The sequence below is a fragment of the Pseudoalteromonas sp. SG43-8 genome (genome assembly GCF_014164245.1).
GTDB classification, from domain to species: Bacteria; Pseudomonadota; Gammaproteobacteria; order Enterobacterales; family Alteromonadaceae; genus Pseudoalteromonas; species Pseudoalteromonas distincta.
In genome coordinates this window covers 75,720-133,390 of record NZ_JACJEX010000009.1, presented here as the reverse complement: position 1 = coordinate 133,390, position 57,671 = coordinate 75,720, and the positions used below count along the sequence as shown (strand labels likewise).

Here is a 57,671-nt window from a genome sequence, read left to right as displayed (position 1 = left end):
TAATCCTTAGTTATATTCAACAAACCTCACTCAACGATCAAAGCGATTTTGAGTATGACAACTGTAATAAAGAACCCACCAATATGCATTTACGCGAATTAAAAGACAAGTCGATTAAAGAGCTTGTAGACTTAGCTGAGTCCATGGGGCTCGAAAACGTAGCCCGCTTAAGAAAGCAAGATATCATTTTTGCCATTCTTAAATCCCATGCCAAAGGCGGAGAGAATATCTTCGGCGGCGGTGTATTAGAGATTTTACAAGATGGTTTCGGCTTCTTAAGATCATCAGAAGCCTCTTACTTAGCTGGGCCAGATGACATTTATGTTTCACCTAGCCAAATTCGCCGTTTCAGCATGCGTACTGGCGATTCAATTTCAGGCCTTATTCGTCCACCTAAAGACGGTGAACGTTACTTTGCTTTACTCAAAGTAAATGAAGTTAACTTTGATAAACCTGAAAACTCTCGAACTAAAATTCTTTTTGAAAACCTTACTCCACTACATGCAAACGAACGTTTTCGCATGGAACGTGGTAACGGCAGTAAAGAAGATATTACAGCCCGTGTACTTGATTTAGCATCTCCTATTGGCCGCGGCCAACGTGGCTTGTTAGTAGCTCCGCCAAAAGCGGGTAAAACAATGCTACTTCAAAACATTGCACAATCAATTACGCATAATCACCCTGATGTAACATTAATGGTTTTACTTATTGATGAACGTCCGGAAGAAGTAACAGAGATGCAACGCCTAGTTAAAGGTGAAGTTATTGCATCAACGTTCGATGAGCCAGCTTCTCGTCACGTACAAGTTGCCGAAATGGTTATCGAAAAAGCAAAACGCCTAGTTGAACATAAAAAAGATGTTGTTATCTTATTGGATTCAATCACTCGTTTAGCACGTGCTTATAACACCGTTATTCCTTCATCAGGTAAAGTACTTACTGGTGGTGTTGACGCTAACGCATTACATAAACCTAAGCGCTTCTTTGGTGCTGCACGTAACGTTGAGGAAGGTGGTAGCTTAACAATTATAGCTACAGCGCTTATCGATACCGGCTCTAAAATGGATGAAGTTATCTACGAAGAGTTTAAAGGTACTGGTAACATGGAACTTCACCTTAACCGTAAAATTGCGGAAAGACGTGTATTCCCTGCTATCGACTTTAATCGTTCAGGCACTCGTCGTGAAGAATTACTAACAAAACCAGATGAGCTTCAAAAGCTTTGGATTTTACGTAAAATTGTTCATGACATGTCAGAAATTGATGCGATGGAATTCTTAATCGATAAACTATCGATGAGCAAAACCAATGATGAATTTTTTGATTCGATGAGACGCCAATAAAGCGTTTTAGCTGAATAAAAAAAGCGCCTAAGGCGCTTTTTTTATGTCGGGATTAAACACAGTTTAACTTTCGTTATACTTTTTAAGTACACTCTGCAACGTATCAACGAGCGCTTTAAAGTCATTCGCACTACTTTTTTGGGTCCTGCGTAAAAGGGCTCTATCTAAACTTTGAGCCGATTGCGCAATTTCATCTAAACCAAACATTTGCGCCGCTCCTAAAATGCGATGACTATCTTTTTGTAGCGCGGCTAAATCTTCACTTATAAAATGCTGAGTAATCGTTTCACTCTCCAAAGCAAAGCTTTGCTTAAAACTTATCACAAGATCGCTCATATCAACTTCATTTTGCTTTGTAATTGGCTGATCTTCTGCATTATGTAGGTGGCTGGAAAGCGCTTTATAAAATGACTCTTTATCTATCGGTTTACCTAAGTAACCACTAAACCCTAACTCTAAATAGCCATCCACTTCATGACTCATAGCATTTGCAGTTAAAGCAAAAATAGGCCGCTCAAAACCACACTGTTTTAATAGCTGAAAAGCAGAACGCCCATCCATCACAGGCATTTGAATATCGAGTAGCACTAAATCAGGATACTCTTTTAAGCACTGCTCTACCGCTTGCTCACCATTTTCAACGGCAATAACCTCGAGCCCCATTGAACGTAAATAGCGGCTTATTAACCTTCGATTATCAGGGTGATCTTCTGCAAGTACAACACGCCCTGCCAATTGCTTATTTACCTTTGGAGCACTTTGAGTTTCAATCAGGCTTTGCGATTTATTTACTTCTGCGCACGGTAAAAAGAACGAAAACTGACTGCCCTTTTTGTATTCGCTTTGTACACTGATATAACCGCCCATCATCGCTGCTAATTGTTGCGATAAGCTAAGGCCTAACCCTGTCCCCCCAAAGCGACGGCTAATACTGTTATCAGCTTGGCTAAAGCATTCAAAAATAAGCTTTAACTGTCTAGAGCTCATACCAATACCGGTATCTTTTACAATAATCACTAGCCCTTGTTCACTCTTATTTAAAGCAATAATGATTTGGCCAGCGTGAGTAAACTTAATAGCATTAGCACATAAATTTATAAGAATTTGTTTTACGCGTATTAAATCCAGCTTAGTATAAAACTCATTACCCACTTGATTGTCTAAAATGAGGCGTAAATTTTTTGCTTTTGCTTGAGTGATAAACATTGCATGTACGTCATTTACAAGCTCTACAATATCAAAGCACGAAATATTTAACTCTAACCTATTAGCTTCAATTTTACTTAAATCGAGCACGTCGTTTATTAAGCTTTTTAAATGGTCGCTATGGCGCTGAATTACTCTTAATTCATCTTTAAGTGACTCAGGCTCATATAATTCATTAATTAAAGCATCTGTTTGCCCTAAAATAGCCGTTAGTGGAGTGCGGATTTCGTGGCTAATATTGGCCAAAAACTGGCTTTTAACATCGTTAGCTTCTCTTAGCTCCTGTGCTATTGCCTGTAACTCGGCAGTGCGCTGCGTAACTTGCTCTGTTAACTGCTGCTTAGCGCGTTTTTCTGCGCCACGGCGGTAAAGCGCAATACCAGTTACAACAACCAAAAGAAATAGTAAAAAAGAGAATAAAGTAAGCTGAGAACGCTGCGACATTTTTAGCTCTTGCACACGTCGATCTTGTTTAAGTTTTTCTATTTCTTGGTTTAATTGGGTTGCTTTAAATTGATGCTGAAGTACCGCTAGTGCATTTATAATTGCTGTACTTCTGAGTTTTCGTAGCTCACTAATATATTCTTGTTGCAAGGCCATTGCGCTTGAATAATCGCCTTTACTGGCTTCAAGTAGTGCTTTAGTCCCTAAACCCTCCCTAATTATTCGCTCACTGCCATATTCGTGGGCAAGTGAAATAGCTCTATCTAAACTTATTTTCGCCTCTTCTAAGTTGCCTTTAACAAACTGAATTTTACCAAGCGCATGTAGCGCATTAAGCTCTAAATTATGGTTACCTATTTTAAGCGCATAGTACTCACCTAATTTAGCTTGCTCGTACGCTTCATCTACTTTTTTTAACACTAAATTAGTATTTGCCAAGTTGGTATATTGCGTAGATAACTTATTGTAATCATTGGCTGAAATATAATAACGCAGCGCTAGCTGGTAATAATGAAGTGCTAAGTCAAATTGATTACTCTCCATATGAGCAACACCCATATTGTTGTATACCTGCGCAATACCGCTTTTATCATCTAACCGCTGATAAACTTTAAATACATCTTGATAAAGACTAAATGCACTATCGTAGCGTGATAAGCGTATATAAACGCCTGCTATATTAAGTAATATGTCGGTTTGATCTTGCTCACTACCGTGCGCTTCGTAAATAGCTTTTGCCTTTAAGTAAAACTCTAGGGTATCGCCTAGCTTATTCATATTAAAATAAGCCAAACCAATATTATTTAGTAAATTTGCTTGTTCAAGTAGTTGTTCATTTTTTTCAGCTAATACTAGGGTGCGGGTATATTCACTTATGGCCTTTTGAAATAGGCCTTGATAAAAAAGTGCTACACCTTGCATTTTTATTGCACGAAAGTGCTCGTCAGGAAAGAAAGTATCTGAAGTGTTTTTTTCTAATAATTTAAAATAGTGTAAAGATTCTTTAAAATTATCAGCCGATAACGCACTATTACCTAATGCCGAATAAACAGCGACACGCTCTTTTTTAGAAACGTTTTTATTAGCAAGTAACGTATTTGCTAATTGTAATTTAGGCTCCCACTGCACTTCGTTTTTGAATTGCTCAAATAACGAATCACTATTTTGGGCATAGCTAGGAGCTATTAGTACACAGCATATAGTAAATAAGAGGCATTTAAACTTGCCCAGCATAATTTTAATCCTTCAAACCGTTACTTATATCAGTGTAATCTTTATTGAAGATACACTAACTACTAGGGCCTAAACAATGCTTAACCCACTGATTGATGAGATTTTTGAGCTGATATTAACAAGGCAGGTTTGGCAAGTTCATACTTTAGCAGCAGAACTGACAAACCGCAGCGCAATAACAACACTCGATAAAAGCCCTGAACGTGATTTATTTAAACGTAACTTTTTAATTATGAATGCATTGTACCAACTGCAGGCACAATTACGCCCTCAAAGTTTACTCATTTCAACTCTGCATATCGAGCTTTTAGAAAAAGAAGATAATAGTTTAGTAACAACGAACGAAAATTTGCGAGATTATTATTTAGATTGGCGTAATTACGATACCGGTGAAGAGAAAATTGATGAGCTTTTGAATAGTTTTTGGCATCAGTTTAAAACGACATCACCACAACAAGTATTAAATGACAATGAATTTAAAGCGTTGGCTTTAGAATGGAAGTTACCTGAAAATTTCACTCTTAAAAACGTTCAAAAGCGCTGGAGACAACTTGCATTACAGATGCACCCAGATAAACCAAATGGTTGTGAAGTTAAGTTTAAAAAAATAAAATTACAATACGAGCAGCTAAAGGTAGCTGCTCGCTAATTTGTTAATTTAGCTATTTAAATTAACGAGTAAGGCGACGAGCGCGTATTTTACGCCCTTTAATGTTGCCTTCGGTTAGTTTGCGAAGTGCTGGTTTTGATGAGTTACGTTCAACAGCAACAAATGCTACGTTATCAAGTACGTTAATTTTACCTACTTGACGACCTGCAACCCCATCCTTACCTGTTAGAGCACCAAGAATATCGCCTGCACGTACTTTTTGCTTTTTACCTGAGTCAATCATCAAAGTAACCATTTCAGGGCGGTACGGCGGTTTATCTAATAAATTAAACGGCGGCATTTGCTCTGGAGTAATATCACGCTCGTAATGATCGCCAATTTGTGCAATTTTAAACGCTTCAGCTTCACCGTAAATAGAACAAGCAATGCCCTTTTTACCAGCACGTCCAGTTCGGCCAACACGGTGAACATGTGTTTGCGTGTCATGTGCTAAATGGTAGTTAATAACCATATCCATGTCATCAATATCTAAACCTCGTGCAGCAACATCGGTTGCAACAAGTATTGAAGCACTTTTATTTGAAAAGTGAATTAGCGTACGTTCACGATCGCGTTGCTCTAAATCACCGTGCAATGCAACAGCGCTGAAGCCTTCGTCAGCTAAATCATCACACACTTGTTGAGTTTCTACTTTGGTATTACAAAATACAACACAGCTTTGTGGTGTAAATTTAAGAAGTAATAACTTAAGCGTTGGATAGCGCTGCTTATTGTTATCCATTTTGTAGAAGTACTGCTTAATTGTGCTTTTGGCTTGCTCTTCTTCTACTTTAACCATTTCTGGATTTTTAAGTACACGCTTAGCAATTGCTTCAATAGCTCTTGGGAAAGTAGCACTAAATAACAATGTTTGACGATTTTGTGGAATACGCTCAATAATTGCATCAAGTGTGTCTTGAAAACCCATATCAAGCATTTGATCAGCTTCATCAAGCACCAATGTTTCCACATCATCTAAACGTAGAGTACCTTTACGAATATGGTCATCAACACGCCCTGGCGTGCCAACAATAATATGCGCGCCATGTTCAAGTGAACCTATTTGCGGGCCAATTGAAACACCACCACATAACGTCAATATTTTAATGTTATGAATGCCGCGCGCTAATTTACGCATTTCTACCGCAACCTGCTCGGCAAGTTCGCGAGTCGGACACAAGACTAAAGATTGAATACGAAAGCGTTTTACGTTTAATTTAGCTAACACACCCAAGCTAAACGCAGCAGTTTTACCTGAACCGGTTTTTGCCTGAGCAATGATGTCTTTACCAGCAAGTACAGGCGGCAAACTTTGCGCTTGTACAGGTGTCATGTGGGCATAGCCAAGTGTTGATAAGTTATCAACGAGTCCAGCCGGTAAAGCCAAAGATGAAAAAGCAGTTGAAGTCACAGTAAGTTCCATAGCAATAAAATAACATGGGAGAAAGCCCCACTAATATGCAGCTTATAATAGCAGAATTCGTAATTGGCAACCATTAACAAACACATTATAAAACATGTTAATGAAAGGTGTTGAAAATGATAGTAGTTTGCATTAAGATCACGATTGTTTTTACATACCTGCGCTGGAAGCAATTAATGAAACTGAATTCTATTTACATAGCACTATTAGCAAGCATTACAACAAGCACATATGCAAACACTACCGACCTTGAACGCATAGAAGTAAAGGGAAGCTACTTTAACGATTACAAAGTAGATAACGCTAATGGCGCAATGAGAACATCAGCTTCATTACTTGAAACTGCACAATCTGTCACTGTAATAACCGACACTATTATTAGCGAGCAGCTTGCCACTACACTTGGCGAAGTACTCACAAATGACGCAAGCTTAACTGCAGGCTCACAACAACGAAATCGTGAAGTATTTAACTTACGCGGCTTTGAGCTGAGCTCATCGACAGGTTATTTACGCGACGGTCATCAGCATTGGTCGCACTATCAGCAACCAATCGAAATTTTGCAGCAAGTTGAAGTAATTAAAGGCCCATCAAGTATTTTATATGGTCAGTCAGGCCCGGGTGGCTTGGTTAACATGGTAACTAAAAAGCCTACAGCACAAACATTATTTAATGCCAGTGCCGATGTAGATCAGCATGGGTCAACGCGCTTTATGGTTGATGCTGCAGGTGCCTTGACTGAATCGGAAGATTTACGTGCTCGCGGGATTTTAGTAAAGCAAGACGTTGACTACTGGCGTGAATACCAAAATGGTGAAAACCGTGAGCGTGACCGCTTTTTAGGTGCATTAGTTGTAGATTACGATATTAGCGATAACGCATTAGTACGTGTGCATTACGACCGCACAGATGACGAAGCAGGTTTAGATACTGGCGCATGGATAGACGATAACGCCAATGTAATTGGTAGCGATAAAACAATCCGTGATATGTCTTGGGCGTTTACCGATATTACCGTAGAAAACCTAGGTGTAGACCTAGAAGTATTTTTAACCGATAACTGGCAAGTAAAACTTGGCTATAACGAACAAACGTTTGAGCGCCAACGCTTTGAGTCAGCACCTCGCATGCCTAGTGGCTTTACTGAAGGTGACAGCTATGAATCTCGTCCTTACGACCGTTTTGACGATTGGCAATTTAAAACTGCATTTATTGATTTTATTGGTGAATTTAAAACAGGTAGCTTACAGCATCAGTTTTTAATTGGCGCAAACTCGCTAGATTACTACTACGGACAACGCCGTACTTCTGCTGACTACTTTGATTTTTCTGCAGGACAAGCAGAACCATCACGCCCATCTGTAAGTTATAAAACAGATGATACAGTAAGCGAAACTGAATACGACTATTACGGTATTTACGTTCAGGACTTAATTTCATTCTCACCACAATGGCAATTATCGCTAGGTGGCCGTTACGACAAACAAACACGAGAAGGTGCAGATAACGAGTCATTTGTACCAAAGGTAGGTGTGCTTTATCATCCAAATACTTCGGCAACTATATATGCTAGTTACTCAGAAGGTTTTGAGCCTCAAGGTAGTGAAACTCTGATAGATGAAACCGATGTAAATAATGGCATGAAGCTAGATGCCATTACCTCAGAGCAAAGAGAGATTGGTATTAAATGGCAATTATTTGATGACCGTTTACTGCTTACAGGTGCAATTTTTGATATTAGTAAAGAAGGCACACTTGTTAGCGAACAGCTTGAGACGCCTATTGGCTCATTCACAAGTGAAACAAACCAAGTGGGTGAACAACGCCATAAAGGTGTTGAAGTAAGCGCACAAGGTGCTGCTACTGACCGCTTATTTGTTATGGCATCAACTATGTATCTAGATGCTAACTTTGAACGCGATGAAGTATTGGAAGGTAAGCGCCCTACCGATGCACCAAAATGGTCGGCATCACTTTGGACTCGTTATGAATTAAACGACGCCATTGCCATTAACGCTGGTGCTTTTTATGAAGGCGAGCGCTTTGCAGATAGCGATAATACAATTACTAAAGATGCATATACACGTGTTGATGTAGGCGCCACTTATAAGTTTAACTTAAGCAATACCGATATTAACTTACGCCTTAACATCGAAAACTTATTTGATAAAAGCTATTTAGGTGGTGGCGGCACGAGTAATGTAACTGTTGGCGAGGGCACAAATCTTCGTTTAGCAGCGCAATTTAGCTTTTAATTAAATGCTTAAATAACAGCTTTAAAATATAGCCCGCGTACATTTACGCGGGCTTTTTTATATCTAAACGTTTATACCTAACAGCATTAAACCTATTACAAAGCCTATTCATCTCATCTATTTTTTATCATGTTTGTTACATGTTCTAATAGCGCTAATTATTAAAAAGGCTTACCCAAATGAAAAAATTAATTACCGCACTGCTGCTTACTAGTAGTATGGCTGCAAACGCTAACAACGCCGAATTTACCCAAAAGCAATTACAACAAGTCAATGAAGTGCGCACCTCTGCTCTAAATAGTGGTTTAAGCTATAAATTACTAGAGTCATTAACAACTGAAGTAGGACCTCGTTTACCTGGTACTGAAAATGATAAAAAAGCAGTGGCATGGGCTAAAGCTAAATTTAATGAGCTTGGTTTTGATAAAGTATGGCTTGAAGAAGCGACTTTTCCTGAATGGCGCCGTTATAGCGAAAGCGGAAAAATACTAACACCAAGCGAGCAACCTCTACATTTAACTGCATTAGGTAACAGTATAAGCACGCCTAAAGATGGGATCACAGCACCAGTAGTCTTGTTCGAAACACTTGATGAGTTAATTGCAGCACCAGAAAATAGCCTAAAAGGTAAAATTGCGTATATTAATTACCGCATGAACCGCGATATAGACGGGAATGGTTACGGACCTGCTGTAAAAGCACGTGGCACAGGCGCTATAGAGGCGTCTAAAAAAGGCGCTGTTGCCTACATGATGCGCTCGGTAAGTACTGGTCATCATCGTTTTGCACACACTGGCGGTAGTTACTACAAAGAAGGTGTTACAAAAATACCTAATGTAACCATTGCTAACCCAGATGCCGATCAGATTGCACGACTCATTGCTTTAGATAAAGACGTATCGGTAAATATTAATGTGCAAACCGAAAGCCTTGGTGAAGGCACAGGTTATAACGTTATTGGCCAATTTAATGGTACCGAAAACCCTGAGCAATATGTATTAATTGGCGGGCATTTAGATTCTTGGGACTTAGGAACTGGCGCACTAGATGACGGCGCAGGCGTTGCGCTAACAATGGCAGCCGCTAAGCATATTAGCGATGTAAAACGTCCTAAGCGCAGTATTCGTGTGGTACTTTTTGCAGCCGAAGAGCTAGGCCTTTGGGGTGCAAAAGCCTATTTTGCAAAGCATAAAAACGAGCTAAGCAATATTGTTGCAGCAGCTGAGTCTGATTTTGGCGCCGATGTTGTATATGCTTTTGAATCGAACGTAAGCGCAGAGTCACTTCCTGTAGTGCGTGCTATTGCAAAAGAACTTTCGCCGTTAAATATTGAGCATATTGGTAAAAACCAAGCGAATGGTGGCCCTGATCTAATTCCACTTAAAGCAGCAACCTCAGCACCTATTTTTGAACTTGCTCAAGATGGAACAGATTACTTTGATTACCATCATACAGCTGACGATACGCTTGATAAAGTAACACCTGCTAAGCTGCGTCAAAATACCGCTGCATACGCTGTATTTGCTCTAATGGCTGCGGATGCAAAAACAACAATTAAGCCTAAAGCTCAAAATAAGTAATAACAGACATACTTACTTACAGTTTGTGGCTTTAACTAACACGCTTCTTGTTTTACCTTTAGGTAATTAAACAAGGAGCGTGCTTTATGTTACTTTTCAACACGAGTGAATCATTTCCACATTTTGCACAAACAACACGCTGCCCTCATTGTCAAAGCGACGCCTACCATTTAGTAAATAAAAGCCGCTATTTACGGTTTAGTATTTTACCTATGCTTGCCTTAAAATTAAGTTATAAACGCGAGTGCTATCAATGCGGAAAAAGCGAACCTGTAAAAATAACGCAACTACCGTTAATAGAAAAACTAAGCCTACCTAAATACTTTATTGGTGTATTTTTATTACTTTGGATTGTTTTATTTTTTTATCAACAGCACCTTAATAGCGAGTCTCGAAAGGAAGGCTATTTAAATACGCCTAAAATATATGATACTTACTTAGTACACGCCGACAAATTTACACACGAGCCCTGGACCCTAACCAATTTAAAAATTGCTCAAGTTTTAAATTTTGACGAACAATTTATTACCTTTCAGATAAGCAACTACAGCTATAAACGTAATAATAGTATTACTTTGGCAATGCGTACTAGCCAGCTAATTCAAGACAATTACTTTTCCACTAAAACAATCACCCTCCCTCGTGATGAAGTAGCACGCCTTTACAACGACGAAGCTATTTACGACGTGCTGCGCCCCTATGCCAACATCCTGTATGGTGGGTTTGTGATGCATCCTCCCAAACCTAAGCCACTATATAAAGGCTTAAAGCTCGATAAAAACAATCAACAAGGCATTATTTACTTTAAAGATGGTTTGTTTGTTGAAGCATTTAATAGCTTTAAACAAGCTGCTGAAGCGGGCTCTCAATGGGGGCAATTAAATTTAGCGCAAATGTATCGTGATGGTCAGGGAATAGATCAGGATCAACAGCAGGCTATTTATTGGTACAAAAAGGCCATTGAGCAAAAAAATACTAAAGCACAATTTGAATTGGAATCTCTTTGTAAAATAGCTAGCTGTGAATAAAGCAGCAAGTATGTTACTTGCTGCTTTAATATTTTATAACTCTAAATGTTTATCTAAAAAATTAATTACTTGTTTGTAGTAAGCAGTTCTGTGTTCTTCTTTGTAAAAACCATGGCCCTCATCCTCCAATAACACGTACTTATAAGGATGGTTAGCTTTTTTCAATGCAGCAATTAATGATTCGGCTTGTTCAATAGGGGCTCGTGCATCTTCACCTGCGTGAACTATGAACACAGCTGCTTTAAGCTTATCTATATTATAGCTAGGTGAAAATGCCTTCAAAAGCGTTTCATCAGTGCCTAAAACGTTTTCAAGATAGTTTTGTCCTGTACTACGCCCTGAAATATCACCTTCTTCAAACATTAGAGGTAGGTCATAAATACCGACTGTTCCAATTGCACACTTAAACATGTCTGGTTCTAAAATGGCGCTCTGCAAAGCTGAATAAGCACCAAAGCTTGCTCCCATTATACAAATGTTGTTTTTGTTTACCGTTCCATTAGAAATTAAAAACTTAACACCATCAATAATATCAAACTGAATATCAGAACCCCACTTTTGGTAACCTGCTTCTTCGAAGTTTCGACCAAACCCACCTGAACCTCTAAAATTAACTCTTAGTACAGCCATTCCCCTACTTGCTAATAACTGTACCTCAGAATCATAACCCCAATAATCACGAGGGCCATGTGGACCGCCATGAGGCATTACAACTAGAGGTAAGTTTTTATCTTCAAGACCATTAGGTACAGTTAAATACCCATAAATAGTTAAACCATCCCGAGTTTTATATTGAATAGGTTTTGTCTTTGAAAGCTCATTTTCGTTCAGCCAGCCACGCGCTGAAAATAATATTCTTAGCTTATTTTGTACCCCATCGTATAAGTAATATTTACCAGGGTTGGTATCACTTGATGCGTAAATAACATTAATATCGCCATTAGAGGTGCTACTGACTAACTGCACTTGGTCGCCCTGTAATGCTTCTATCAAAGACTTTAAACGAACACTTTTATGAGAGTCTTTATCTATAAAAGCATAGTTTGGATAACCTAACTCACTTTCTATTGCAAATAATTCTTTTGAAACTTCATCAACCCACACTCTTTTTGGAGATACATATTGTTCTTGATGAACTAATTCAATTTCCTTAGTATTTAAATTTAGTTTATATAACCCTTCAGCCTCTCCACCAACAGAAGCAGTCATATAAATATTGTCACCAGACTTATCAAAAGCTTTTAGTCTAATATCGCCATAACTAACCTCTCCTAAATTTAATTTCTCCCAGTCACCGCCATCTTTTGCCTTAGTATGTATTTTTGCATCTATATAATTATCTGTAGATACTGAAACTCGAACATTACCATCATGATCAGTTAAAAATTCAGCCATACGTGATGGAGACAAAGTAACTTGCTTCCTTTTGCCCGTATATACATCTACTTCATAGACAATAGTATGCGGTTCATTACTCGAGGTCCAAGGATAGGTAACTACTAACATTTTTCTTTTGTTAGTAACTAAGGGATCTAATACAAATGAAGTTCCGTATAAAGGAGTCTGCCTTTTAAGGCGTGTACCTGTTTGCATTTCACCATGGTAACCAATTAGATATTTACCTCTAGCTCCATTAGCATTTACGCCAAATATCTCACCATGATATTCAGGGTGGTCTTGCCACCCTTTTAAATACTCTTTAGTAACAACAACTCGTTCATTATTAACCCAATGATAATCACCAACTTGAGCATTTCCTTCAAAGGCAACTGCATGAAGCATTTTAAAGTTTTCAGTATCAAAAATAACAAGCGCATTTTTACCTGCAACTTTATTTATAACCGCTAAATACTCGCCGCCTGGAGAAATAGTAGCGTGATTAAACTCTTTATTTTTACTGAAGTACTCCACGGGGATTTGGGGCTGCTTTGAGAAGCTAAAAAAGCTTACAAATAACAGAAGTACTAACAAGTTACATCTTAAAAGAAAATTCATCATAATTCCCTGTATTAACAACAAGAAGTCATAATATATAAAGTCTTATAAAATGTAACGAAAATGATAACTAAATGTGTCTGCTATTTTTTAATTAACTTTGTATAACCTACATGTATAAGCACAACAACTAAGCCAGCAATCACGCCTAGCAAACCATCAAACAATAGAGGAGCCAATACCTCTCCTGTACCGCCAGCAACAGATTGGGCATAGTTTGTTACATCGACTTGAGTATGATGCAGTAACTCAACACCATGTACTAAAATCCCGCCACCTACTAAAAACATCGCGATGGTGCCCGCAAATGCTAAAAACTGCATCAACCTAGGCGCTGCTGCGAGTAAGCCTTTCCCAAGTAATTCTTTAAATTGATTAGCTGACACTTTAGATTGGTTGAGTAAATAAAGTCCGGCATCATCCAGTTTTACAATACCTGCCACTAAGCCATAAACACCAATAGTCATTATAATTGCGATAACACAAAGCACTAAAGCTTGATTAAGCAATGTAGCACCTGCCACAGTACCTAAAGTAATCACAATAATTTCGGCAGAAAGAATAAAGTCGGTTCTTATTGCCCCTTTTATTTTTTGTTTTTCGTACTCAACTAAATCTAACTTTTCATCTTCGTTTACCGCTTCACTGTTATGAGGCAAAAACTTAGCAAATACTTTTTCAGCTCCCTCAAAACATAAAAACAAACCACCCATCATTAAAAGCGGTGTTATTAACCAAGGCAGCCATACGCTTATTAATAAAGCAGCGGGTACGAGTATCGCTTTATTTAAAAATGAGCCCTTTGCCACAGCCCAAACAACCGGTAATTCACGCTCTGCTGCTACACCTGTAACCTGCTGTGCATTGAGCGCTAAGTCATCGCCTAATACACCTGCTGTTTTTTTTGTTGCTACCTTACTCATTGTCGCAATGTCATCAAGTAAAGTGGTTATATCATCTAATAACGTTAAAAGGTTAGTGCCTGCCATAAAGCTTCCGAGCTCAAAAAATATTGCTATAAACATAACTTAAAGCGCTACTTTCACCAACGGTTAATTTTGCTTTGTTATTCTTACATTAGATTAAAATTTTGCCCTGTGTTTTAACTAACGTTTAAAGAAGATGGGAGGAAAAATGAAAGTATATTTAGCATTAATCGCTATTTTACTAAGCTTAACCGCATGTAGTGATTTAAAAACCAGTACTGCTTACCAATGCGATGATGAGAGCGTAAAACTCAATATTATTAATAATTCTGAAGCCGAACTTATCTTTAACAATAAAGTGCATGTACTTAATCACGAAAAAAGTGCATCTGGGAATAAATATATAAGTGAAGAGGTACTGTTTTGGGGTAAGGGTAATGAAGCCATGTTAATCATTGCAGGTAAAAAAAGACAGTGCACCAAGGTTTAACATAAAAACAACCAATAAATTACAATAATGCTACAATAATTAAAGACCCATTATTGTGATGAAGTTATGCGTTCAATTGCGATCAAACATAAAATAATTTTAGCCTTTACAGCCATTGGCATATTGGTGCTAACAAGTAGTGTATTTTTTTATTGGTCATTAAACAAAATTAGCGTTAACAATACCCGAACCGAAAAATTAGCGGTTCCGGTACAACAGTTCAGCAAAGATTTAAGGCTATCATTACTGTCTATTACCAAATTTAACGCCTTAGCTTACAGCCAAGCAAACCTTGATTTACTTCAACAAAATAAAAAACAGGCGCAAGTTGAGCAACTACAATTTAGCGATATGCTCAATTCGTTAAGCGCTCAGCTAAATCAACAAATAACCATGCAAAATTTACTCACCAGTACCAACGCAGGCTTCGAGCAACTGACTGAAGTAAGTGTCGCAATGTTTAGCGCTAAAGAGCGTAAGTTTGTAGCGCAAAATTCCACCATAGAATTATCAGCAACGTTTAACGAGCAACTTTACAATTTAAGTTCTAACTTACTTGATATAGAACTTTTAGAAGTGCCTGTAAAACAGCAGGCGTTACTTAATGCTATGTTTGGAACAGCGACCCGTATAGACGATTTATTGTTTAACTTAAGCAATAATATAAAAAGCATTACTCAAACTGCAAGTATCAATGATTTAAATAGTCATCAGCAAGATACTCTATTTCTACTAGATAACATCCAACCTAATTTCACCTATTTAGAGCAACAAGCGCTACCTTTTAATAATGCGTTTAATGCTAAAAATTTAACGGCTAAGTTTAATCAATTAAGAGAATTGCTTAACAACGATACAGGAATTTATGCCCAACAAAATAAAGTACTCAAAAGTGCTATTGCTGCGGCTCAAAATTTTGAACACTTTCAACAGCAATTTATAACAACAGAAGGTCAGCTTATTGAACTTAATAAATTGGCTGATGAGCGCTTTAATGCCTTACAAACTAATGCAAAGGCCGCCATAAATACAGGGATTAGTTCTGTAGTAATTATTACGATTGTTTTAATTATATTGATTATCGCTATCTCTATTTTTACAACTCGCGCAATGCTAAAACCGCTTAAAAAAGTAAACCGCGACTTAGCCCGAATCGCCTCAGGTGATTTATCAAAGCGAAGCCACCCACGTAGTAAGGATGAATTTGGTACTTTGCTAAATAACATAAATAAACTCAGTGAAGACCTGACTAACCTAATTGGTGCAATTAGTAGTGACGCCCACGAGCTAGACCGCAGCGCTATTAAAACCAGTGAAAAAGGTCAGCAAATGACGGTTGTTGCACAACAGCAGTTAGAGCGAAGCGCGCAGGCAACATCGCTTGCACAAAATATGCTAATCAACTCACAAGCGGTTTATGAACAAGCAGATAAAACATCAAGTGAAATAACAAACGCATCGCAATTTGCAAATGATGTAAACGAGATTGCTAATCAAAATAGTCTAAGTATAGAAACTTTATTGCAGCGTCTTGATAAAGCAGTAGGCAGCACAGAAGAACTCGCACAGTACACCCAGCTTATTGAAGCCATTGTTGAAACAATTAGTAGCATTGCCGAGCAGACTAACTTACTTGCACTTAATGCTGCAATTGAAGCAGCGCGAGCGGGTGAAAACGGACGCGGGTTTGCTGTAGTTGCTGATGAGGTTCGATCATTAGCTGCACGAACACAAACCTCGACTAGCGAAATAAACACCATGATCCAAACATTGCAACAACACACTAAAACAACTCAAGAACACATTACTGATGGCCAACACCAAGCCAAGCAATGTGTTAAAAACAGCACTGAACTAAATAAAGCCGTAGAGCGTATTAAAAGCACATTGTTGTCTGTTAATCAGATGAGTGAGCAAATTGCTCATGCATCACATGAGCAATTGACTAACAGTGGCGACATTCAACAAATAATGGCAAAGGTGACAGAGCAAGCAACCTTGAATGCCCAAAACGCGACAACCCTAGCAAGCGAAAGTGAAGACGTAAACCAACTTGCACACTCTTTAACTAGTGCCGTAGAGCGCTTTAAGTTTTAAGTGCAAGTAATGACTTGCCTTGCATGAAATGGGTATAATACTTTAACTCTTTTGCTTAATAGCGGCCCACAATGAAATATAAAGATCTACGTGATTTTATCGATTTGCTTGAAAAAAAAGGCGAACTTAAACGTATCACCCAAGAAATCGACCCGTATCTTGAAATGACCGAAATATCTGATCGCACATTGCGTGCAAAAGGCCCTGCGTTATTATTTGAAAACCCAAAAGGCTACGATATGCCGGTGCTTACCAACTTATTTGGTACACCAAAACGCGTAGCAATGGGCATGGGCCAAACAGATGTTAGCGAGCTTCGCGAAGTGGGCAAGCTACTCGCTTTTTTAAAAGAACCTGATCCACCAAAGGGTATTAAAGAAGCTCTAGGCGCTATACCTATTTTTAAGCAAGTGCTTAATATGCCTGCAAAAGAAGTTAAAAAAGCGCCTTGCCAACAAGTCGTTTTAGAAGGTGATGATGTAGATTTAACTAAATTACCTATTCAACATTGCTGGCCAGGTGATGCAGCACCATTAATTACTTGGGGCCTTACAGTTACCAAAGGGCCTTATAAAAAGCGCCAAAATTTAGGTATTTATCGCCAACAATTATTAGGCAAAAATAAAATAATTATGCGCTGGTTGTCACATCGTGGTGGCGCGCTTGATTTTCAAGAATGGTGTAAAGAAAACCCAGGGCAACCCTACCCTGTATCGGTAGCATTAGGTGCCGATCCTGCCACTATATTAGGTGCCGTAACGCCTGTACCTGACACTCTAAGCGAATATGCATTCGCTGGCTTATTACGTGGCAGCAGAACCGAAGTTGTAAAATCTATTTCAAATGACCTACAAGTCCCTGCCAGTTCAGAAATAGTACTTGAAGGTTACATAATGCCTGGTGAAATGGCGCCAGAAGGCCCTTATGGTGACCATACCGGTTACTATAATGAAGTCGATGACTTTCCAGTAATGACGGTTACTCACTTAACGCATCGTAAAGATCCTATTTATCACAGCACATTTACTGGCCGTCCGCCTGATGAGCCTGCTATTTTAGGTGTGGCACTTAATGAAGTGTTTGTGCCGATACTACAAAAGCAATTCCCTGAAATTGTCGACTTTTACCTTCCGCCTGAAGGGTGCTCATATCGTATGGCGATTGTAACAATGAAAAAACAATATCCAGGCCATGCTAAGCGCGTGATGATGGGAGTTTGGTCGTTCTTACGCCAGTTTATGTACACCAAATTTGTAATCGTCTGCGATGACGATGTTAACGCCCGCGATTGGGAAGATGTTATTTGGGCTATAACAACCCGAATGGATCCAGCACGTGATACAACATTAATAGAGAACACACCTATTGATTATCTCGATTTTGCATCGCCAGTCTCAGGTCTTGGTTCAAAAATGGGAATGGATGCTACCAATAAATGGCCTGGCGAAACCACCCGCGAATGGGGCGAGCCTATTGTTATGGATAAAGACACCAAAGACCGTGTAGATGATATTTGGGAAAGCCTTAATATTGTTTAAGTGTTTATATGTAAGTACATATCAGGCTATAAAATAACCCTGCAGATATGCTAGAATCGAGCTATTCGATTGCGTATCTGCTGTTACAAGCGCTGCTAAAAGGTAAAAAATGCAAACATTAAAAGCTGAAGTTGTAGCTATCAGCCCACTTACAGAATTTGTTCATAAAGTAATTTTAAAGCCACAACAACCGGTGACCTTTGAAGCTGGCCAATACATGCAACTCGTATTAGGCGAAAAAGACAAACGTGCTTTTTCTATAGCTAGTCGCCCTTCACAGTGCGATGCAATAGAACTGCATATTGGCGCCTCAGGTGCCGATTCGTATGCAATGCAATCGTTAGAGCATTTACGTAACGCCCATACCACAGGGCAGTTAGTAGACATTGAAGCTGGCTTGGGTATTTCACAGTTGCGCCTGCAATGTGAGCGCCCTATTATTTTACTCGCCGGTGGTACTGGTTTTTCATACGCAAAATCAATGGCTGATCATTTAGCTGAAATAAAATGCGACCGTCCTGTATTGTTCTACTGGGGCGTAAAAGAAGAATCTGCTTTATACGCACACACAGAAATGCAAGCATGGGCAGATAGCCATGAGAATTTTAAGTTTATTCCTGTAGTAGAAAATCCATCTGCTAATTGGCAAGGACACACTGGCTATGTACACAAAGCAGTAATGCAAGATATTGTGTCACTAGAACCATACGATATTTATATGGCAGGTCGTTTTGACATGATAGGTATTGTCCGTGATGACTTTATTACTCATGGTGCAATTCGTGAAAACATGTACGCAGATGCATTCGCATTTATCAAATAATTGAAATTTACTTTCAGTTATAAATAAAGGCACCTAATCGGTGCCTTTATTTTTATAACAACAAATATTTAATAGTTAAAACCTATCAACTCCATCAATATAAACAATTTCCTAAATCCCTATCTATAAACCATACTTTGTATAGAACATCAGCGGGAGAGACCCAAATGCTAAATACAAAAGTAAAAGATTTTATGCAACGCAAGTTGCCAAATATCACACCAGATACAGAAATGACGACAGCCATAGCAGAACTACAAAAATTTAAACTACTTGGCGCGCCAGTATTTGATAAAGATAAATGCTTAGTTGGATTTATATCAGAGCAAGAGCTGTTAAAACCACTTACTCAAAGCAGTTATTTTTGTGATGGGATGGTTAAAGTATCGCAGCTTATGCAAACCGAGGTAGTGACCGTTAGCGGCGATACCAACATTATTGAGCTTGCACAGCAGATGCAGCCTGGTAAACCAAAAAACTACCCTGTTGTAGAGGGCATTAAAGTAATCGGTATGATCAGCCGAGCAGATGTACTTAAAGCACTTTACGATAATTACATAAGCTGCCAAACACACTAAATTGCAGATACAAAAATGCCGCTTATATAAAGCGGCATTTTTAATGCTCTTACATTAACGTGCGCTAACGAGTGCTAAAAGTTCTTTTTTATCGCCATCGCTTAAAAATGCTATTTCTAACGCATTTTTTTGGGCTTTTTCCATATCAGCTTGAGATAAGCCTGCTTTAGGTGCAGCAACGGTATATTCATACTCAATTTCAATACCTTCAACCGCAGGATCATCAGTATTAATACACGCTAAAATACCATGATCTAAAAACTGTTTAAGTGGGTGCTTAGTTAAATCGTTTACTGTACTGGTTTGAATATTACTTGTTAAGCATGACTCAATACCAATACGGTTATCGCGTAAATAATCCATTAGTTTTGGATCTTCAATTGCTTTAACGCCATGCCCTATTCTGCTCGCACCCAACTCATTAATTGCTTGCCAAATACTTGGAGCGCCAAGTGCTTCTCCAGCATGAATAGTCGAAGCTAAATACGCATTTCGTACTTGTTTAAAGTGCTCTACAAACAACTCACCCGGGAAGCCAATTTCGTCACCGGCTAAATCAACAGCGACTAAATCATTTTTAAATGCGAGTAATGCATCAAGCTCTTTTTGACACGTTTTTACGCCATAAGTACGCGATAAAATACCAATCAAGTTAGCTTTTATATTTGCGCTCTTTGTTGCTGATTTAATACCATCAACAACTGCCTCTACAACCCCTTCTGGGTGTAAACCTTGGCTTTGTGCCATGTAGTAAGGGCTAAATCGAAGCTCCACATAATCAAGACCTTGTGCTTGTGCATCTTCAATGTTTTCAATTGCGATACGTTTACACGCATCGTAGTCGCCAAGCACAGTAACTCCCCAATCTAACTTTTGTAAAAAAGCCATGAGGTTAGGTTCAGGATCAATAACTTGAACATGAGGGATTAATGCTTCAACGTTATCTGCAGGTAGCTCTATATTAAACTGTCGACCAAGTTCTAATATGGTTTGCGCACGTACATTACCGTCTAAATGGCGGTGAATATCTAGCAAAGGTAATTTTCTATTGATCATAATAGCAACCCAGTTTAGTTAAATTTGCGCGCATGATACGCAGATACATTTATTTTTCAAGTCTATATGATTTGCGGTAAGTTTTAGCGGTCATATGTCTGCTTTTTGTGCAAAAAAAATGATATAGCCTATTTTCCTGATAAGTGATGCCAAAGAGTTTTAAAAAGCGTATTTGCATCAATAGGTTTGGTAATATAGCCATTCATTCCACAGGCTAGTGCCTTTTTAACGTCATTGTCATGGGCGTTCGCCGATAGCCCTATTATGGGTAAATCAATTAACTCTAAATCACGACGAATTACTTTTGTTGCTTTGAGTCCATCCATTTTTGGCATTTGAATATCCATAAGCACAATGTCGTAGCTATTTTCGGCTAGCTTTTCTATGGCTTCAAAACCATCGTTAGCAATGTCGGCAATACAGCCTTTCGTTTTTAAAATAGCATTAGCAACATGCTGATTAAGTGGATTATCTTCTACTAAAAGTAATTTATAGCCTGTAAATGATAATGTACTTACGTCTATTTCGTTGTATTGCTGCTGAATTTGCTCTGCCTTTGGTAAAGGCGATATTAGCGGCAAACTAAATGTAAATGTAGAGCCTTTACCTTCATAACTAACTAAATCAATTGCACCACCCATTAACTCAACCAGTTTTTTGCAAATACTTAATCCTAAGCCTGTACCACCATATTGGCGTGAGGTTGAGCTATCAGCTTGTGCAAACGGTTTAAACAACTGTTTCTGTGCTTCGCTACTAATACCAATACCCGTATCGTTAATACTAAAATAAGTCATTTTTTTCGATTGCCAAATTTTCAGAGTGATTTCACCTTCCCCTGTAAATTTAACCGCATTATTGAGCAGGTTCAGCAGCACTTGTTTTAAGCGGATTGGATCGGTATTAATGACCAAATTTGATGTTTTATCAAAATCGAGACTTAACTTTATTGATTTAATATCAGCCTCAAATTGAAGTAAATTAAGCATTTCATCCGCTAAACTCGCTACATTAATAGGCTCTTGCATTAAGTCTAGCTTGCCTGCTTCCATTTTTGAAAAGTCGAGCACATCGTTTAATACCCTCAGTAAAACACCAAGTGCCCCATCTGCTTGCTCTATGTAACTTCTAGCTTGTTGCCAATCGTTTTGCTGGAGCGCTAAATAATGCAGCCCTTTTATACCGTTAATAGGGGTGCGGACTTCGTGGCTCATGTTTGCTAAAAACTGCCCCTTTATATGACTCGCTTCATCTGCTTTTTGTTTTTCTTTGCGTAGTGTATGTGTTTGCTTGGCCACTTGTTCGCGAATTTGTATGTTTGTACCAGTAACTGAAATCAAAAATGTAATCAGTAACCACACAAACAACATACCTACTATTTGTGCAAGCCAATACATTAACCAAGACGTTCTAACTATTGGTTCATATAACTCGACCTGCCACATGCGTTTGCCAATCAACAATTGATATTCTTTAAACAGCGTTTGCGAGTTACCGGTATCGGCAATATAAATTGCCTGCTTTTTCCCTGGTATCGTTGTATCAAAAAAACTGACTGAAATTGCGTTGTTGTGATCAAATAATAGTGTTTGCGATAAGCGTTTCAGACTGACAATCGCTGCCACAAAACCTTGAAAATCATCTTCGGTAGACGACTCTCCAAAAACAGGATATAAAAAGAGTACACCGTCTTCAGCTGTATTTTGGACTAAAATAATTGGCTCACTTAGTGCAAGTTCATTAAGCTCTTTCGCTTTGCTAAGCGCTGTACCTCTTACTTTACTAGAAGCTAAATCAAACCCTAAAACACCTTCATTATCTTTTAAGGGATATACATATTTTACAGGAAAGTAATTACTACGAGTACCTGCAGGTTGCCAACCTCCATCAAGTGACTTTTCTTTTATATATAAAGGTTTGCCTGTGGCTGTATTTTCATGTGTTTCAAAATCTGCGAGTTTATTTGCTGGTACATAAGGTATCCATTCAAATGCTAAAATTTCTTGGCTATAGTCCAACTGCTTAGAAGTAAATTGTTTAAACTCTTTAAAGTTCACGTCATTACTACTAGCAAAAAATGTAGCTAACAATCCTAAATGAGCAGTAATACCATCGAGCTTCTGGCTTATAGCATTTTGCACAGTAAGTATTTTGGCTTCTTGCTTTTGAATGTCTTTTTCTTTTTTAACACTGGCAGCGCCATAAAAACTAACGCTGATTAGTATATAAATTAATAGTGAAGGTAAAATTACCAACATACGGTGGCGTACTTGCGTGTAATTAAAGGCTGCGAGCATGAGTGGAGTAAATATAAGTACACCGATACTGTCGCCAATCCACCATGCTATAAAGTTATCAAAAATAGCATTGGTCGGAATCACATTATTCAATGCTAATAAACTTGTTCCTACACCTGCAGCAATAACACAACATATTGGCCCCGCTACTATTAAGCTTTGAACACTGTGTTTTAAAGAAGATAAATCCAACGGCGCTTTTATAACATTCACTATAATTTGTCGGCCAATCCAAGCCTGTAAAACAGAGGCTAAAGTAATGCCTATAGCTTGTAAAAGCACAATAAAATGAAAAATATCTACGGTGCGTTCAAGATGGATTAAGTTAGTACAAAAAGCCCCAATAATAAGGCCAATAAATGACTTACGTCCCCAAATTAAAAAGCTCGCTAAAGCAATTCCTGAGGGCGGCCAGGAGGCGACCGCATAGCCATCTACAGAAAGAAGTGAGTTGCTAAAGTATCCTGTAAAGAAGTAAGCACAAGCCAAGCTAAGGGTTAATATTAAAAACTGTCTCAAAGCTTGTGCTCCTGAACTACAAAAAATGCTAAGTAGTTATAGTGTAGTCATTTATTGATATAAAACGAGCGCCTTTTCTGCCTGTGCACTATTTTTATAACTCAACACAGCTTGTTCAGAGAACTGTTTTTTATTTTCACTATTCAGTGCTTTATCAAATATTCTAGCTGCTAAGTCATAATCACCCTTAGTATTAGCAAGGCAAGCTAGCGCAAGTAATAGTGAATTATTTGAATCATCCTTCTTAAGCCGTTCTTGAATACTTATTTGCAACTTAGCTGCATCGGCTGCTGTTGCTTTACTTAATATATTGGCAAGCTCTAAGTGTTGCTCATTGTGCTTAACCATTTTAATTAAGTCACTTTCAATAACAGCCAATTGACCTGCTTGCGCCATTTGCATTAAATATGCGGTGTGGGCATGAGCTTGCAGCTTTTTAGGCAGCTGTTTATATTTTTCACTCAGCTTGTCTGCATCTAACGCACTAAAATAAGCACTAAATAACTGCGTCCACTGTGCATCAGTAAGTGCTTTTTTGCGCAGTAAACGCGGCAAAAAGTCTTCCAGCGCACTAAAGTGTTGTTGCTGTACTAATACTTCTGCATAAAGTTTTAACTCAAGTGCGGTGGCTTTTTTAGCTTCTGCGCTAATACGCATTTGTGATTCAATCGCGCTACTATCGCCACTTGCCAACCATAGCTTTGCTACTTTTAATTGATGCTCTGGGCTTATTTCAAATAAACGCTCAAGTGCTTTATCTGTTTGATTATTAGCAAGCGCTGCTTTTGCAAGTAATGCTAAGCGAATATCTTCAAACTTATCTGGTACGCTATTACCCGATAAAGCCTGTTCTACGTGCTCGTAATCATCATTAATAGCACTCCAAAGAGCCTGCTCAATAGCTGCTTGTTTGCGCTCTTGGCTACGTGCAAAAAAGCCATGCTTAGTATTATGATAAATCGATAATAAATAACGAATTAACTTATATGTTAAATATAAAACAACAGCGGTAATGACTGCCATTATACAAAACGATACTATCGTGCCTTCTATCGTCGTATTGTTAAATGAAATAAGTACATAACCTTTTTCATCTAGAACGAATGGAGTAACCGCTAGTACAACAACAATAGCTACAATTAAAATAATTAGCCCTATCATTGCGCCCACTCCTTAACCTTTTGTGTACTGTTTAAGGTTACTTTTGGATTAAAGTTAAGCTGCTCTTTTTCAAGTTTAGACAACGCTTTAAGTACCGTTTTAGTTGTATCATCGTCTTGCTTAAAGTACTCACCAACTAAACGTTTTGCTTCACTTAAGGCGCTAAAGAAAATACTCGCCTGCTTACTCATAAGTGCATCTTGTGCCTGAGTTATATTAAGCTTGATTCGTTGATTTATTAAATGACGCTCTTGATCCGTAAGTAATGGCTCAATGGAAACACCCTCGTGCTGACGAATAGTAATGAAGCTATCCACAATTTTATTCCAGCTATTACTCAAGTTTTGCTGCCAATCACTCACGTCACCACTTAAAGCATTTTCATCTATTGCAGCTGCTTCTTCTGGTAAATTAACTGCATTAAAAACTAAGTCGTCAATACTGCTTAGTACACTGTTTAGCTGTAAATAAATAGTCTCTGCTGCAACAGGTTTAAGGCTCTCAAGTGTTTGTATATCTTGCATAATCGCTTGGCGAACTTCAACTGTTCCTGGGTGCTCACTAAGCAATCCATCTAAGCGCTTTAAAACAGCACTAGTGCCTTGATAATCTTTTTCAGCCCATAGTTTAAACTCAGCCATACGTTGTAAGCTGGTTACTTCTTGTGGGTTTAACGATGAGCCTTGTTGCTGCGCCTTTTGCAAAGCGGCTTTCAATTCTTGCTGATTTTGAACTGCACTTTCATTTAGGGCTGCGGCAACTTTTTCCTCACTATTAAACAGCGCTTGTTGCAAATTAGATTGCGCCGATTTAAGTGCTTGCACCTCCTGAGTGAGTAACTTATTTTGCTCGCTTAGCTCATTAACGGCTAGGTTTTTCGCCCTACCAGCATTTAATTTTTGATAAAACTCGTATCCAACACCAGAGGCCACAATTAACGAAATAAGAAGCGCAAGTACTGCAACCTTACTTATTTTTTGTTTACTTTTGTCTGCCGTATTTTTTGTAGCTGTAGGCTCTTGCTTAGTTGATTTAGCAGAGGTCGTGTTAGCTATTGTTGGTGTGGCTTTTTCTGCCGTTACTGGCTTTGACTGTTCGCTCATGTTGCTACCTTGCTTATTTATGCAGGTAAACATAGCATTATCGCTAGCCCCTGCTGCAATGTGTATATTAGCCGAACTTACCTGTTGCAGCTTTAAATAAGCGGCTATACGCTCGCTAGCAACATAAAATCGGCACTGTTGTAACCATTGTAGTTGGTGTGCAGTAAGGCTTTTAAATATAGCATCAACTGCTGCATTACTTGTTATGACTATACCGTGTACATTCTGGCTTTTCCAGTGGTCTGTCCAGCTAGAGGTAATACTCTCTGTCGGTTCACGTTTGTACACAACACAATTATTTAAAAAAGCACCGCGCTCTTTGAGCGTTTTAGCTAACTCAGGGCGGCCACCTTGGCCCTTAACTAATACTATATTACAGCCATCCACCTCGGCGAGTGATTTAAGCGCAAGTAACCCTTCTGAATCATACTGCTTTGGCACAGCTGCGCGCACACCAAATTGCTCATATATAACGTCGGCTGTTTGTTGTCCAACCGCATAAAACTGCGCTTTGGTATTTATATCTGGCTTTAATTGTGAAAGCGCACTAACTGCATCTTGCGATATAAATATTATTTTATCTGCATTTAATAGCGGGCTAAGCTCTGTGCTGGAGGGTGTTAAATGTGTTATTTTTAATACCGGAAATAAAGACGCCTGATAACCCGCTTGCTCAAGTTGCTGTGCAAGGGCTGCGCCTTTTCCTTCGGGCCGAGTTATCAGAATATGTGTCATTTATGCGTCTCTATAAACTTCAGCTAATATTTTGTCTGCACCTTGAGCTAGTAATTTTTTAGCAAGCTCAATACCTAGTTTTTCTGCGTCATTTACATGGCCTGTTACTTCGTCACGTAAAATTTCGCTGCCATCAACAGCACCAACTAAACCACGTAAATGCACTTGTTCGCCATCAACCAATGCATAAGCACCAATAGGAACTTGGCAACCACCTTCTAAATAGCGATTCATCGAACGCTCTGCGTTTACGCGGATACGTGTTTGTGTATGCTCAAGTGGTGCAAGTAATACTTTGGTTACTTCATCATCAATACGACATTCAATACCTACAGCGCCTTGACCATTTGCTGGTAATGACACTTCTGGCTCAATGTAGTCAGCAATACGCGACTCCATTTCTAAACGAATAAGCCCTGCAGCCGCTAAAATAATAGCATCATATTGGCCGTCATCTAATTTACCTAAACGCGTATTTACATTGCCGCGTAAATCACGAATATCTAAATCAGGGCGAAGTGCCTTAATTTGGCACTGGCGGCGTAGGCTCGAAGTACCAACAATAGCGCCTTGTGGTAGCTCACTTAAATTAGCAAAATTGTTTGATACAAACGCATCGCGTGGATCCTCACGCTCACAAATAGTATGCAGTGCTAGCCCTTGAGGAAACTCTACTGGCACATCTTTCATAGAATGTACGGCAATGTCAGCTCGGCCATCTAGCATGGCTTGCTCTAGTTCTTTAACAAATAAGCCTTTACCGCCAATTTTAGCCAATGGCGTATCTAAAATTATATCCCCTTGCGTCGACATTGGGACTAATTCTACGCGCACATCTGCATGAAAACGCTCAAGCTCTGCTTTTACAAATTCGGCCTGCCAAAGTGCTAGAGCGCTTTTGCGCGTTGCGATGCGTACTAATTTTGTTTTTTCTGTCATAGGGGTATCCAATTAATTACTGCGTTTAGCCAGTTTTAGTCAGCTAAAATTCTAAATTCTTTTTGGGCAATTAAATTACCTTGCTCATCAACTACATCAACACGCCAATGACCTGTTTGTGTGTTCATTATATTTTTTGTTGAGTACGTTCTGTAACGAGGCGAAGTAACATTAAGTGTAATTTCAGCCATTGTTTCACCTTCAAACGACCAAACATGCTTAACTTGCTGGCCTTGAAGGTTTTTAATCTCGCTAAAAAACGATAACCCTTCCTCAAACTGGCTTAACCTAATATCAGCAGCAAACACATTGGTAGGCTCACGCTTACTTACTTTACGAGTAAGTACCGCACGACTAATTTTACCCGTGTCTATTTGCGCCCCCAATGCCACACTTGCCACATGTGCTGTAGAGGAAAAACCTTCAGTGCCACTCAATGCGCCATCATCACTTTCTAACTCTAAAAGTAAGTCACTTTGACTAGCAGGCTCAGTTACGTTTTGGGCTTCTGCGGTTTCTTCTTGCACATCATTATCAAGGTTTGAGTTTAACTCTGTATTAATACTTTCGCTTTGATCAGTAACAATATCGTTGTTAGCCAACAAAGCCGGGGTATTATTTACAAGGTCTACTTCGGCAGGTGTATTACTTGAAATGCTTAGTTGGGTCTCATTTTGCTCAGCTAACAAAGGTTCAATACTCGCTTGAGTTACCTCTGCAGACTCAGCTGGGGTATTGTTTGCAGATAACTCTGACTCAACATCCATTACCTCATCGCTTGTTTGGTTTTCAGCGTTATTGCTGAAATTTAAGAATTGTTCCTGCTCATTTGGGTGCTCACCTTGCTCTGCATTAACAGAGGTGGTTAAGCCATAAACAACTGCTGCAGAGGTCATTAATACCAACATAGCAATACTCACAATACGACGCCAATTCCACTCGTAGCTTACCGTTGGTACGCTCTGTTGTAATTCGCGTTTAACATTTGCTTTTATAACTATTTTTTGACTCATATTGACCTCAGCGGTTCCAAAATTAGCTTAAACGAGCAATTAACCATTGGCGAATAGCTTGCAATTCTTCTGCGCAAACTTGATGAGCCATTGGATATTCTTGCCAGCTTACATCCATGTTATGTGCTGTTAATACTTCAAACGCATTTCTACCCGCACTGTGCGGTACAACGTTATCTTGGCTACCATGAGCCATAAATACGTTTAAATCAGTATGTTTTGCTTCATCAGCAAATTTGTGTGGCACACACATATAAGTAGAAAGCGCCATAACACCCCCAAGCTTTTGCTCAAAGCGCGGCGCTAAATGCAGAGACACAACACCACCTTGAGAAAAACCAGCTAAAATTATTTTATTAGCAGGAATACCATTAGCAATTTCTTTATTAATTAACTCTTCTACCTTTGCAGCAGAATCTCTTACGCCTTGTTCATCGGCACGCTTATCTAATTCTATAGACTTAATATCGTACCAAGAGCGCATTTCCATGCCACCATTTATGGTGACCGGTTGCACTGGCGCATGCGGAAAAATAAACCGTATACCAAGCTCGCTTGGTAAATTTAGCTGCGGGGCTACTGGCGCAAAACCATCCCCAGAGTCACCTAAACCATGTAACCAAATAACCGTTGCTTTATGTTCACTTTGGGCTGCATATTCTACAAATTCTAAACTCATAGTGATGATTGCCACTTAACTTCTTGGCCTGCTTGACGAGTTGAGGCTTCATTTATAAACGCCCAAAATTCAGCGCCAGAGCGGTTATCAATCCATAACCCATCACGCATTTCAAAATGATGTCCGTTAAACTTAGTCGCAACCCATACTTGATGAAGAGGTGCTTGCTTATTGATCACTATTTTACTTTTATCAGGAAAAATAATTTCTAAAATACCTTGTGCCGATTCATAATCTAAATCAGCTTCGCAATCATCAACCTGCTCTTCAATAGTGAACATAAGAGCTTCGGCTAATTGGTGATATTCGTGTTCAGTCATTGTTATTTCCTTTGCAGGCGAGCCGCCTAATATTGGGTACGTTTTAGCTTTAAATTAGCTTTAAAAATGTGCAGCTAGTGTAACAGGAATAAAATCATCCGCGAATAGCTGCATTTTTTAGATATTCTGTTACTCTGCGATTATAAAGCCAGCAACCGTATTAATCTAATGAAAGCGACACATACCTTACAATTAAAAAGACTATTAATAAGCACTGTACTGTTAAGCGCCTTAGCTGGCTGCGGACAAAGCGGTCCGTTATATTTACCAGAGCAACAAACAGAGCAAAACCAACCTCAAAATACAGCTAAACCAGCCACTACCGCTGAGCAAGCTAAAGCATCGCAAAGTCAGGAGCAATAAATGGATTATTTTAACTACAAAAACAACCAATTATTTGCCGAAGACGTCAGCGTAGCAAGCATAGCGCAGCAATACGGCACGCCGTGTTATGTATACTCGCGTGCTACATTTGAGCGCCATTACTTAGCATTTGCTAACGCCACTAAAAATCATAAAAGCTTGGTATGTTACGCTGTAAAAGCAAACTCAAATATTGCCGTACTTAATATATTAGCGCGCTTAGGATCGGGTTTCGATATTGTATCTAAAGGTGAACTAGCGCGTGTAATTAAAGCGGGAGGCGATGCTTCTAAAGTGGTTTTTTCAGGCGTGGCTAAAACGTCTGACGAAATAGCTTACGCATTAAAACTGGGCATTAAATGTTTTAATGTAGAGTCGGCGTCTGAGCTTGAGCGTATTTCTGAAGTGGCTTGCGAGCTTAACCTAGAAGCGCCTATTTCTATTCGCGTAAACCCAGACATAGATGCAAAAACACATCCGTATATTTCTACCGGTTTAAAAGAAAATAAGTTTGGTATTGATATTCAAACAGCAGTGAGTGTTTATCAACAAGCAGCGGCTTTACCTGGTTTAAAAGTAATTGGTGTCGATTGCCATATTGGCTCTCAATTAACGCAAGTTAGACCTTTTTTAGAAGCCCTTGATAAATTAATGGCGCTTATTGATGAGCTAAAAACTAACGGTATTGAGCTAACTCATTTAGATATTGGCGGCGGTTTAGGTGTGCCATACGACAACGAGCAACCACCACACCCAAGTGAATATGCAGCGCAAGTTACCGAACGCTTAGCTAACTACAAACATCTTGAACTTATTTTTGAACCAGGGCGCGCTATTGCAGCTAACGCAGGTATTTTGGTTACTCAAGTTGAATTTATCAAACAAAACCAAGACAAGTTTTTTGCCATTGTCGATGCAGGTATGAACGACATGCTTCGCCCTGCGCTTTATCAAGCGTGGCAAAAAATTATTCCGGTATCCGTTCGCGACGACGAAACACCTACTCACAACTTTGATATTGTGGGTCCGGTGTGCGAAACCGGCGACTTTTTAGGAAAAGACCGTGAACTAGCGCTTAAACAAGGCGATTTACTTGCACAACGAAGCGCGGGTGCATATGGCTTTACAATGAGCTCAAACTACAACTCGCGCCCGCGTGTTGCAGAAATAATGGTAGATGGTCAGCAGCATCACCTTATTCGTGAACGCGAAACTATTGAAAGCCTTTATCAAGGTGAGAAAGTTTTACCATAAACGTTTTTGTCTACTAGCTGCTCTGTGGCATGATTAGCACAGAGCAAAACCGAATTAGAGCGCTATGTTAGTTAATTTTTCCAAAATGCACGGCTTAGGTAACGACTTTGTTGTGATTGATAACATTACACAAAATGTTTTTTTGTCGCGAGACCAAATCAAAAAACTGGCAGATCGCCACTTTGGCATTGGCTTTGACCAATTGCTGATGGTTGAAGCACCATATTCACCTGATCTCGACTTTCATTATCGAATTTTTAATGCCGATGGTACCGAAGTAGAACAATGCGGTAACGGCGCACGCTGTTTTGCCCGCTTTGTACGCATGAAAGGCCTTACTAACAAGCACAAAATTAGTGTATCGACTAAGTCGGGCAACTTAACGCTCTACATAGAAAAAGACGGTCAAGTAACTGTTAACATGGGCCATCCTAATTTTGAGCCAAGTAAAATTCCGTTAAAAGCCAGCAAACGCGAGCTTACTTATATTATTAGAACGCAAGAACACACTGTATTTAGTGGCGCGGTATCTATGGGTAACCCACATTGCGTGCTAGAAGTTGACGACGTAACCACCGCGCAAGTTGATGTATTGGGTCCATTACTTGAAAACCACGAACGCTTTCCGCAAAAAGCGAACATTGGCTTTATGCAGGTTGTATCGCAAGAACACATTAAGCTAAGAGTGTGGGAGCGCGGTGTTAACGAAACCCTAGCCTGTGGCACAGGTGCGTGTGCAGCAATGGTGATTGGTCATATGCAAAATAAATTATCAACAACCGTTCAAGTAGATTTGCCGGGCGGTACTTTGCAAGTGCGCTGGAGTGGTGAAGGTCATCCGGTACGCATGACTGGTCCCGCAGAGCATGTTTTCGACGGACAAGTAGCGCTATGAGCGAGCTAAGTACAGAGCAGGTTATTGATTACTTACAGCAACATCCTGACTTTTTAGTTCATCACCCTGAACTACTCGCACAACTTGAGCTGCAACAGCAAGCTCAAGGTGCAACGTCACTAGTACATATTCAGCAACGTCAATTACGCGAGCACAACACGCTTTTAAAAAGCCAAATAGATGCTATGAGCAAGCATGCAACGCAAAACGAGCTCGTATATCGTTTGTTTAGCCAGTGTCATCGCCAGCTTTGGGATCATGACGATTTTGACACTCTTGCAAATAATCTACGCAATATAATCTGCTCAAGTGAAGATATTAACGACTGCAAATTAGTAAAATACAATCCCGAGTACGACGAGCTTATTGCGCATCGCCTTACCCATTCTGGGCATTATTTAGGGCGAATTAATAAACAAGAGCGCGAACAATTATTTAGTGAAGATACACAATCCGTCGCTATTTATTTAATTGGCGACACCAAGCACCCTATCGCTATTTTGGCGTTTGGTAGCAATAACGTAAACCATTTTGAGCCCGCGCAAGATAACCTGTTTGTGCTCGACTTTATAAACGCATTACACCTGCGGTTACAAAAACTAGCATGAGTGACGATGCGCCTAATATTACCGCGCTAAGTGACCACTGGCGTACACCCATAACGCTATTTAGCGATTATTTAAAGTTTGAAAAACAATATTCAGCGCACACAGTTAATCAATACGTAAGCCAACTTGGCTTTGCAGCCCTTTATTTTAGCAAACTATGTGATGACTGGTTTGGCGTACAAGGCGAACATATTCGCCGCTACAGCATGGCACTGCGATCAAAACAATTAAGTGGCCGTACCATTAGCTTAAAGCTCAGCTGTATTCGCAGCTTATATAAGTTTTTAAAAGCAAAAAATATTGCCGAGCAATCGCATTACCATAATCCGGCTATAGGTATAAAAGGCCCTAAGTTTGCAAAGCCCCTACCTAAGAATCTCGATGTAGATCAAATGGCACGCTTGCTCGAAATACCCGACGACGAACCTCTCGCAATTAGAGATAAAGCAATGATGGAGTTAATGTATTCATCAGGGCTGCGTATAAGCGAGTTAGTTGGCGCTAACATGCAAGATATTAGCGCTGCCAATGGTGAAATTTTAGTGCGTGGTAAAGGCAATAAAGAGCGATTAATTCCGGTGGGCAAAAAAGCGTTAGACGCATTAAAAAAATGGCTCACAATACGCCCTCAGTTTGCAAAGCCCGATGAAATAGCAGTATTTTTAAGTAGCCAAAAAAACCGTATTTCGATTCGCCAAGTGCGCCTACGCATGCAAGAGTGGGGAATAAAACAAGGTATTAGCTCGCAGGTTCACCCGCATAAGCTGCGCCACTCGTTTGCGTCACATATTTTAGAATCATCTGGTGATTTACGCGCTGTGCAAGAATTACTAGGGCACAGCAGTTTGTCGGCTACACAAGTATATACGCATTTAGATTTTCAACATTTAGCCAAGGTGTACGACAACACTCACCCTCGTGCAAAAAAACGAACTGATTAGGAAAATAAATATGATCCGATTTAATCGTGCTATTAAGTCATTTTCTGTCATGAGCTTTGATTTAGACGACACTCTTTACAACAATCACCCCATTATAAAAGCAGCGGTTAAAGCGCAGCAAGATTATTTAAAGGCGCTCCCGAGCTACTTAGCCCAAGGCCCAAAATACTGGCAACAATGCCGCAATGAGGCCGTATTACAGTTACCTGAACTTGCTGATAACGTCACTAAATGGCGCCAACATACATTGCGCTTAGCCCTTTCTAAACTAGATTTGAACGAGCAAGAGGTAGAGCATCATGCCGATGCTGCCTATAACGCCTTTGCCGATGCGCGCAGTAAAATAGTGGTAACCGACGACGTACTAAAGCTGCTAGATAACTTAGCCCAGCACTTTACGCTGGTTGCAATTACTAACGGTAACGTTGAAATTGAACGCTTTAACTTACACGATAAATTTTCGCTCGTGTTACAAGCGGGTATGCACGGTAAAGCAAAACCTCACAGCACCTTATTTGATAAAGCCGCCGAGCACTTAAACGTTGTTAAAAGTGAAATTTTACACATTGGCGATAGCCTAGATACCGACGTACAAGGCGCAAATAATGCCGGTTGCCAATCGGTATGGTTAAACGATCAAGGTGCCAATTATGCTTATAAAGGGCTGGCCGATATTGAAATAACCAATATTCATGCCTTAACGCACTTTATTAAATAACCGATTAAAAATAAGAGGTCACAATGAGCCACTATACCAAGCTAATCACCTTGCTATTAATTGGCTCACTTAGCCTTAACGCTTATTTATTATGGCCTCAGCCTGCGTTAACTACACCACAAAAAACGCAAGGTGCTGAAAAAATCATATCGCCTAAACAACAAAATACGCTATTAAATACGGCAAAGCAGCAGTTTAAAAAACACCAATTTGAAGCCGCACTTAGTAGCTATCAACAACTCAAAAACAGCAATCCAGAAATCGCAAAAAACCTTTATTCATCTTGGCTGATACAGCTTAAAACATGGCTAAATAGCAATTTATTACTCAGCGAATCATTTCTCAATGCGCTATTAAATAACAGCCCTTATAACGTAGAGTTACTTAATTTACAGGTTGAGTATTTAATAAATAGCGAGCAAACACAAAATGCCATTATTGCTTTATTTGAGCTTAATTCATTACAACCTGCTGATCAGCAAAGTAATGTAAATACGCGTTTAAATACGCTCACTCAAAACGAATTACACACATTAACTGAGCAACAAAATTGGCAAGCTATTATTGAGCAAACACAAATTTGGCTTGATTATAAAAGCGATAACGCGCAGTTTTTATATCCGCTTGCGTATGCCTACTATCAGCAAGGCGATTTAATTAGCGCACAAGCAACCCTTGATCGAATGCCAAACCAGTACAATCTAAAAAGCCAAGTGCAAACACTGCAAGCGATGATCAATAAAGCACAATCGCAAGACGACTTTGTTGCTTTAACGCCTTACGGCGCGCACTACTTAATAAACACCGAAATAAATAATAACCTATCAACCGAACTAATGATTGATACAGGCGCAAGCGTAACCTCACTACCTACAAATATTATTGAGCAAATTTCGCCACAGCCTTTCTATTTAGGCGATGTAACGGTAAATACAGCTAACGGTCAAATTGTTGTAAAGCGTTATCAAATTGAATCGTTTAAAGTGGGCTCGCAAATTATTTACGGCTTTGAAGTGCTAAGCATTGAAAACACCCGTGGGCAAGGTTTGCTAGGAATGAACTTTTTATCGCGATTTAAATTCAATATAAATCAGCAAACAGATGAGCTAGAGTTGAGCGCTAAATAATTAAAAACCCAAAGGTAACACATGACACTAAATAACTATTTAAAAGCACTTGCTGAAAACCCAAAAAGCATTCAATTTACCGATACAATGGCCGTGATAGAAGCAAATTACGACTTTACTGCATGTGGCTTTAATAACCATGGATTACTTAGCGCTGCGAGTGAGAACAACGGCTCATGTAAAATTTTTGCGTTTGCTAAATTAAACGATTTAAGCAAACAAAATACGTTGGATTGTTTTGGTAAGTTTTACCGAGAAGACGTGCTGCAAAACCCTAAAGGGGATGATCACATGAACATTCGCACGTTTATGTTAGCACCAGAGGCAACACCTTTTTTAGGTATTACCTTTGAAGGCAAGCCACTAAAAGAAAAATAGCCAACAAAAATTAAAGTGGTTTTTCCATAAAGTAACGCGTACCTGAGCGTGGGTAATTATTAAGTTGATACTTAACACTATAACCGCGCTTTTCATAAAAGGGTTTTGCTTGAAAATCAAGTGTATCAAGCTGAGAAGTTGTAGCACCTAGCTCAATAGCAGCTTGCTCAAGTGCCGTTAGCAATTTATCTGCAAGCCCTTTACCTCGTGCAATATCGCTACACCAAAGCCAACTAATCATCAGCCAGTTTCCAAACACACACCCACTAATACCGGCAACAAGCTCGCCCTGCTCATCAGTAAATTTATAGCCTAATGGCACTCTTTGCACATCAAAATGCTGGGCGTTAAATTCAACCATTTGTGCGCGAAGCGCTGAGTTTAACGCATCGGTATTATCTACTTTTAATTGATACATTTATCGCCCTTAAAAAGCAGATACTAGCAAATTAGCTCAATCAATAAAGATTATTTTTACCATAAGGTACTTCAAGCATATTGCTGCTGGTTTTATCCGGCTGGCCGCACATTTCGTCGTAAGCGCTTGTTTGCCTTAACATCATCTGTGCGTACGCTATTTTTTCAAAACGCTTTTGAACATGCAGTGGGCTGAGCGCTCTTAAAAACTCACCGCTGTCTTCTGTTACATAGTATTCAACGTTATTAATCATTACCGATACTTGATAAAGCGCCATATCTAACGAGTGAACAATAACTTTTTGTAGCGGCTCGTGCTTTTTTAACTGTGAAAATTTAATACCCATCTTGGCTACCTTTTTATATTTAACCTGAGTTCTGGTTATTTAACATTATCGATACGCAGCTTTGCTATAATCACGATCAAATTTTTATTAGCCGCTGGCGTCACACGTTATGAGCACAAAAATCCGACTCGCTAAATATATTGCCCATGCAGGTATTTGCTCTCGTAAACAGGCATCGCGCTTAATTGATGAAGGTGTGGTGACTGTAAATAATCGCCCAGCAAATCATATAGATCACGTTGATGAGCAAGACACAATAATAGTGAACGAAAAAGAAATTAAAGGTGCTGCCGATTTAGTTTATTTTGCGTACCACAAACCAGTCGGTATTGACTGTAAATTAAATATTGATGACCCTGCCAGCCTTATTCACCATTTGCCCACACTCACCCGTGTTTACCCTATTGGTCGATTAGATAAAGACTCTCGTGGTTTGCTTATTTTGACCAACGATGGGGATTTTTGTAATCAACTAATACATCCTGACTTCCACCAGCCTAAACATTATTTAGTCACCGTAAATAAGCCTTTAGACGATGCTTTTTGTAAAAAAATGGCAGCAGGCGTACCCGTTGATAAACACATAACCCTGCCTTGTGAGGTAAATAAAATAGCCAGTAATCAGTTTAGTATTGTTTTAAAACAAGGGCTAAACAGACAAATACGTAAAATGGCGCATTACTGCGGATACAAAGTAATTGATTTATTTAGAGTGCAATTTAGTGACCTCACCCTTTCAAAGCTAAACCTACCTGAAAACCAATATATACAAATTAATAAAACCGATATTTCAAAAATCTAATACCAAATCACTTAACTACATCTCAAAAAGTTAAAAAATAAACTTGCAAAAATAGATTACAGGTGTAGTCTTAAATTAAAGATTACACTTGTAGGCGATAAAATGATTGAATTATCAAAAGCAGAGTTTGACGTGCTCGACGCACTTTGGATTAACTACCCCGCCACCGCGAGCCAAATAATTGAGCGCTTAAGTGACGATAAGCAATGGCACGAAAAAACCATTAAAACCCTGCTAGGTCGACTAGTAAAAAAAGGCGCACTTACATTTGAAAAAGAAGGTCGCCAATATATTTATACTCCCTGTATGGAGCGCGCCGACTACACCCTAAAAGAAAGCCAAAACTTTATTGAGCGATTTTTTAGTGGGCGTATTGCGCCACTTGTAAGTGGTTTTGCTAAATCGGAGCAGCTTTCTCAGCAAGATATAAACGAGCTTAAAAAAGTTATAGATGACTGGGAAAAAAACCAAAAATAAGGGATTAACATGGTTATTCAAACTGGTTTTAATTGGTTAATTGAGCAGCAATTACTATTAAGTATTTTGTTTTGTGGATTTATTTTACTTGAGCGATTTGCTTTAAAAGCCCTTGGCTCGCGGTTTGTATATAAATTAGCATGGCTATTACCTGCGGCATTAGTGATTGCTAATTTACCAAATGCGATTAAACCACTGCAAAATAGCAATATTAACCATTACTTAATCACCCCTAACCAGCCTTTGACACATGAAATGGGTATTAGCTGGGCGCTCATGTATGTACTTATTACCGCAGGGTTATTAATAGCTAGCTTTATTACGCATACCCGCTTTGTTAAAAGCCTGCAGTTAACTGAGTTAACCCAATTTGAAAGCACTCTTACCGCTGATGTTAAAACTTATACCAGCCAACATGTAGCCACGCCAATGGTGGTCGGTATTTTAAACAGCAAGCTGGTGTTACCGAGTAACTACAATACCCAGTTTGATAAAGCCACATTAGCGCTTATTTTAGAGCACGAAAACGTACACATAAAACGCAAAGACAACCTAACAAACGCACTTATGTTACTACCTACTATTTTACTTTGGTTTAACCCACTAGCTTGGTTTTGTTACGCAAGCATGCGCCGACTACAAGAGCTAACTTGTGATGAACGGGTACTTGCCAATAAAACCACACAACAACATATTTTATATAGCAAAGCCTTAATAAACTGCGCGGCAAATGCGCCCACAGGACTTATGGCTTATTCACACTACGGAGATAAAAAAACCATGTTACAACGACTTACTAATATAAAACACAGCGGGGAGCGTTCAAAGTTTGCTAAAGGTGGCTTATTACTTGTAGCCGCAAGCATGCTAAGCGGCTTAGCGATTGCAAAGCAACCAGAGGCAATGACTAAAGAGGATCACATTTCACCAACAATACGCATTGAACCTGCTTACCCAATACAAGCAGCCCAACAAGGGATCAGCGGCTCTGTTGTATTAAAATACGATATTGCAGCAAACGGTAAAACAAAAAACATTAGTGTTATTCAATCAAAACCTAAAGATGTTTTTGATAAATCAGCGAAAGAGGCACTAGCAAAATGGAAATATAAAGCATCAGATTCAGGTTTTGAAGATGTACTTGTGCAACTAGATTTTGCGATTAATAGTGAAGTGGCGCCTACCGATTTAATTGAGCGAATTAAAGTATCGCATTAACGCCGCGAGTTGTTCAAGACTACAAAGCAAGCGCCCTTTTAGGCTGCTTGCTTTGTGGTTTTACGCTATAAAGTTACAAACTCACCACAATCATGGCAATGGCTGTACCCAAACCAATAAACCACACTAATGAGCGAATTATATCTAGGTTCATATAGTAAAATACGCAATACAAAATACGCGACACAATATGCGTAACAGCTAGCATTTCGGTCACTGCACCTACAGAGTTAGTGCCCAGCACAACTGCAATAGCGACAGCAAAAACAGCAAGCGATTCAAAACAGTTTTGATGAGCAGCGAGCGCCCGTGCACCAAAGCCGGTTAATTTTGTTTGTTGCGCCCTTGGGTGTTTATTGTCGTATCGACCTAATTTGGCCATTGCTATAGCAACCGGCACTTTTGCAAAGTAAGGCATTAATACCGCAAGTAATGCACATACAACTAATGTTGTCATAATTTATCCTTTTGATGTTTCGGATAATTTAGCATAAGCGTAATAAAAAAGCCGCCAGATACGTTTTATGACAAACTCTGGCGGCTAACAATAACATCAGACCTACTATAGCTAAATTTATCCTCAAACCCATGCGACATAATGTCGCAGATGATGAATATTCAACATCATAGTTAATGCATCGCTTTACTTCACAAAGCTTGTTAACTTTACTGCCTTACATTTTAACGATGACGACCATGACCTGGATATTTTTCACTTTTTTAGCCGCCTTCATGCAAGCATGGCGTAATGCCCTGCAAAGTAAATTAAGTAACGATGTGAGTGTGGCTGGCGTAACCCTCTCCCGCTTTATTATCGCAGGCCCTATTGCTGGCGTGTATTTATATGGTTTGTATCAATATCAAGATACAGCCATGCCTACGTTTAATAATGCCTTTTGGGGATTTATTGTAGGCGCAAGTGTGATGCAAATACTTGCCACTGGTTTAATGGTTAAGCTATTTAAAATGAATAATTACGCCGTAGGTGCTGGTCTTGCCAAAAGCGAGGCGTTAGTAGCTGCCATTTTAGGTGTATTATTTTTTGGCTCGGCACTTTCTTTGCTCGGTTGGCTTGGTGTGTTTTTTGGCGCTATCGCCGTATTGCTACTCAGTGGCATAACAAGCGTTAAACACTTTAATGCTAAAACAGCATTATTAGGACTGGCTTGTGGTACTTGCTTTGCACTTACATCGCTGTGGGTACGTGAAGCGAGCTTAAATTCAGGATTATTATTTCCTCACTCAGCAGCTTGGGTTTTGCTGTTTGTAATTAGCTTACAAACACTAATACTACTGGGCTATTTATTATTAAAAGAGCCGCAAACACTTAGTAAACTGTGGCAATACAAAGGTACTACAGCCGCAATTAGTGTTTTTAGTTGTGTCGGTTCTATTGGCTGGTTTAGTGCAATGAGCTTACAGCACGTTGCTTACGTTAAAACACTTGGACAGGTTGAAGTGTTTTTTACCATGCTAATTGCCGTTCTTTGGTTAAAGCAGCCACTTAAGAAACAAGATACAGCAGGCTTAATACTCATAGCTATTGCCGCTGTTTTGGTTATGTTGCCAAGTTAAAAGCATAAAAAAGCGCAGGCTTTTATACCTGCGCTATTCATAATTAAGCGTTTATTCAAATTACCAATTAAGAGCTTATTTTAAGTGTTATCACACCACTAATAATCATTAATACTCCCGCAATACGACCAAATGTAGCGGCATCGTTATAAAACAATATACCCACTAAAAACGTACCGGCGGCGCCAATACCTGTCCATACGGCGTATGAGGTGCCCATTGATATTTGCCTTTGTGCAAGCCACAACATAAAACCACTAGCGACTAAAAATACCACCGCTATTGCTATGCCTTGCCAGCGTGTATCAGCGTTTTGCGAAATTTTTAAGCCAATCGGCCAGCCAATTTCAAGTAACCCAGCAATAATTAAGTACACCCACGCCATTAAACGTCTCTCTTTTTAACAATTACTTCGTATAAATCTTCGCGGCGATCTTTTAAGTTACGCACTGTGCCTTCGCTGTGAAGTATTTTAAGCTTATCCATATCAAGGTCACTAAATAGCAGCATTTCGGTGTTTGGTGTGGCTTCGTTAAGTGTTGCATCGTGCGGGAACGAAAAGTCCGATGGCGTTAATACCGCCGATTGTGAGTACTGCACATCAAGACTTTCTACCTCTGGTAAATTACCCACCGAACCTGCAATTACCACATAACATTCGTTTTCTATTGCACGCGCTTGTGCACAGTGGCGCACACGTAAATAACTGTTTTTAGTATCAGTCCAAAATGGCACAAACAGAATATCTAACCCTTGTTTGGCCAATATGCGTGAAAGCTCAGGAAACTCTACATCGTAACAAATTTGAATACCTACACGACCAGCATCGGTATCAAACACGGCAATTTTGTCGCCGCCTTGAATAACCCAATCGTTTTGCTCATGCGGGGTAATATGTATTTTACGTTGCTCGTCTATTTTACCGCTACGATGGCACAGGTAACTTACGTTATAAATTTTATCATCTTCGGCAAGTGGCATAGAGCCGGTAATAATATTGGCGTTGTATTCTATTGCCATACGCGACATGGCGTTTTTAAATGTTTCGGTGTATTCCGCTAAATAGCGAATCGCTTCTGTTTGATTACTTTGATTCCCTAGCCCCATTAGTGGCGCATTAAAAAACTCAGGGAATAATATAAAGTCACTTTTGTAGTCAGATACGGTATCTACAAAGTATTCAACCTGCTTTAGCATTTCTTCAACTGATTCAACACAACGCATTTGCCATTGCACAGCACCTACTCGCACGATTGATTTAGTTGACTCAAGTACCGTGTCTGTTGGCTCATACATGATGTTATTCCACTCAAGTAAAGTAGCGTAACCAACGGACTCTTGATCCTCCGGTAAATACTTTTTAAGTAAGCGTTTTACCTGAAAATCGTTAGATAACTGAAAACTCAAAATAGGATCGTATAATTCTTTTTGATCTACTTTTGCAATGTATTCCATTGGCGTCATTTCACTGCTGTGATTGTAATAACGCGGAATACGCCCACCAGCTAAAATAGCGCGTAAGTTATATTGGCGGCACAATTCTTTACGGGCATCATAAAGGCGACGACCTAAACGCATGCCTCTGTGACTTTCGCTAATAGCAACATCTAAGCCGTATAGCGCATCGCCGTCGGTATCGCTAAATACACGGTCGTGACCGTCTGCAATATCTTCGTATGTATGTGGGTTTGAAAAACGCGTGTAATCAACCTGCACGCTTAATGCTAAGCCCACCAGCACACCGTCATCCACAATACCTATTTGCCCTTCAGGAAATTGGTCTATTAATCTAAAAATGGTATGACTTGGCCACGCACCGCCTAAGTCGGGATACGCTTGATCCATCAAGGTTTTAATTTGCGGATATTGCTCTCTGGTTAAGTTACAAATTTCAAGATGGGTTTTTTCTGCCGACATACACAACTCCTTTGGGCATAAGAAAATAAAAGCCGAATGTACGTTAAAGTACACTCAGCTTTGTATCATGTTTTTTACGTTACGCGTACTACTTTAAGCTACGATAAAAAAGTGTGGTTACTTTCTCTTTTGGTAACCAGCCTGCGTATTCAAGATTCAGCTCAGCCAATGGATCGGCTTTAAGTACTTGCTCTAAGCTTGCATTATTTTGCATTGCTTTTAGCATCACGTCTTTCGCGTTTTGAACTAGCTTACCATACGCTATCAGTCCTGAACGGTCACTTACCTTGCCGTGTCCTGGTATTACTTTAGTGTTGTCGTCAATTTGATTAACTACATCGTTTACTGCCGCTAAAATCCCATCAACGCTGCCGCCGCTATCTACATCAACAAACGGTAAGCTGCCAAAATTAAAGTAAATGTCGCCCATGTGCACTATGTTGTCGTTACTAAAAAAGATAACCGAATCGCCATCGGTGTGTGCATGTTCGTAATGCACTACATGGGCGTGTTCGTTATTAAAATGTAGTTTTAAGTCATGACCAAAACTAATGCGCGGTAAAAAGTCTGACCCTTCCCCGTGCTGCTCTTCTAGACGTTTGTGTACATTGTCGTGCGCTATAACGTGCGCACCCGCTTTAGCAAAGTTCTCGTTGCCACCGGTATGATCGCCATGATGGTGAGTATTAATAACAAACTCTGCACTGCCTGGTTTTAAATCGCTAATGGTTTTTTTAATATCATCTGAGAGTTTGGCAAACTGATCATCAATAATATAAATGCCATCATCACCTACACTTGCTGCAACATTACCGCCTTGCCCAAATAGTACGTATACATGCTCACTTAGCTTTTGTGCTGTTACTGGGCCATCATCTGCTTGCGCTGTAGTGCTTAGTAATAAACCTGTTATTAATGCGGGTAGTATTTTTTTCATTTTAGTTCTCTGTTGTTTTATTGGTAATTATATAGAACGTGTTTAGCTATACTTTAGTTCATCGTGTCGGCTTTATTACTATTTGATGTATTAATTCTTGAGGCAATAAAGGCGTATGTTTACCTTCTATGTAATCACTAAACCCCGCTCTATAAAACTCAGAAAGAGGATGCCCCGATTGCCCACCGGGAATAGCTAAAATTGCATGCTCTAAATGCCCAGGTTGAGCAATAAAACGCTGCGATGCGCCAAAACTACGCCCTTGTACGGCGGGCATATAACTATCTCCAAAACCCGGTGCTGTGGGCATATTTAATAACTTAGCAAGTAACGGCATTTGCTTTGCAAACGGATGCTCTATCACTAACTCATTTACCTTGCCCCACTGCCAGTTTTGTACATTATTACCAAACTGTTCTGTAAGCTTAGTAATAGTCTGGCTAAATGCTCCTTGTAGCTGCTCATCCCAGCTTTTAAATTGTGGGTTTATCCATGCGTCGGGCTTGTTGTTTATAAGCTGCCAAACAGCGGGCTCTAAATCTCGTTTTACGTATTTAAGTGTGCCTTGTTGTTTATTTAATTCATCTTCCATACTGCTAAATAAAATATTAATCACTTCATCGCGGTAGCGCTTAACTAAGGTATACCCTATGGAGGCTAAACACGCACATTGCTGCCAGTTTTCAAGCGCTGTTATATATTGCTGATTTTTAGTTATATCGGCTTTTAATTGCTTTAATAGCAGAGCATGCCAAGGCATTAAAAAGCGAGCTTGATTATCAAGTTGTAATGCGTAAAAGTCGCTCTCAGCAAATGTTTGTTTTTCAAATAATCTATCGCGAATTTGACTCGAACGTGCGCCGAGTGCATAACCACCATTACCAAAACGCGCGTCATCCTCAGCCGATACCACGCGAGAATTACCAGTCCATAATCGACCGTTTTGCGGGTTTTTAATAAAAGGGCGTTGTAATTCATTTTGCTGCCAAAGCGCTGAGTAGTCATCGGCATTTACGCCAAGCACACTTGGCGCTTTACGAGCAGGTATACCGCCCATGTTTTTCCACGCTGCGCTACCTTGGCTGTCTACCACCATTAGGTTTTGCACCGGAATGCCCACATCGCTTGCTACAGCAAGTGCATCATCTACCGTTTTGGCTTGCTCTAATTTTAATAACTGCATATTAACGGCATAAGGCTGATGGGCAGCCCAGCTCAACGCATAAGGTTTTTCGTTAATATATTTTACAGGTCCGTATTCACTGAGTATTAATGAATAGTTTTCAACCTCCCCATCGGGTAATGCAATCGATTCATCAACTTGCCATGTTTTACTATCATCGTTTAATGCAATCCAATCGGCAGCATCTAAATAACCGTTAGTAAACCCCCATGCAATATTGTTGTTAGTGCCAACAACAATGGCTGGTGCTCCGGGCAGCGATACTCCGGTTACCTGAGTCTGCTCACCACTGTGCATGTAATTTAATTGTGCCCTGTACCAAATTACAGGTACTGCCATCGATAAATGCATATCATCCGACACCATACCAGCACCTGTTTTAGTAAGCGCCCCTGTAACAGCCCAGTTGTTACTGCCGCGCTCTTGGTTAGCTTCAATACTTTTAACTATATGCTTTGTTTGAGTTGGAAAGGTAGGTATGCCGCCGTTATAAGGCGCTAATTTGCTGCCATCAAGCGCGGCTTGGTACTTACTCGGTTGCGTTAAAAAATCAACCATTTGCTTTGTGTATGCTTGCTCAATTTGAATAAGTGCTTGGTCGCGCTCAAATGTGGCGCTTTGTAAATCAAGGTACATGCTAAATATCACAAGTAGGCTGTCTTCACTTTGCCATGGCTTTTGCGCTGCACCTGTTAGTAAATATTCAAAGCTTGAATACCCTACTTGCGCTAAGCCTTCGTTTACACCTTGAGCGTAACTTTTAAGTAATTGCTTATCTGCCTCTGGCAAGGTTTGTAAAATAATTTGGCTGCGTTTACGTAATTGATGAAAACGCATTTTTTTATCGAGCCCCAACGCTGCTTGGCCAAATAATTCACTTAACTCACCTGCGGCATTACGCCTTAGTAAATCCATTTGAAAAAATCGGTCTTGCCCATGCGCATAACCTAAACCGTAGGCGGCGTCGTTTCGGCTATTGGCGTTTATTACTGCTTGCCCTAATGCATCTCGCGAAATTTTTACAGGCTCTGCTACCGCGTTACTGCGTCCGTTTCCATCAAGGGCGGGTAAACTTAAACTAAGTACCCCATAAACAACAGCGGTACTTGCCAGCCCTAATATCACAATTAATAACAACAAGCGTTTGATTACTTTAAACATCACCGTTTCCTTTGCACGTTTTGACCAAGCGTTAAGCACATATAATAACCACAGTTTTATTAAATAATAATGTTCTTGCTCGCAAAGGGTGAAATAAACATCAAAATCCACGATAATGTCAGCTCCACACATCGTGCAGAACTAGTTGAGATCAATATGACTGAAAAAACATTTATCAAAGGTAAAGACCGCGACCTAGAATCGTCAATCTCTACCATGCAAAACAAGCTTAAAGCCCTAAACATTAATGTTGAAGAAGCGCTTTGGCTTAACCCTGTAGCTAACTGTTATTCGGTTCATATAAAAGACAGCGACTGCGGTGTTATGTTTACCAATGGTAAAGGCGCAACCGACAAAGCATCTATTGCTTCAGCACTCGGTGAATACTTTGAACGTTTAAGCTGTAACTACTTTTTTGCAGACTTTTATCTAGGTGAAGAATTTGCTAATGGCGAGTTTACTCATTACCCAAGCGAAAAATGGTTTAAAGTTGAAGGCGATGAAGTGCCAGAGGGCATTATGGATGAAAGCTTATGGGATTACTTTGACCCAGAGCGCGAACTAAACGCATCACACCTTTTTGATTTTAACTCAGGCAATATCGATCGTGGTATTTGTACCCTGCCATACACACGCCAACGCGATAACCAAGACGTATACATTCCGGTAAACGTTATCGGTAATATTTTTGTATCTAACGGTATGAGCGCAGGTAACACCAAGTTTGAAGCTCGCGTACAAGGTTTATCAGAAGTATTTGAACGTGCTATTAAAAACCGTATCATCGCCGAAGGTATTTGTTTACCAATCGTGCCTGAAGACGTTGTTAAGCAATACCCTAAAATTCACGAAGCGTGTGAAGAGCTTCGCAGCCATGGCTTTCATTTACGTATTGCCGATGCATCACTTGGGGGTAAATACCCTGTAATGAGCGTAACGCTTATTAACCCAACAGATGGTTCTGTATTTGCTTCTTTTGGTGCTCACCCATCATTTGAAGTTGCGCTTGAGCGTACCGTTACTGAGTTACTACAAGGTCGTCGTCTTGATCAACTAGATGTATTCCAACCTGCAACATTTGATAACGATGAAGTAGCAACACCAGAGAACATTGAACTGCACTTTATTGATTCAAGTGGTTTGATTTCGCATGATTTTTTCCGTGCAAAACCTGATTTTGAATTTGTACACTGGGACTTTAGCGGAACAACAGAAGAAGAATATAACTTCTGTACTGACCTAATTCATAGCATGGATCATGATATCTACATCATGGATTACACGCACCTAAACGTATACGCGTGTCGTATTTTAGTACCTGGCATGTCTGACATTTACCCTGTTGATGAGCTTATTTGGCGTAACAACAACGAAGGCGCAAAATTTCGCGAAGTATTCCTATCGCTTGATCAGTACGATGCAGAGCAATGGATGGAAATTTACGACAGCCTTGAAGAAGCAGGCCACAGCGATATTATCCGCGCCGCAGAATTTATTGGCCTTGCAACCGATGCCGACACACCATGGCACACTCTGCGTATAGGTGAGCTTAAAGCGCACCTATGTTTAGCTGCAGGCAGCGAAGAAGCCATTGATTGGGTTGACTGGATACTTCATACAGGCCAAGTAAATGAAGAGGCAATGCGCCACTTCCGCTGTTTAAAAGCAGTTCTTGAAATTAAATACGATGACGAGCGCGAATACGCAGATTACCAAGATGCGCTAGGCTTAATGTTTGGTGCTAATAATGTAGCGCTGGCTATAGAAATTGCCGAAGGTAAAAAGCAGTTTAACGGTTTAACTTTCCCTGGTTTATCGCTTGAAGGCTTTAAAAAGCATGCGGCGCTACTTGATGGTTACCGCAAGCTACATGTAGCAAAGCAAAATCACTGGGCGCGTGAAGTTAGCGACTCGTAACTCGCTAAACTACTAATTATAAAAAATAAACGGCGCATTTGTTAATGCGCCGTTTTCATTTGTGTAATAAATTAGCTATAGTTAATTTGCCTAAATTAACGCCACGATGTAGCAAATGCCACCATCTACTAACAATAAAAAAACGAACGTTCATAACTTTAAGTTGACCTTTTGGTTATCGCTTACGCTAACTGTACTAGTTGGTATCGTTCTTGATCGTATTAACTACAATCGTGTTAAAGATGCTCATCGCCTACAAATTCTTTCTGAAGTAAGTACATATCGAGCTCAATTAGAATCTATTTTAGTTTCTAATATCCAACTAGTTCGAGGTTTAGGTGTTGCCGTAGCGGCGCAGCCTGATTTACAGCAAACACAGTTTGAACAAATTGCCCAACCACTATTTAAAACCTCAAATGAGCTTCGCAATATTGGTGGCGCTCCCGATATGGTAATTCGCATGACTTACCCCTTAAAAGGTAATGAAAAAGCACTCGGTTTAAACTTTTTAGAAGAAAAAAACCAACGCGCTGATGCTATTAGAGCTCGCGATACAAATACCATTGTAATGGCTGGCCCATTAAAATTAATCCAAGGTGACGTAGCACTTATAGCCCGCGTTCCTGTTTACATACCGCCAGAAAATCGCTTTTGGGGATTACTTTCAGTTGTTCTCAACATTGAAAAAGTCTATGAAAATTCAGGTATTTATGAGCTAGAAAAAGAATACAACGTCGCTTTACAAGGCAGGCATGGACTTGGCAGCAAAGGGGAGTTTTTTTACGGTAATCAAAACATAATAGAGCAAGACCCCCTTGAGTTTACGTTAAGCTTTCAAGGTGGCAATTGGCAACTTTACGTAGCACCTAAAATAGGTTGGAGCCCACCAAATTCAGCTGTATGGCCACTTAGGCTATCAATTATAATTATTTGCGGGTTATTAATTTGGGCCTTTTTATTCTTTTTGAAAATGCTTAATCGCCAGCAACAAAACGAAAAAATGCTTGAGGCAATGAGTGATCTAGCCCAAATAGGCGCATGGTCATTTAACTTAGAAACGAAACAAGTGTATTGGTCTGATATGACCAAAAAACTATTTAAATACCCATTAAATAGCCAACCAGAATGGCCTAAAGATTTAAATTACTTTAAAAAAGGCACTAGCAGAGAAACAATTAAACCTTTAATTGAACGAGCTATAAAATATGGTGAAAGCTACGAAGTTGAATTAGAAGTAATGGATGAAGAAGGTGAATCTGTTTGGGTACTCGTACATGGTGAAGCAGAACGAAAAAATGGACGATGCACACGTATTTTTGGCTCATTACAGAATATTGATACCCGTAAAAAGATTGAATTAGAAAATAATAAAACAGCATTACACAACGAAATTTTAGCCTCCCTTACCGTTAATAAATTAATATTAACTGGGCAACTGAGCCAATCAAAAGATATTATTACTGAAGCAATCTGCCAAGCATTTGATATTAAACGTGCCAGTATTTGGTTTTTTAATGAAGACAAATCCCAACTAAGCCCTTTTGCCATACATAGTAAACATTCGTCTAGTGATAAAATTGACTCTATTTGGCTAAGAAAAAATCTTCCCGGCTTTTTTAATGCAATAGATCACCAGCCTGTATTTAATGTGCCTGACGCCCAAGAACACCCAATACTCGAGCCAATTAAAGAACAGTATTTAATGACTCTCGAGATTAAATCAATGCTGTGCGTAATAATCCCTGCAGGAAGTGGCGCTATAGGAGTCGTCTGCGCAGAGCAATGCCAATCAAAACGCTACTGGTCTAAAAACGAAGAAAGCTTTTTAATTGCCGTTGCAGCGTTAATAGGCAGCTTGCACTCAAGCCAACAGCGAATTGAAACCGAACAAAAACTAGTTTCTGCCAAAGAAACCGCCGAACAAGCTGTTGAAGCTAAAAGTGAATTTTTAGCGAGTATGAGCCACGAAATTCGCACCCCAATGAACGGTGTTTTAGGTATGCTTAACATAATTAAGCAAACTCAATTGGACCTGCAGCAAAAACATCATATTGAACTTGCTCAATCATCAGCTCAATCTTTGCTTAATATAATTAATGACATATTAGACTTTTCTAAAATTGAAGCCGGTAAGCTCGATATTGAAAACGTGCAATTTAATTTACCTCGGTTATTAGGCGAAGTGGTGGAATCCTTTGCTTTAAAGGTAGAACAAAACAATACAAAACTTATTCTAGATGCTACTCAAATAACTGTTAGCGAGATAATTAGTGACCCTAACCGCTTGCGCCAAATTTTAAATAACTTAATTGGCAACGCGGTTAAATTTACTATTGATGGCGAAGTAGTCATTACTGCCAGAATAGATGAAACAACGGATGGCTCGTTCCTACAGTGTTCGATTATTGATACTGGTATTGGTATTGACCCTAAAAAACAAGCGTCGTTATTTGACTCATTCACACAAGCCGATGCTTCAACAACACGCCAATTTGGGGGCACAGGGCTTGGCCTTGCCATAGTAAAACAATTGTGCGAACTGATGAACGGTGAAGTGAGTGTAAACAGTATGCAAGGTGAAGGAAGTACATTTTCTTTTACAGTACAAATACAACCGCGCTTAAGTAAAGAACAAGATTTACCGAGTCATTTAATTAAAAACAAACATATTTTAATTATTGATGAGTGCTCGTTAAATGCTAACACCGCTAATAAGCAGCTCACTGTTTGGGGTGCAAAAGTTAATTGTATACATAACTATCTTGAGGTTGATGATTACTTAAGTAATGTAACCACCCACCCTGGTGCTATTTTAGTTGATTACTACTTTTTTGAAAAAGCCCCACAAACGCATATCAACGCGCTCAAAAACTTTATAAATATGCATAGTTGCAAGTTAGTTATTATGGCGCCAATGAGTTATTCGTCTGAGGAGTCTAAAGTAGGTATGGAAGTCGACTGTATGATTTTCAAACCTCTCACACCGTCTGATTTGTTTGACTCACTTACAAACGATAAATACATTGAACAACAGCAGCAACAAGCACAGCTTCAAAACAAGCTAACTAAAGCGCCAGTACTCGATTCATCAGAACCACAACTATTGCTTGTTGAAGACAATAAAATAAACCAAGTGGTTGCCTCTGCGCTATTAAAGCAGGCGGGTGTTACTTTTGATATTGCCGAAAATGGACTTGAGGCAATTGTAAAGCTCAATGCAAAACAAGGTAAACCATATAAGCTAGTTTTAATGGATTGCCAAATGCCCGAAATGGATGGCTACCAAGCCACTAAAGCCATTAGAGAAGGTGATGCAGGTAAAGATAATGAAAATATTACTATTATTGCGCTAACAGCCAATGCCATGCAGGGCGATAAAGAAAAATGTCTAGCCGCAGGCATGAACGACTATTTAAGTAAGCCTCTCGATTTAGCTGCATTACAACCAAAGCTTCAACAATGGCTTGGCATTCAATAAAGGTGTAAGCTAATAAAATACGCTTACTAATTTGAGATTATTTATGCAGTTATCAACAAATCAACAACGTATTCTTGGTTGCCTATTAGAAAAACAAAGCACGACGCCAGAGCATTATCCGCTATCGTTAAACGCTCTCGTGAACGCATGTAACCAAAAGTCTAATCGCGATCCTGTGTTAAGTCTTACAGATGAAGACGTGCAAAACGCACTTGATGAACTAATAGACATGCGTTTGGTAACTATAGATGAAGGTCTTTCGGGTCGTGTAAATAAATACGATCACCGCTTTTGCAACACTGAATTTAGTAATCTGCAGTTTTCTGCTCAGCAGCGTGCCATTGTTTGTTTATTACTTTTGCGTGGTGCTCAAACCCCTGGTGAATTAAGAACCCGCAGTGCTAGGCTTGCTGATTTTAATAACGTAGATGAAGTAGAGGCAGCGCTCAATAAACTGATTGAAAGCGAGTACGTCACAAAGCTAGAACGAGAAGCAGGTAAACGTGACAGCCGATATATTCATTTATTTGGCGAACAACAAAATAATCCCGCCGATGCCTTTATTGCTCTACCAAGCGAAGTAATTAAAGACAAAGAATTAAGCGATTTACTTGAAGAAGTAGAAAAATTAAAAGCAGAGCTTCGCCAAATAAAAGCTCATTTAAAACTTTAATTAACTAAAACTAAATCACATAATAAGTTTATTGCGTATCACATATTAAATTTTATAAGGAGCTGGCAATGCGCGCCGAAATTATGGCTGAAATGAAGGTTCAGCCAACGATTGATGTAAATGCTGAGATAACTCGCCGAGTTAATTTTATTAAAACACGTTTGGTAGCAGCTCATTCACGCTCGTTAGTACTGGGTATTAGCGGTGGTGTTGACTCATCAACCTGCGGCCGCTTATGTCAACTTGCTGTAAACGAGCTAAATAAAGAACACAATACTGACAAGTATCAGTTTATTGCAGTGCGCCTACCTTATGGTGTACAAGCTGACGAAGATGAAGCACAAATGGCGGTTGATTTTATTCAGCCAAGTAAACGTATGACCGTAAACGTGCAACCTGCGGCTGATGCATTACATGAGCAAGCGATAGCTGCCGTAGTTGGCTGTGGTGAAGCACTGCCTGAGCAAGCTCAAATAGATTTTATTAAAGGTAATGTTAAAGCGCGTCAACGTATGGTTGCTCAGTACGAAATTGCAGGTTTTTGCCAAGGTTTAGTAGTGGGTACCGATCATAGTGCTGAAAACATTACTGGTTTTTATACTAAATTTGGTGACGGCGCGTGCGATTTAGCCCCTCTGTTTGGTTTATCAAAACGCCAAGTTCGTGCACTTGCTACTGCGCTAGGTGCGCCAGCTTTATTGGTAGATAAAGCACCTACAGCTGATTTAGAAAGTGACCGCCCAGGTTTAACAGACGAAGAAGCACTTGGTTTGAGCTATGAGCAAATTGATGACTTTTTAGAAAGTAAACCTGTGTCTAATGATGTTGAACAAAAGCTTGTAAGTATTTACATGCGTACACAACATAAGCGCCAACCAATTCCGACAATTTACGATTAATGTTTTAGTAAATAAAATAAAGCAATTAACGCCTTTGAGGATTAATTGCTTTTTTGATCGACAGATTAAGAAGCTGCGTATATTTTAATAAATTAACGCTTTGAATTTTATAATACCAATTGCATTAAATTAGTGAGCTATTATAGCCCTATGAAATAGCGATAGAACGATGATATTTTTAATGATATTGGTATAACTACCCGCCAAAGAGAACACTGCCTTATATGACATCGCCCATTTTAATTACCGGCGCAGGCCAACGTATTGGTTTAGCACTCGCTCAGCATTATATAGCCCAAGGGCAGAGTATTAATATCACGTATCGTACTCGTCACGCCGCTGTTGATAAATTAGAGCAACAAGGCGCTGTATGTATTTATGCCGATTTTAGTACCGATGAAGGTATTAGTGCATTTATAAATACGCTTAAAAAGCATACAACATCGCTGCGCGCTATTGTTCATAACGCATCAAGCTGGGACTGCGAAGCTAACAACCCTGACTTTGCAGCACTGTTTGATAATATGATGCGAATACATGCCAAAACACCGTATTTAATTAATTTAATGTGCGCAGAGCTGCTTTTAAACTATCAGCAAATTGAAAAAGTACCTGCCGATATAATACATCTTACTGATTATGTAGTTGAAACAGGCAGCCCTAAACACTTAGCTTATGCAGCAAGTAAAGCAGCACTCGACAACCTAACCAAATCGTTTAGCGCTAAATATGCGCCAAATATAAAAGTGAACTCGGTTGCTCCATCGCTCATTATTTTTAATGAACATGACGATGAGCAATATCGAGCTAAGACCCTTAAAAAATCATTAATGGGCATTGAACCCGGATGCCAAGAAATTATCAATAGCATTGATTTACTATTACAAAGCCACTACATCACAGGGCGCTCTTTGCCTATTGATGGCGGTCGTCATTTAAAGTAAATATAAATAAACTGAGATATTTATGCACAATGAATTAAAAGAAAGTTATGAAAAAATCATCACCGCTGTAGGTGAAGATGCTAACCGCGAAGGCTTACTTGATACGCCAAAACGTGCTGCAAAAGCAATGGAATATTTAACGCAAGGGTATCGTCAAACGCTTGATGAAATAACTAATAAAGCAGTATTTACATCTGACGCTGACGACATGGTGTTAGTACAAGACATAGAGCTCTACTCTATGTGTGAGCATCATTTACTGCCTTTTATTGGTCGTTGCCATATTGCTTATATACCAAACGGTAAAGTATTAGGCTTGTCTAAATTTGCCCGTATTGTTGATATGTTTTCACGCCGTTTTCAAATTCAAGAACAGTTAACGCATCAAATCGCTAAAGCAGTTGAAGAAGTTACTGGCGCTAAGGGCGTAGGCGTTATTGTTGAGGCAAAACACATGTGTATGATGATGCGTGGTGTAGAAAAGCAAAATTCAAGCATGCGTACATCAGTAATGTTAGGTAACTTTAGAAGCGATCCTAAAACACGTAACGAATTTTTGCAGCTTATAAAAGGTTAACCCTATGGCTAATGCAATTATTAACGTTACTAATTTACGCCTGCGTACGTTTATTGGCTTTAACCCCGATGAGCGTGAAAAAAAGCAAGATGTAGTGATTAATCTAGAGATTCACTACCCTGCTGATGATGCATGTAAAACGGATGAAGTTGACCAAGCACTTAATTATAAAGTGATCACCAAAGAAGTTATTAGCTTAGTAGAGCAAGGGCACTTTTTACTGCTCGAAAAATTAGTGGCTGAAATTCTTGCCGTTTGTCACGCGCACCCAAGCGTTCATTACGCTAAAGCACGTGTTGATAAACCACATGCACTGCGTTTTGCCGACTCAGTGTCGTTAACGCTTGATTGGGCTAAATAAGGTCTTAAAAACTTATTTAAAAAAGCTTTTCGAATCCTACGGCAAGGGCGATAACCGCTAAATAGCGCGCGCCTTTGCCTAGTGTTACTAACAGTAAAAAGGTACTAAATCGTACTTTAAATATACCTCCAATCACCGTTAATGGGTCCCCCACAACCGGTAACCAAGCAAATAACAAACTATACACTCCATATTTATTAAATTGCTTTTGTGCGCTATCAAGCCCTTTTTGCGATACAGGAAACCATTTTTTATCTTTAAAACGCAGTACCTGCGTGCCTAACCAGTAATTAACACAGCTCCCTAACACATTTCCAAGTGTTGCTACGCACCACATAAGCCATAAATTAACTTTATCTTGAGTAATCATTCCCACCATTATCACCTCAGAAGAGCTCGGCAGTAATGTCGCAGATATAAATGCGCTAATAAATAACGTGAGATAAAGCATAATGCCCTTATGGCTAAACGTAAAAACCCAGCCTATAGCTGGGTTTATAATACCAATTTTATTAAAAACATGATCATTCTAGCGTATTAAATAACTCACTAACTACGTTAAAAATTATTTATATAGAACAACTATGTATCATAATTTTAGCCTTGTTATTGAGCTATTTTCTTATCGCTATAATAGATCACTAATTTAATGCAATTGGTATAAAAATAAACTGTGTGTTTATTTTATCAAATTTAAACTAAACGGGTAATTAAACTCTTTACCTTCATTAGCTTTAATACTTGCCATTACAACCATTACAAACCCAAAAATTGCCACTATAGGTAGTAATATTAAGCCGACTGCTACAAACATCAGTACAAAACAAACTACATATGCAATTGCCATCGTTATTTGAAAGTTAAGCGCCTTTTTACCGTGTACGTCAACAACTGGCATTTCATCTCTTTTAATTAACCACACAATTAATGGCCCAATTATTGAGCCAAACGGCACAACAAACCCAGCAAGCGCACTTAAATGGCATAACATAGCCCACGTACGGTCATCTTTATTAACTGGTTCAACCTGTTGATTTTCTTCCATAACACTCTCCTTTTTGTTTTATGTATGTTGCCTCTTAACTAAACAAATGTCTACAAATCAACCAACGTATTTATGTTTAAAAATCACAGCGTGCAATCTTGTGATAAAAAAGTGATAAGTTTGTGAGAGTTTCTGGAGACGATTATTCAATACTTAACTCGAATCATCACTTACAGGAAATAATAATGAAAACTTCTACATTAACAATCGCAATTCTTTTAGCGGCAGCTAGCCAATCGACTATGGCCGCAGAATTAGACCTAAAAGTTACTAACCTAACCAAAGGTATTCACTTTACTCCACTGTTAATTACAGCACACAACAGCGAAGACACACTATTTGAAGTCGCAACAGAGGCATCTACAGCACTACAAACAATGGCTGAAGGGGGCAATATTGCAGAGCTAGTTGCACAAGCAACTGCAGCGGGCAGTGATATGGCTGCAAATCCAGCTGAAGGTTTACTTGCACCAGCCGCATCTACAACGGCAACACTGAGCACGACTGACGGTAATGAGTACCTATCTTTAACTGCAATGATGCTACCAACTAATGATGGCTTTGTAGGCTTAAACAGCTGGAAAATCCCAACAGAAGCGGGTACTTACACAATTAATTTAAATGCTTACGATGCAGGCACAGAACAAAACAATGAGCTTGTAGTTGAAGGCTCTGGCGCACCAGGTACTCCAGGTATTCCTGCAGCTCCAGGTGGCGACGCTGGCACTGGCGGTACAGGTGTATTAAGTGGTGATACAAATATTAGCATTCATATTCACCCGGGTAGCTTAGGTGATGACGATTTAGAAGCGGGTAATAGCGATTTAAGTAATACAGTACACAGATGGTTAAACCCAGTAGCACAATTAACCGTTACAGTTAAGTAGGAGCATGATTATGTCATCTGCTAACAACCTTAAAAAAAGTCTACTAGTGCTTGCACTTGCAACCACACTTGCAGCGTGTAGCGATAACGATAATGACGATCCAATAATAGAAGAACCGGTCGTTGTTGAGCCAATTGTTGTAGAACCTGTGATCAGTGAGTTTACCATTACTTTTAGTAACTTAACTGCAGGACAGCCTTTGTCACCACTCTCTGTCATTGCTTTTGGAGATGAAGCACCTTGGACATTCGGTACAACCGCTTCTGTTGGTTTAGAAATGCTTGCAGAAAGCGGCGCAAATGAAGAGTACCTCAGCTACGAAAATGCACTTGCTGCAGTTTCAGCTGAAGGCGCTATTGGCCCTGGTGAAACCACCACAGTGATTATTACTGTTGAAGAGCAAGAAACGCTTAATTTGTCATTTGCTGCCATGCTTGGGAATACAAATGATGCTTTTACCGGTCTTAGTTCTTTAGATGTATCAACATTAGAAGTTGGTGGTTCGTTATCACGCACTACGACTGCTTATGATGCGGGTACGGAAGCAAATACAGAAACAGCTGAAACTGTGCCAGGTCCTGCCGCTAGCGGTGAAGGGTTTAACGAAATACGTGACGATACAGCCGATATAATAACGATGCATCCAGGCATTGTTTCAAATCAAGATGGATTATCTACATCAGCACTTGGTGTTGAACATAAGTTTGATAACCCAGTATCGAAAATAGTAATTACGCGCACGCAGTAACGTTCCAGCTTGTAATGGGGAAGTAAGGGAGCACGGATGCCCCCCTTTTTACGAGGTAATACATGCGTCACGAAAAAATATTAGTAGTAGAAGATGACAGAGAAATAGGTAAGTTAATTACCACGCAGCTAACGTCGCTTAACTTACATGTTGATCATGTTGTGAGCGCAGAACTTGCCTTAAAAAAAATAGCTAAGCATCCCTACGGACTTATTTTACTCGATATAAACTTACCCCAAATGGATGGTTTGAGCTTATGTCGAAAAATAAAAGAGCATTACCCTACTACCTCCGTTATTTTACTCACCGCGCTGAGTAGCGATATGGACAGAGTTATTGGCCTTGAAATGGGCGCCGATGATTATATTTGTAAACCCTTTTTTGCACGCGAATT

The 57,671-nt window shown here is 39.5% G+C and carries 53 protein-coding genes (1 of these 53 only partly in view); 32 read left to right on the top strand and 21 right to left on the bottom strand.

The window, feature by feature from the left end; all coding sequences use genetic code 11:
• Window positions 1-83: 83 nt before the first annotated feature.
• Window positions 84-1,343 (top strand): transcription termination factor Rho, encoded by a 1,260-nt coding sequence (rho, locus tag H5122_RS15400; protein ID WP_002960945.1) that lies wholly within the window; start codon window positions 84-86, stop codon window positions 1,341-1,343.
• Between the two features lie 63 nt (window positions 1,344-1,406).
• Here rho and H5122_RS15395 read toward each other — a convergent pair whose 3' ends face one another.
• On the bottom strand, window positions 1,407-4,226 hold the full coding sequence (locus H5122_RS15395) for an ATP-binding protein (protein ID WP_182683024.1): 2,820 nt from the start codon (window positions 4,224-4,226) through the stop codon (window positions 1,407-1,409).
• A gap of 76 nt (window positions 4,227-4,302) precedes the next feature.
• Between H5122_RS15395 and H5122_RS15390 the strand changes: the two genes are divergently transcribed.
• Window positions 4,303-4,875 (top strand): DNA-J related domain-containing protein, encoded by a 573-nt coding sequence (locus H5122_RS15390; RefSeq protein ID WP_182674436.1) that lies wholly within the window; start codon window positions 4,303-4,305, stop codon window positions 4,873-4,875.
• A gap of 22 nt (window positions 4,876-4,897) precedes the next feature.
• Here the strand turns inward: H5122_RS15390 and dbpA are convergent, their stop codons facing one another.
• The gene (gene dbpA, locus H5122_RS15385; protein ID WP_002960948.1) at window positions 4,898-6,286 is read right to left on the bottom strand and encodes an ATP-dependent RNA helicase DbpA; all 1,389 of its coding nucleotides are present in this window, start codon (window positions 6,284-6,286) and stop codon (window positions 4,898-4,900) included.
• Window positions 6,287-6,474: 188 nt separating this feature from the next.
• Here dbpA and H5122_RS15380 point away from each other — a divergent pair, with 188 nt between their 5' ends.
• The 3 genes from H5122_RS15380 (at window position 6,475) to H5122_RS15370 (ending at window position 11,161) form a co-directional block, all read left to right on the top strand.
• Entirely contained in the window at window positions 6,475-8,553 is a 2,079-nt protein-coding gene (locus tag H5122_RS15380) for a TonB-dependent siderophore receptor (protein ID WP_182683023.1), read from the top strand.
• 179 nt (window positions 8,554-8,732) lie between these two features.
• Window positions 8,733-10,133, top strand: coding sequence for a M20/M25/M40 family metallo-hydrolase (locus H5122_RS15375; protein ID WP_182683022.1), 1,401 nt, complete (start codon window positions 8,733-8,735; stop codon window positions 10,131-10,133).
• Between the two features lie 86 nt (window positions 10,134-10,219).
• Entirely contained in the window at window positions 10,220-11,161 is a 942-nt protein-coding gene (locus H5122_RS15370; protein ID WP_182683021.1) for a tetratricopeptide repeat protein, read from the top strand.
• Between the two features lie 33 nt (window positions 11,162-11,194).
• On the opposite strand, the gene H5122_RS15365 is transcribed toward H5122_RS15370, so the two are convergent.
• Together H5122_RS15365 and H5122_RS15360 are read right to left on the bottom strand one after the other, a co-directional pair.
• Complete coding sequence (locus H5122_RS15365; RefSeq protein ID WP_223231684.1) at window positions 11,195-13,159, bottom strand: S9 family peptidase; 1,965 nt, start codon at window positions 13,157-13,159, stop codon at window positions 11,195-11,197.
• A gap of 80 nt (window positions 13,160-13,239) precedes the next feature.
• A complete protein-coding gene (locus H5122_RS15360; RefSeq protein ID WP_182683020.1) occupies window positions 13,240-14,145 on the bottom strand; it encodes a DUF808 domain-containing protein in 906 nt (301 codons plus the stop codon).
• 145 nt (window positions 14,146-14,290) lie between these two features.
• Between H5122_RS15360 and H5122_RS15355 the strand changes: the two genes are divergently transcribed.
• From H5122_RS15355 to H5122_RS15335, 5 genes are all read left to right on the top strand, one after another.
• Window positions 14,291-14,572, top strand: coding sequence for an MliC family protein (locus H5122_RS15355; RefSeq protein ID WP_024595167.1), 282 nt, complete (start codon window positions 14,291-14,293; stop codon window positions 14,570-14,572).
• A 66-nt stretch (window positions 14,573-14,638) separates the two neighbouring features.
• Window positions 14,639-16,669 carry a methyl-accepting chemotaxis protein gene (locus H5122_RS15350; RefSeq protein WP_182672070.1) on the top strand — a complete coding sequence of 677 codons (2,031 nt, stop codon included), beginning with the start codon at window positions 14,639-14,641 and terminating at the stop codon, window positions 16,667-16,669.
• 71 nt (window positions 16,670-16,740) lie between these two features.
• Window positions 16,741-18,207 (top strand): 4-hydroxy-3-polyprenylbenzoate decarboxylase, encoded by a 1,467-nt coding sequence (gene ubiD, locus H5122_RS15345; RefSeq protein WP_182683019.1) that lies wholly within the window; start codon window positions 16,741-16,743, stop codon window positions 18,205-18,207.
• A 109-nt stretch (window positions 18,208-18,316) separates the two neighbouring features.
• The gene (gene fre / locus H5122_RS15340) at window positions 18,317-19,030 is read left to right on the top strand and encodes an NAD(P)H-flavin reductase (RefSeq protein WP_149594663.1); all 714 of its coding nucleotides are present in this window, start codon (window positions 18,317-18,319) and stop codon (window positions 19,028-19,030) included.
• A 167-nt stretch (window positions 19,031-19,197) separates the two neighbouring features.
• Window positions 19,198-19,608 (top strand): CBS domain-containing protein, encoded by a 411-nt coding sequence (locus tag H5122_RS15335; protein WP_024605928.1) that lies wholly within the window; start codon window positions 19,198-19,200, stop codon window positions 19,606-19,608.
• A 54-nt stretch (window positions 19,609-19,662) separates the two neighbouring features.
• On the opposite strand, the gene add is transcribed toward H5122_RS15335, so the two are convergent.
• The 8 genes from add to cyaY form a co-directional block, all read right to left on the bottom strand.
• Window positions 19,663-20,664 carry an adenosine deaminase gene (gene add / locus H5122_RS15330; RefSeq protein WP_182683018.1) on the bottom strand — a complete coding sequence of 334 codons (1,002 nt, stop codon included), beginning with the start codon at window positions 20,662-20,664 and terminating at the stop codon, window positions 19,663-19,665.
• Window positions 20,665-20,792: 128 nt separating this feature from the next.
• Entirely contained in the window at window positions 20,793-23,480 is a 2,688-nt protein-coding gene (locus H5122_RS15325; protein ID WP_182712998.1) for a CHASE domain-containing protein, read from the bottom strand.
• Between the two features lie 51 nt (window positions 23,481-23,531).
• Window positions 23,532-24,641 carry a heme biosynthesis HemY N-terminal domain-containing protein gene (locus H5122_RS15320; protein ID WP_182682626.1) on the bottom strand — a complete coding sequence of 370 codons (1,110 nt, stop codon included), beginning with the start codon at window positions 24,639-24,641 and terminating at the stop codon, window positions 23,532-23,534.
• On the bottom strand, window positions 24,638-26,479 hold the full coding sequence (locus H5122_RS15315) for a uroporphyrinogen-III synthase (protein ID WP_182682625.1): 1,842 nt from the start codon (window positions 26,477-26,479) through the stop codon (window positions 24,638-24,640). Before H5122_RS15315 ends, H5122_RS15320 begins: the two co-directional genes overlap by 4 nt.
• On the bottom strand, window positions 26,480-27,418 hold the full coding sequence (gene hemC / locus H5122_RS15310) for a hydroxymethylbilane synthase (RefSeq protein WP_182682624.1): 939 nt from the start codon (window positions 27,416-27,418) through the stop codon (window positions 26,480-26,482).
• Window positions 27,419-27,453: 35 nt separating this feature from the next.
• A complete protein-coding gene (locus H5122_RS15305) occupies window positions 27,454-28,431 on the bottom strand; it encodes a DUF2914 domain-containing protein (protein WP_182682623.1) in 978 nt (325 codons plus the stop codon).
• A gap of 22 nt (window positions 28,432-28,453) precedes the next feature.
• A complete protein-coding gene (locus H5122_RS15300; RefSeq protein WP_002960978.1) occupies window positions 28,454-29,110 on the bottom strand; it encodes an alpha/beta hydrolase in 657 nt (218 codons plus the stop codon).
• Window positions 29,107-29,430 carry an iron donor protein CyaY gene (cyaY, locus tag H5122_RS15295; protein WP_002960979.1) on the bottom strand — a complete coding sequence of 108 codons (324 nt, stop codon included), beginning with the start codon at window positions 29,428-29,430 and terminating at the stop codon, window positions 29,107-29,109. Before cyaY ends, H5122_RS15300 begins: the two co-directional genes overlap by 4 nt.
• A gap of 168 nt (window positions 29,431-29,598) precedes the next feature.
• Between cyaY and H5122_RS15290 the strand changes: the two genes are divergently transcribed.
• The 8 genes from H5122_RS15290 to H5122_RS15255 all read left to right on the top strand — a co-directional run bounded on the left by H5122_RS15290 (window position 29,599) and on the right by H5122_RS15255 (window position 35,714).
• Entirely contained in the window at window positions 29,599-29,793 is a 195-nt protein-coding gene (locus H5122_RS15290) for an LPS translocon maturation chaperone LptM (protein WP_024594615.1), read from the top strand.
• Window positions 29,794-31,047, top strand: coding sequence for a diaminopimelate decarboxylase (gene lysA, locus H5122_RS15285; RefSeq protein ID WP_002960983.1), 1,254 nt, complete (start codon window positions 29,794-29,796; stop codon window positions 31,045-31,047). It begins immediately after the preceding gene.
• A 64-nt stretch (window positions 31,048-31,111) separates the two neighbouring features.
• Window positions 31,112-31,942 (top strand): diaminopimelate epimerase, encoded by an 831-nt coding sequence (gene dapF, locus H5122_RS15280; protein WP_182674459.1) that lies wholly within the window; start codon window positions 31,112-31,114, stop codon window positions 31,940-31,942.
• The gene (locus H5122_RS15275; protein ID WP_182682622.1) at window positions 31,939-32,550 is read left to right on the top strand and encodes a DUF484 family protein; all 612 of its coding nucleotides are present in this window, start codon (window positions 31,939-31,941) and stop codon (window positions 32,548-32,550) included. The genes dapF and H5122_RS15275 overlap by 4 nt, the downstream gene beginning before the upstream one ends.
• Window positions 32,547-33,491: a tyrosine recombinase XerC gene (locus tag H5122_RS15270; protein ID WP_024594613.1), complete on the top strand. Its 945-nt coding sequence runs from the start codon at window positions 32,547-32,549 to the stop codon at window positions 33,489-33,491. Before H5122_RS15275 ends, H5122_RS15270 begins: the two co-directional genes overlap by 4 nt.
• 10 nt (window positions 33,492-33,501) lie before the next feature.
• Window positions 33,502-34,209 carry an HAD-IA family hydrolase gene (locus tag H5122_RS15265; protein WP_182682621.1) on the top strand — a complete coding sequence of 236 codons (708 nt, stop codon included), beginning with the start codon at window positions 33,502-33,504 and terminating at the stop codon, window positions 34,207-34,209.
• Window positions 34,210-34,232: 23 nt separating this feature from the next.
• Window positions 34,233-35,336: a retroviral-like aspartic protease family protein gene (locus tag H5122_RS15260; protein WP_182682620.1), complete on the top strand. Its 1,104-nt coding sequence runs from the start codon at window positions 34,233-34,235 to the stop codon at window positions 35,334-35,336.
• 21 nt (window positions 35,337-35,357) lie between these two features.
• Window positions 35,358-35,714, top strand: coding sequence for a HopJ type III effector protein (locus H5122_RS15255; RefSeq protein ID WP_008136149.1), 357 nt, complete (start codon window positions 35,358-35,360; stop codon window positions 35,712-35,714).
• 10 nt (window positions 35,715-35,724) lie between these two features.
• Here the strand turns inward: H5122_RS15255 and H5122_RS15250 are convergent, their stop codons facing one another.
• Entirely contained in the window at window positions 35,725-36,132 is a 408-nt protein-coding gene (locus H5122_RS15250; protein WP_182672083.1) for a GNAT family N-acetyltransferase, read from the bottom strand.
• 40 nt (window positions 36,133-36,172) lie between these two features.
• Complete coding sequence (locus H5122_RS15245; RefSeq protein WP_002961002.1) at window positions 36,173-36,478, bottom strand: DUF6482 family protein; 306 nt, start codon at window positions 36,476-36,478, stop codon at window positions 36,173-36,175.
• A gap of 109 nt (window positions 36,479-36,587) precedes the next feature.
• Between H5122_RS15245 and H5122_RS15240 the strand changes: the two genes are divergently transcribed.
• From H5122_RS15240 to H5122_RS15230, 3 genes are all read left to right on the top strand, one after another.
• Complete coding sequence (locus H5122_RS15240; RefSeq protein ID WP_002961005.1) at window positions 36,588-37,280, top strand: pseudouridine synthase; 693 nt, start codon at window positions 36,588-36,590, stop codon at window positions 37,278-37,280.
• A 102-nt stretch (window positions 37,281-37,382) separates the two neighbouring features.
• A complete protein-coding gene (locus H5122_RS15235) occupies window positions 37,383-37,757 on the top strand; it encodes a BlaI/MecI/CopY family transcriptional regulator (RefSeq protein ID WP_007377323.1) in 375 nt (124 codons plus the stop codon).
• A gap of 9 nt (window positions 37,758-37,766) precedes the next feature.
• Window positions 37,767-38,975 (top strand): TonB family protein, encoded by a 1,209-nt coding sequence (locus H5122_RS15230; protein WP_182672085.1) that lies wholly within the window; start codon window positions 37,767-37,769, stop codon window positions 38,973-38,975.
• A 73-nt stretch (window positions 38,976-39,048) separates the two neighbouring features.
• Here the strand turns inward: H5122_RS15230 and H5122_RS15225 are convergent, their stop codons facing one another.
• Entirely contained in the window at window positions 39,049-39,432 is a 384-nt protein-coding gene (locus tag H5122_RS15225; protein WP_002961011.1) for an MAPEG family protein, read from the bottom strand.
• Window positions 39,433-39,671: 239 nt separating this feature from the next.
• On the opposite strand from H5122_RS15225, the gene H5122_RS15220 reads away from it, so the two are divergent.
• Window positions 39,672-40,550, top strand: a complete 879-nt coding sequence (locus H5122_RS15220) for an EamA family transporter (RefSeq protein ID WP_370659550.1) — start codon at window positions 39,672-39,674, stop codon at window positions 40,548-40,550.
• A gap of 67 nt (window positions 40,551-40,617) precedes the next feature.
• Here H5122_RS15220 and H5122_RS15215 read toward each other — a convergent pair whose 3' ends face one another.
• The 4 genes from H5122_RS15215 to H5122_RS15200 form a co-directional block, all read right to left on the bottom strand.
• Window positions 40,618-40,935, bottom strand: coding sequence for a multidrug efflux SMR transporter (locus H5122_RS15215; RefSeq protein WP_002962354.1), 318 nt, complete (start codon window positions 40,933-40,935; stop codon window positions 40,618-40,620).
• The gene (locus H5122_RS15210; protein WP_024595458.1) at window positions 40,935-42,467 is read right to left on the bottom strand and encodes a bifunctional GNAT family N-acetyltransferase/carbon-nitrogen hydrolase family protein; all 1,533 of its coding nucleotides are present in this window, start codon (window positions 42,465-42,467) and stop codon (window positions 40,935-40,937) included. Before H5122_RS15210 ends, H5122_RS15215 begins: the two co-directional genes overlap by 1 nt.
• Window positions 42,468-42,555: 88 nt before the next feature.
• A complete protein-coding gene (locus H5122_RS15205) occupies window positions 42,556-43,404 on the bottom strand; it encodes an MBL fold metallo-hydrolase (protein WP_182682619.1) in 849 nt (282 codons plus the stop codon).
• Between the two features lie 58 nt (window positions 43,405-43,462).
• Window positions 43,463-45,748: a penicillin acylase family protein gene (locus H5122_RS15200; protein ID WP_182682618.1), complete on the bottom strand. Its 2,286-nt coding sequence runs from the start codon at window positions 45,746-45,748 to the stop codon at window positions 43,463-43,465.
• Window positions 45,749-45,904: 156 nt separating this feature from the next.
• Here H5122_RS15200 and ycaO point away from each other — a divergent pair, with 156 nt between their 5' ends.
• The 7 genes from ycaO to folX all read left to right on the top strand — a co-directional run bounded on the left by ycaO (window position 45,905) and on the right by folX (window position 54,597).
• Window positions 45,905-47,665 carry a 30S ribosomal protein S12 methylthiotransferase accessory factor YcaO gene (gene ycaO / locus H5122_RS15195; protein WP_182682617.1) on the top strand — a complete coding sequence of 587 codons (1,761 nt, stop codon included), beginning with the start codon at window positions 45,905-45,907 and terminating at the stop codon, window positions 47,663-47,665.
• A 115-nt stretch (window positions 47,666-47,780) separates the two neighbouring features.
• Window positions 47,781-51,143, top strand: a complete 3,363-nt coding sequence (locus H5122_RS15190) for an ATP-binding protein (protein WP_182682616.1) — start codon at window positions 47,781-47,783, stop codon at window positions 51,141-51,143.
• A gap of 43 nt (window positions 51,144-51,186) precedes the next feature.
• Window positions 51,187-51,816, top strand: a complete 630-nt coding sequence (locus H5122_RS15185; RefSeq protein ID WP_182682615.1) for a YceH family protein — start codon at window positions 51,187-51,189, stop codon at window positions 51,814-51,816.
• A gap of 68 nt (window positions 51,817-51,884) precedes the next feature.
• A complete protein-coding gene (gene nadE / locus H5122_RS15180; RefSeq protein ID WP_182682614.1) occupies window positions 51,885-52,715 on the top strand; it encodes an ammonia-dependent NAD(+) synthetase in 831 nt (276 codons plus the stop codon).
• A gap of 224 nt (window positions 52,716-52,939) precedes the next feature.
• Window positions 52,940-53,659, top strand: a complete 720-nt coding sequence (gene folM / locus H5122_RS15175) for a dihydromonapterin reductase (RefSeq protein ID WP_182682613.1) — start codon at window positions 52,940-52,942, stop codon at window positions 53,657-53,659.
• A 22-nt stretch (window positions 53,660-53,681) separates the two neighbouring features.
• Window positions 53,682-54,236 carry a GTP cyclohydrolase I FolE gene (gene folE / locus H5122_RS15170; RefSeq protein ID WP_002962341.1) on the top strand — a complete coding sequence of 185 codons (555 nt, stop codon included), beginning with the start codon at window positions 53,682-53,684 and terminating at the stop codon, window positions 54,234-54,236.
• A gap of 4 nt (window positions 54,237-54,240) precedes the next feature.
• Complete coding sequence (gene folX, locus H5122_RS15165) at window positions 54,241-54,597, top strand: dihydroneopterin triphosphate 2'-epimerase (RefSeq protein WP_002962340.1); 357 nt, start codon at window positions 54,241-54,243, stop codon at window positions 54,595-54,597.
• 16 nt (window positions 54,598-54,613) lie between these two features.
• Here the strand turns inward: folX and H5122_RS15160 are convergent, their stop codons facing one another.
• Together H5122_RS15160 and H5122_RS15155 are read right to left on the bottom strand one after the other, a co-directional pair.
• On the bottom strand, window positions 54,614-55,048 hold the full coding sequence (locus H5122_RS15160; RefSeq protein WP_182195417.1) for a YqaA family protein: 435 nt from the start codon (window positions 55,046-55,048) through the stop codon (window positions 54,614-54,616).
• A 228-nt stretch (window positions 55,049-55,276) separates the two neighbouring features.
• Entirely contained in the window at window positions 55,277-55,642 is a 366-nt protein-coding gene (locus H5122_RS15155; protein WP_002962338.1) for a DUF4870 domain-containing protein, read from the bottom strand.
• A 185-nt stretch (window positions 55,643-55,827) separates the two neighbouring features.
• Between H5122_RS15155 and H5122_RS15150 the strand changes: the two genes are divergently transcribed.
• The 3 genes from H5122_RS15150 to H5122_RS15140 form a co-directional block, all read left to right on the top strand.
• Window positions 55,828-56,529: a spondin domain-containing protein gene (locus H5122_RS15150; RefSeq protein ID WP_182672096.1), complete on the top strand. Its 702-nt coding sequence runs from the start codon at window positions 55,828-55,830 to the stop codon at window positions 56,527-56,529.
• A gap of 10 nt (window positions 56,530-56,539) precedes the next feature.
• The gene (locus H5122_RS15145; protein ID WP_182682612.1) at window positions 56,540-57,277 is read left to right on the top strand and encodes a spondin domain-containing protein; all 738 of its coding nucleotides are present in this window, start codon (window positions 56,540-56,542) and stop codon (window positions 57,275-57,277) included.
• Window positions 57,278-57,339: 62 nt separating this feature from the next.
• On the top strand, window positions 57,340-57,671 hold the start of the coding sequence (locus tag H5122_RS15140; protein ID WP_182674490.1) for a response regulator transcription factor. The gene runs 394 nt beyond the window's last position; 332 of the gene's 726 nt are visible here — the first part of the coding sequence; the start codon lies at window positions 57,340-57,342; its stop codon lies beyond the right edge, outside the window.

Bases quoted from the DNA above. Each gene is read 5' to 3' on its own strand.
- rho (WP_002960945.1), top strand. From the start codon at position 84: ATGCATTTACGCGAATTAAAAGACAAGTCGATTAAAGAGCTTGTAGAC.
- H5122_RS15395 (WP_182683024.1), bottom strand. From the start codon at position 4,226: ATGCTGGGCAAGTTTAAATGCCTCTTATTTACTATATGCTGTGTACTA.
- H5122_RS15390 (WP_182674436.1), top strand. From the start codon at position 4,303: ATGCTTAACCCACTGATTGATGAGATTTTTGAGCTGATATTAACAAGG.
- H5122_RS15380 (WP_182683023.1), top strand. From the start codon at position 6,475: ATGAAACTGAATTCTATTTACATAGCACTATTAGCAAGCATTACAACA.
- H5122_RS15375 (WP_182683022.1), top strand. From the start codon at position 8,733: ATGAAAAAATTAATTACCGCACTGCTGCTTACTAGTAGTATGGCTGCA.
- H5122_RS15370 (WP_182683021.1), top strand. From the start codon at position 10,220: ATGTTACTTTTCAACACGAGTGAATCATTTCCACATTTTGCACAAACA.
- H5122_RS15365 (WP_223231684.1), bottom strand. From the start codon at position 13,159: ATGATGAATTTTCTTTTAAGATGTAACTTGTTAGTACTTCTGTTATTT.
- H5122_RS15360 (WP_182683020.1), bottom strand. From the start codon at position 14,145: ATGGCAGGCACTAACCTTTTAACGTTATTAGATGATATAACCACTTTA.
- H5122_RS15355 (WP_024595167.1), top strand. From the start codon at position 14,291: ATGAAAGTATATTTAGCATTAATCGCTATTTTACTAAGCTTAACCGCA.
- H5122_RS15350 (WP_182672070.1), top strand. From the start codon at position 14,639: ATGCGTTCAATTGCGATCAAACATAAAATAATTTTAGCCTTTACAGCC.
- ubiD (WP_182683019.1), top strand. From the start codon at position 16,741: ATGAAATATAAAGATCTACGTGATTTTATCGATTTGCTTGAAAAAAAA.
- fre (WP_149594663.1), top strand. From the start codon at position 18,317: ATGCAAACATTAAAAGCTGAAGTTGTAGCTATCAGCCCACTTACAGAA.
- H5122_RS15335 (WP_024605928.1), top strand. From the start codon at position 19,198: ATGCTAAATACAAAAGTAAAAGATTTTATGCAACGCAAGTTGCCAAAT.
- add (WP_182683018.1), bottom strand. From the start codon at position 20,664: ATGATCAATAGAAAATTACCTTTGCTAGATATTCACCGCCATTTAGAC.
- H5122_RS15320 (WP_182682626.1), bottom strand. From the start codon at position 24,641: ATGATAGGGCTAATTATTTTAATTGTAGCTATTGTTGTTGTACTAGCG.
- H5122_RS15315 (WP_182682625.1), bottom strand. From the start codon at position 26,479: ATGACACATATTCTGATAACTCGGCCCGAAGGAAAAGGCGCAGCCCTT.
- hemC (WP_182682624.1), bottom strand. From the start codon at position 27,418: ATGACAGAAAAAACAAAATTAGTACGCATCGCAACGCGCAAAAGCGCT.
- H5122_RS15305 (WP_182682623.1), bottom strand. From the start codon at position 28,431: ATGAGTCAAAAAATAGTTATAAAAGCAAATGTTAAACGCGAATTACAA.
- H5122_RS15300 (WP_002960978.1), bottom strand. From the start codon at position 29,110: ATGAGTTTAGAATTTGTAGAATATGCAGCCCAAAGTGAACATAAAGCA.
- cyaY (WP_002960979.1), bottom strand. From the start codon at position 29,430: ATGACTGAACACGAATATCACCAATTAGCCGAAGCTCTTATGTTCACT.
- H5122_RS15290 (WP_024594615.1), top strand. From the start codon at position 29,599: ATGAAAGCGACACATACCTTACAATTAAAAAGACTATTAATAAGCACT.
- lysA (WP_002960983.1), top strand. From the start codon at position 29,794: ATGGATTATTTTAACTACAAAAACAACCAATTATTTGCCGAAGACGTC.
- dapF (WP_182674459.1), top strand. From the start codon at position 31,112: ATGTTAGTTAATTTTTCCAAAATGCACGGCTTAGGTAACGACTTTGTT.
- H5122_RS15275 (WP_182682622.1), top strand. From the start codon at position 31,939: ATGAGCGAGCTAAGTACAGAGCAGGTTATTGATTACTTACAGCAACAT.
- H5122_RS15270 (WP_024594613.1), top strand. From the start codon at position 32,547: ATGAGTGACGATGCGCCTAATATTACCGCGCTAAGTGACCACTGGCGT.
- H5122_RS15265 (WP_182682621.1), top strand. From the start codon at position 33,502: ATGATCCGATTTAATCGTGCTATTAAGTCATTTTCTGTCATGAGCTTT.
- H5122_RS15260 (WP_182682620.1), top strand. From the start codon at position 34,233: ATGAGCCACTATACCAAGCTAATCACCTTGCTATTAATTGGCTCACTT.
- H5122_RS15255 (WP_008136149.1), top strand. From the start codon at position 35,358: ATGACACTAAATAACTATTTAAAAGCACTTGCTGAAAACCCAAAAAGC.
- H5122_RS15250 (WP_182672083.1), bottom strand. From the start codon at position 36,132: ATGTATCAATTAAAAGTAGATAATACCGATGCGTTAAACTCAGCGCTT.
- H5122_RS15245 (WP_002961002.1), bottom strand. From the start codon at position 36,478: ATGGGTATTAAATTTTCACAGTTAAAAAAGCACGAGCCGCTACAAAAA.
- H5122_RS15240 (WP_002961005.1), top strand. From the start codon at position 36,588: ATGAGCACAAAAATCCGACTCGCTAAATATATTGCCCATGCAGGTATT.
- H5122_RS15235 (WP_007377323.1), top strand. From the start codon at position 37,383: ATGATTGAATTATCAAAAGCAGAGTTTGACGTGCTCGACGCACTTTGG.
- H5122_RS15230 (WP_182672085.1), top strand. From the start codon at position 37,767: ATGGTTATTCAAACTGGTTTTAATTGGTTAATTGAGCAGCAATTACTA.
- H5122_RS15225 (WP_002961011.1), bottom strand. From the start codon at position 39,432: ATGACAACATTAGTTGTATGTGCATTACTTGCGGTATTAATGCCTTAC.
- H5122_RS15220 (WP_370659550.1), top strand. From the start codon at position 39,672: ATGACCTGGATATTTTTCACTTTTTTAGCCGCCTTCATGCAAGCATGG.
- H5122_RS15215 (WP_002962354.1), bottom strand. From the start codon at position 40,935: ATGGCGTGGGTGTACTTAATTATTGCTGGGTTACTTGAAATTGGCTGG.
- H5122_RS15210 (WP_024595458.1), bottom strand. From the start codon at position 42,467: ATGTCGGCAGAAAAAACCCATCTTGAAATTTGTAACTTAACCAGAGAG.
- H5122_RS15205 (WP_182682619.1), bottom strand. From the start codon at position 43,404: ATGAAAAAAATACTACCCGCATTAATAACAGGTTTATTACTAAGCACT.
- H5122_RS15200 (WP_182682618.1), bottom strand. From the start codon at position 45,748: ATGTTTAAAGTAATCAAACGCTTGTTGTTATTAATTGTGATATTAGGG.
- ycaO (WP_182682617.1), top strand. From the start codon at position 45,905: ATGACTGAAAAAACATTTATCAAAGGTAAAGACCGCGACCTAGAATCG.
- H5122_RS15190 (WP_182682616.1), top strand. From the start codon at position 47,781: ATGCCACCATCTACTAACAATAAAAAAACGAACGTTCATAACTTTAAG.
- H5122_RS15185 (WP_182682615.1), top strand. From the start codon at position 51,187: ATGCAGTTATCAACAAATCAACAACGTATTCTTGGTTGCCTATTAGAA.
- nadE (WP_182682614.1), top strand. From the start codon at position 51,885: ATGCGCGCCGAAATTATGGCTGAAATGAAGGTTCAGCCAACGATTGAT.
- folM (WP_182682613.1), top strand. From the start codon at position 52,940: ATGACATCGCCCATTTTAATTACCGGCGCAGGCCAACGTATTGGTTTA.
- folE (WP_002962341.1), top strand. From the start codon at position 53,682: ATGCACAATGAATTAAAAGAAAGTTATGAAAAAATCATCACCGCTGTA.
- folX (WP_002962340.1), top strand. From the start codon at position 54,241: ATGGCTAATGCAATTATTAACGTTACTAATTTACGCCTGCGTACGTTT.
- H5122_RS15160 (WP_182195417.1), bottom strand. From the start codon at position 55,048: ATGCTTTATCTCACGTTATTTATTAGCGCATTTATATCTGCGACATTA.
- H5122_RS15155 (WP_002962338.1), bottom strand. From the start codon at position 55,642: ATGGAAGAAAATCAACAGGTTGAACCAGTTAATAAAGATGACCGTACG.
- H5122_RS15150 (WP_182672096.1), top strand. From the start codon at position 55,828: ATGAAAACTTCTACATTAACAATCGCAATTCTTTTAGCGGCAGCTAGC.
- H5122_RS15145 (WP_182682612.1), top strand. From the start codon at position 56,540: ATGTCATCTGCTAACAACCTTAAAAAAAGTCTACTAGTGCTTGCACTT.